General features: G+C 66.1%; 31 protein-coding genes and 6 pseudogenes (1 of these 37 running past the window's edge). 18 read left to right on the forward strand and 19 right to left on the reverse strand.

Annotated elements, in window-relative coordinates:
- From QXK92_RS00005 to QXK92_RS00015, 3 genes are all read left to right on the forward strand, one after another.
- A partial coding sequence (locus QXK92_RS00005) for a DNA methyltransferase (protein ID WP_306239635.1) occupies window positions 1-1,101 on the forward strand: 1,101 nt, incomplete at its 5' end.
- Window positions 1,102-1,106: 5 nt separating this feature from the next.
- Window positions 1,107-4,187: a type III restriction-modification system endonuclease gene (locus QXK92_RS00010; RefSeq protein ID WP_079615608.1), complete on the forward strand. Its 3,081-nt coding sequence runs from the start codon at window positions 1,107-1,109 to the stop codon at window positions 4,185-4,187.
- Window positions 4,188-4,681: 494 nt separating this feature from the next.
- Complete coding sequence (locus tag QXK92_RS00015) at window positions 4,682-5,509, forward strand: hypothetical protein (protein WP_306239637.1); 828 nt, start codon at window positions 4,682-4,684, stop codon at window positions 5,507-5,509.
- A gap of 349 nt (window positions 5,510-5,858) precedes the next feature.
- Here the strand turns inward: QXK92_RS00015 and QXK92_RS00020 are convergent, their stop codons facing one another.
- The gene (locus QXK92_RS00020; protein WP_165746009.1) at window positions 5,859-6,899 is read right to left on the reverse strand and encodes a DUF4268 domain-containing protein; all 1,041 of its coding nucleotides are present in this window, start codon (window positions 6,897-6,899) and stop codon (window positions 5,859-5,861) included.
- A gap of 67 nt (window positions 6,900-6,966) precedes the next feature.
- Here QXK92_RS00020 and QXK92_RS00025 point away from each other — a divergent pair, with 67 nt between their 5' ends.
- Window positions 6,967-8,034 (forward strand): hypothetical protein, encoded by a 1,068-nt coding sequence (locus QXK92_RS00025; RefSeq protein ID WP_079615624.1) that lies wholly within the window; start codon window positions 6,967-6,969, stop codon window positions 8,032-8,034.
- Window positions 8,035-8,412: 378 nt separating this feature from the next.
- Here the strand turns inward: QXK92_RS00025 and QXK92_RS00030 are convergent.
- From QXK92_RS00030 to istA, 7 genes and pseudogenes are all read right to left on the reverse strand, one after another.
- A pseudogene (locus QXK92_RS00030) lies at window positions 8,413-9,024 on the reverse strand (type I restriction-modification system subunit M N-terminal domain-containing protein); the annotation flags it as partial.
- Window positions 9,025-9,066: 42 nt separating this feature from the next.
- Window positions 9,067-9,861, reverse strand: coding sequence for a Qat anti-phage system TatD family nuclease QatD (gene qatD, locus QXK92_RS00035; RefSeq protein WP_306239638.1), 795 nt, complete (start codon window positions 9,859-9,861; stop codon window positions 9,067-9,069).
- On the reverse strand, window positions 9,861-11,228 hold the full coding sequence (gene qatC, locus QXK92_RS00040) for a Qat anti-phage system QueC-like protein QatC (RefSeq protein WP_306239639.1): 1,368 nt from the start codon (window positions 11,226-11,228) through the stop codon (window positions 9,861-9,863). The genes qatD and qatC overlap by 1 nt, the downstream gene beginning before the upstream one ends.
- Window positions 11,225-12,103: a Qat anti-phage system associated protein QatB gene (gene qatB, locus QXK92_RS00045; protein WP_306239640.1), complete on the reverse strand. Its 879-nt coding sequence runs from the start codon at window positions 12,101-12,103 to the stop codon at window positions 11,225-11,227. Before qatB ends, qatC begins: the two co-directional genes overlap by 4 nt.
- 5 nt (window positions 12,104-12,108) lie before the next feature.
- Complete coding sequence (gene qatA / locus QXK92_RS00050; protein WP_306244052.1) at window positions 12,109-13,986, reverse strand: Qat anti-phage system ATPase QatA; 1,878 nt, start codon at window positions 13,984-13,986, stop codon at window positions 12,109-12,111.
- Between the two features lie 138 nt (window positions 13,987-14,124).
- Window positions 14,125-14,850: an ATP-binding protein gene (locus QXK92_RS00055; RefSeq protein ID WP_240263800.1), complete on the reverse strand. Its 726-nt coding sequence runs from the start codon at window positions 14,848-14,850 to the stop codon at window positions 14,125-14,127.
- A gap of 47 nt (window positions 14,851-14,897) precedes the next feature.
- Window positions 14,898-16,415, reverse strand: coding sequence for an IS21 family transposase (gene istA, locus QXK92_RS00060; protein ID WP_240258325.1), 1,518 nt, complete (start codon window positions 16,413-16,415; stop codon window positions 14,898-14,900).
- A gap of 700 nt (window positions 16,416-17,115) precedes the next feature.
- Between istA and QXK92_RS00065 the strand changes: the two are divergent.
- From QXK92_RS00065 to QXK92_RS00075, 3 genes and pseudogenes are all read left to right on the forward strand, one after another.
- Window positions 17,116-18,117, forward strand: a pseudogene (locus QXK92_RS00065) (IS3 family transposase); the annotation flags it as partial.
- Between the two features lie 350 nt (window positions 18,118-18,467).
- Window positions 18,468-18,632, forward strand: a pseudogene (locus QXK92_RS00070) (IS481 family transposase); the annotation flags it as partial.
- Window positions 18,633-18,813: 181 nt separating this feature from the next.
- Window positions 18,814-19,953, forward strand: a complete 1,140-nt coding sequence (locus QXK92_RS00075; RefSeq protein ID WP_306239641.1) for an acyl-CoA dehydrogenase family protein — start codon at window positions 18,814-18,816, stop codon at window positions 19,951-19,953.
- A gap of 12 nt (window positions 19,954-19,965) precedes the next feature.
- Here QXK92_RS00075 and QXK92_RS00080 read toward each other — a convergent pair whose 3' ends face one another.
- The 4 genes and pseudogenes from QXK92_RS00080 to QXK92_RS00095 form a co-directional block, all read right to left on the reverse strand.
- On the reverse strand, window positions 19,966-20,772 hold the full coding sequence (locus QXK92_RS00080; RefSeq protein WP_306239642.1) for an enoyl-CoA hydratase/isomerase family protein: 807 nt from the start codon (window positions 20,770-20,772) through the stop codon (window positions 19,966-19,968).
- A 378-nt stretch (window positions 20,773-21,150) separates the two neighbouring features.
- Complete coding sequence (locus tag QXK92_RS00085; RefSeq protein WP_306239644.1) at window positions 21,151-23,121, reverse strand: PE family protein; 1,971 nt, start codon at window positions 23,119-23,121, stop codon at window positions 21,151-21,153.
- Window positions 23,122-23,518: 397 nt separating this feature from the next.
- Window positions 23,519-23,731, reverse strand: a pseudogene (locus tag QXK92_RS00090) (nucleotidyl transferase AbiEii/AbiGii toxin family protein); the annotation flags it as partial.
- Window positions 23,728-24,369, reverse strand: a complete 642-nt coding sequence (locus QXK92_RS00095) for a type IV toxin-antitoxin system AbiEi family antitoxin (protein WP_306239645.1) — start codon at window positions 24,367-24,369, stop codon at window positions 23,728-23,730. The pseudogene QXK92_RS00090 and the gene QXK92_RS00095, both read right to left, overlap by 4 nt.
- Before the next feature lie 110 nt (window positions 24,370-24,479).
- Between QXK92_RS00095 and QXK92_RS00100 the strand changes: the two are divergent.
- Window positions 24,480-24,752 (forward strand): annotated as a pseudogene (locus tag QXK92_RS00100) (adenylate/guanylate cyclase domain-containing protein); the annotation flags it as partial.
- 116 nt (window positions 24,753-24,868) lie between these two features.
- On the opposite strand, the gene QXK92_RS00105 reads toward QXK92_RS00100, so the two are convergent.
- Window positions 24,869-26,149 carry an AarF/ABC1/UbiB kinase family protein gene (locus QXK92_RS00105; protein WP_306239646.1) on the reverse strand — a complete coding sequence of 427 codons (1,281 nt, stop codon included), beginning with the start codon at window positions 26,147-26,149 and terminating at the stop codon, window positions 24,869-24,871.
- Between the two features lie 174 nt (window positions 26,150-26,323).
- On the opposite strand from QXK92_RS00105, the gene QXK92_RS00110 reads away from it, so the two are divergent.
- From QXK92_RS00110 to QXK92_RS00135, 6 genes are all read left to right on the forward strand, one after another.
- Complete coding sequence (locus tag QXK92_RS00110; RefSeq protein WP_306239647.1) at window positions 26,324-27,619, forward strand: cytochrome P450; 1,296 nt, start codon at window positions 26,324-26,326, stop codon at window positions 27,617-27,619.
- 93 nt (window positions 27,620-27,712) lie between these two features.
- Window positions 27,713-28,717, forward strand: a complete 1,005-nt coding sequence (locus QXK92_RS00115; protein ID WP_306239649.1) for an LLM class flavin-dependent oxidoreductase — start codon at window positions 27,713-27,715, stop codon at window positions 28,715-28,717.
- Window positions 28,718-28,863: 146 nt separating this feature from the next.
- Window positions 28,864-29,934, forward strand: coding sequence for a phosphotransferase (locus tag QXK92_RS00120; protein WP_306239650.1), 1,071 nt, complete (start codon window positions 28,864-28,866; stop codon window positions 29,932-29,934).
- 202 nt (window positions 29,935-30,136) lie between these two features.
- Window positions 30,137-30,316, forward strand: coding sequence for a hypothetical protein (locus tag QXK92_RS00125; RefSeq protein ID WP_371934475.1), 180 nt, complete (start codon window positions 30,137-30,139; stop codon window positions 30,314-30,316).
- A gap of 43 nt (window positions 30,317-30,359) precedes the next feature.
- Complete coding sequence (locus QXK92_RS00130; protein ID WP_306239651.1) at window positions 30,360-32,594, forward strand: molybdopterin oxidoreductase family protein; 2,235 nt, start codon at window positions 30,360-30,362, stop codon at window positions 32,592-32,594.
- Window positions 32,595-32,860: 266 nt separating this feature from the next.
- On the forward strand, window positions 32,861-35,407 hold the full coding sequence (locus QXK92_RS00135; RefSeq protein WP_306244057.1) for an excinuclease ABC subunit UvrA: 2,547 nt from the start codon (window positions 32,861-32,863) through the stop codon (window positions 35,405-35,407).
- An 82-nt stretch (window positions 35,408-35,489) separates the two neighbouring features.
- Here the strand turns inward: QXK92_RS00135 and QXK92_RS00140 are convergent, their stop codons facing one another.
- On the reverse strand, window positions 35,490-36,014 hold the full coding sequence (locus QXK92_RS00140; protein ID WP_306239652.1) for a hypothetical protein: 525 nt from the start codon (window positions 36,012-36,014) through the stop codon (window positions 35,490-35,492).
- A gap of 233 nt (window positions 36,015-36,247) precedes the next feature.
- On the reverse strand, window positions 36,248-37,627 hold the full coding sequence (locus tag QXK92_RS00145; protein ID WP_306239653.1) for a PE family protein: 1,380 nt from the start codon (window positions 37,625-37,627) through the stop codon (window positions 36,248-36,250).
- Between the two features lie 300 nt (window positions 37,628-37,927).
- Between QXK92_RS00145 and QXK92_RS00150 the strand changes: the two genes are divergently transcribed.
- Window positions 37,928-39,397 carry a PE family protein gene (locus QXK92_RS00150; protein ID WP_306239654.1) on the forward strand — a complete coding sequence of 490 codons (1,470 nt, stop codon included), beginning with the start codon at window positions 37,928-37,930 and terminating at the stop codon, window positions 39,395-39,397.
- A gap of 64 nt (window positions 39,398-39,461) precedes the next feature.
- Here QXK92_RS00150 and asnB read toward each other — a convergent pair whose 3' ends face one another.
- Together asnB and QXK92_RS00160 are read right to left on the reverse strand one after the other, a co-directional pair.
- The gene (gene asnB / locus QXK92_RS00155) at window positions 39,462-41,378 is read right to left on the reverse strand and encodes an asparagine synthase (glutamine-hydrolyzing) (protein WP_306239655.1); all 1,917 of its coding nucleotides are present in this window, start codon (window positions 41,376-41,378) and stop codon (window positions 39,462-39,464) included.
- Window positions 41,379-41,654: 276 nt separating this feature from the next.
- Window positions 41,655-42,314, reverse strand: coding sequence for a TNT domain-containing protein (locus tag QXK92_RS00160; protein ID WP_306239656.1), 660 nt, complete (start codon window positions 42,312-42,314; stop codon window positions 41,655-41,657).
- Between the two features lie 339 nt (window positions 42,315-42,653).
- Here QXK92_RS00160 and QXK92_RS00165 point away from each other — a divergent pair, with 339 nt between their 5' ends.
- Together QXK92_RS00165 and QXK92_RS00170 are read left to right on the forward strand one after the other, a co-directional pair.
- The gene (locus QXK92_RS00165; RefSeq protein ID WP_306239657.1) at window positions 42,654-43,907 is read left to right on the forward strand and encodes a cytochrome P450; all 1,254 of its coding nucleotides are present in this window, start codon (window positions 42,654-42,656) and stop codon (window positions 43,905-43,907) included.
- Window positions 43,900-44,583, forward strand: a complete 684-nt coding sequence (locus tag QXK92_RS00170; RefSeq protein WP_306239658.1) for a TetR/AcrR family transcriptional regulator — start codon at window positions 43,900-43,902, stop codon at window positions 44,581-44,583. Before QXK92_RS00165 ends, QXK92_RS00170 begins: the two co-directional genes overlap by 8 nt.
- 229 nt (window positions 44,584-44,812) lie before the next feature.
- On the opposite strand, the pseudogene QXK92_RS00175 reads toward QXK92_RS00170, so the two are convergent.
- A pseudogene (locus tag QXK92_RS00175) lies at window positions 44,813-49,331 on the reverse strand (PE family protein).
- 138 nt (window positions 49,332-49,469) lie between these two features.
- Window positions 49,470-53,051 (reverse strand): PE family protein, encoded by a 3,582-nt coding sequence (locus QXK92_RS00180; RefSeq protein ID WP_306239659.1) that lies wholly within the window; start codon window positions 53,049-53,051, stop codon window positions 49,470-49,472.
- A 307-nt stretch (window positions 53,052-53,358) separates the two neighbouring features.
- Here QXK92_RS00180 and QXK92_RS00185 point away from each other — a divergent pair, with 307 nt between their 5' ends.
- Window positions 53,359-57,671, forward strand: the 5' end (the start) of a protein-coding gene (locus QXK92_RS00185; RefSeq protein WP_306239660.1) for a PPE domain-containing protein. Its footprint extends 5,734 nt past the window's final position; the window shows 4,313 of its 10,047 coding nt (coding positions 1-4,313); its start codon is at window positions 53,359-53,361; its stop codon lies beyond the right edge, outside the window.

Genomic DNA, 57,671 nt, shown 5'->3' on the forward strand with positions numbered 1-57,671 from the left:
GCAGTGAATCTTCTGCCACGTACAGACGAGGCCGACGGTCGCTACACAAATCCTGACAACGATCCCCGCGGACCCTGGAAGGGAGCATCCTTTCTCAACCCCGCAACGCCGGAGCAGCGTCCCAATCTTTGTTACCCGATTACGAACCCTAATACCGGCCAGGTGGCGACGCCGACGGCCAATGCGTGGCGACGCTCAAAACAGGAATTCGAGAGGCTGCACAGTGAGGGCCTTCTATATTGGGGGACGGATGGGTCTGCTCCCGTTCCTGCCATCAAGATGTTTCTCTCTGAAGCCCGCGGCTTGACTCCGATCAACTTCTGGGAGCACAGCTACGCCGGCAATACGGACGACGGTACGAGAGATCTAGCGTCTCTTTTCGGCAGCAAGCTGTTTGACAATCCGAAGCCCGTTCAGCTGATGAAGCGGGTGCTTGAGCATGCAACGGCTCCCGACTCGCTCGTCCTCGACTTCTTTGCCGGATCCGGAACCATGGCGCACGCGGTGCTTGCGAAGAATTCGGAAGATGGGGGCTCGCGTCGATTCATCGTGATACAGCTTGACGAGACTCCGGACCCGAAGTCGGAAGCGGCGAAACAGGGCTACCAGACGATTGCTGCTCTCTGCAGAGAGCGCATCCGGCGAGCTGGTAGGAGAGTGGTCGACGACGCCGGTCTGGGTGCAAATGAATTAGACGTCGGCTTCCGGGCTCTCAGAGTTGACACGACGAACATGGCGGCTGTCTGGCGAACACCGGACCAGACTGACCAGCAGGCGCTGCCGTCGATGGAAGACAGCCTGAAGCCTGGTCGCTCCGCCGAGGATCTGCTTTTCCAGGTGTTGCTCGACTGGGGTCTCGAACTGACGATGCCCATCGGTGTGGAGAAGCTCGAGGGCCATGAGGTCTACTTCGTCGAGGACGACGCTCTCATCGCGTGTTTCGATTCGGTTCTGAGCCATGAGTTGGTGCGGGCCATCGCGCAGCGTGGGCCGCTGCGGGCTGTGTTCCGCGATTCTGGCTTCGCCTCTGACGACGCTCGGATCAATGCGGAACAGATCTTCCGTGAGATCTCCCCGGCGACGGATGTGAAGGCCATCTGACACTGATGAAGCTTCAGTTCAAGATTCAGCAGTATCAGACCGATGCCGTGGACGCGATTGTCGAAGCCTTCGCTGGGCAGCCAAAGCATGATGGTGTCTCTTATCGGATCGACCCGGGCAGTGCGAAGCCGGCCACGGCCCCGATGCTCTTTGACCCGAGCGCGACCTCCGACTCGGGCCTGCGCAATGCCGAGATCGCGTTGACACCAGCGCAGTGGCTAGAGAATGTTCAGCGAGTTCAACGGTCGCGAAACCTGCCGCTGTCGGACAAGCTGGTGGACAGCAAGGCCGCTCCGGGTGCTCCGAATCTCGACGTCGAGATGGAAACCGGTACCGGTAAGACCTACGTGTACATCAAGACGATGATGGAACTGCACAAGCGGTACGGCTGGTCGAAATTCATCATCGTCGTCCCGTCGGTCGCGATTCGCGAGGGTGTGAAGAAGTCAATCGATTTGACGGCCGAGCACTTCCAGCAGATGTACGGCACTAAGCCTCGGTCTTTCATCTACAACTCATCCCAGCTGCATGAGTTGGAGCGGTTCAGCTCGGATGCCGGGGTGCAGGTGATGATCATCAACATCCAGGCGTTCAATTCGACGAGCAAGGATAACCGCCGCATCTACGACGAACTCGACGACTTCCAGTCGCGGCGTCCCATCGATGTCATCAGTGCAAACCGTCCCATCGTGATCATTGACGAACCGCAAAAGATCAGTGCGCCAAAGTCATTGGAAGCACTGTCGCGGTTCAATGCGCTTATGGTGCTGCGCTACTCGGCCACTCACAAGATCGAGCACACCAAAGTTCACCGCCTCGACGCGCTCGATGCGTACAACCAGAAGTTGGTCAAGAAGATCGCGGTGCGAGGCATCACCGTGAAGGGACTGGCCGGCACGACGGCTTACCTGTACCTCGATGCAATCGAGATCGCTAAGGGCGCAAAACCGCGGGCTCGCGTGGAGATCGAGGTACAGACCAAAGGTGGGCCGATCAGTCGCCAGGTCAAGCGCCTCGACGTGGGCGCCCACCTCCACGACATCTCCAATGGCATCGAGGCGTACAAGGACCTCTTCATTACCGACATCGACGCCAACCGCGACTTCATCGAACTCAGCAACGGTGATGTGGTCATCGCTGGACAGCTCTCCGACCGTGACGTCACCGAAGAAGCCAAGCGCCGCATTCAGATCCGGGAGGTGATTAGGGCTCACCTCGATAAGGAACGGGAGCTGTTCGCCCAAGGCGTTAAGGTGTTGTCGCTGTTCTTCATTGATGAGGTTGCGAAGTACCGCGATTACGACCGCGAGGACACGCTCGGCGACTATGCCCGGATCTTCGAGGAGGAGTACGCCGCGATCGTCGATGAGATTCTCGGCGAGCTCGAACTCGACATCGCAGCCGCGGCATACCGGGCGTATCTTCGCCGCGACGACGTGCATGCCGTGCACGAGGGCTACTTCTCGATCGACAAGAAGACCAGGCATGCGGTCGACGGGCCAGTGCACACGACAGGTGACGAGAAGGGCCAATCCAAGGACGTCGACGCCTACGACCTGATCCTCAAGGACAAGGAGCGGCTGCTATCGCTGGCCGAGCCCGTTCGCTTCATCTTTTCCCACTCCGCCCTTCGGGAAGGCTGGGACAACCCCAACGTCTTCGTGATGGGCATGCTCAAGAAAAGCGATAACACCGTATCTCGGCGGCAAGAGATCGGCCGCGGCCTGCGCTTGGCCGTCGACCAACATGGCGAACGCATGGACAACCCCGTTACGGTTCACGACATCAACGAGCTGACGGTCGTGACCGATGAGTCCTACACCGACTTCGTCGCCGGGTTGCAAAAGGAAATCTCCGACTCGCTGGCTGCGCGGCCACGCAAGGCAAGCGTGAAGTTCTTCACCGGCAAGACCATTCAGACTGAAGACGGCGAGTCGCTAGTCGAGGAAGCCCTTGCGCAGGCTCTCTATAAGTACTTGATCAAGAATGACTACCTGAACGACGATGACACGCTCTCCGACGAGTACAAGGCAGCGACAGAGGCTGGCACGCTGGCAGAGCCGGCATCAGAGATCCTGAAACCGATGCTCAAGTTTCTCTTGCCCTTGGTCGACTCGCTCAATATCGACGTCCCGGCCCCGACGGACGACCGCAAGCCCAAGAAGATCCCGCTCAATGAGGCCAACTTCGCCAAGAAAGAGTTCCAGGCCCTATGGCGCCGGATCAACCACAAGGCCGTCTATCAGGTCGAGTTCGACTCATCCGAGCTCGTCACCAAGTGCATTCATGCACTCGACAAGCATCTCAAGGTCGCCGCGATGCAATACGTTGTCCAAGCTGGCACGCAGCGCGACGCCCTCGAAGCCGACGACCTCACCAGCGGTGCCGGGTTCGACGTATCCAGCACCACAACCCACACCGCGACGGTGTCGGCCGCGTCCCAGGTCAAATACGACCTACTCGGTGAAATCACCGAAAAAACTCAGCTCACCCGTCGTACCGCGGCGGCAATCCTCAGCGGAGTCACACCGGAGACGTTCGCCAAGTTCCGGCTCAATCCGGAGCAGTTCATCACCGAGGCCGTCCGACTCATCAACGAGCAGAAGGCAACAGCGATCGTCGAGCACCTGACCTACGACGCGCTCGAAGACCGGTTCGACACAGCGATTTTCACAGAGAACCAGACCAAGCAGGACCTCACCCACGCCGGCAACAAGCTGACGAAGCACATCTACGACTACGTCGTCACGGACTCGAAAGTGGAGCGCGACTTTGTCACCGAGCTCGACACCAGTCAGGAGGTTGCCGTCTACGCGAAGCTTCCACGCGGGTTCTTCATCCCGACCCCCGTAGGTGACTACAACCCAGACTGGGCCATCGCGTTCACCGAGGGAACCGTCAAACACATCTACTTCGTCGCCGAGACCAAAGGCTCCCTCTCGTCTCTTCAGCTCAAAGGAGTCGAGGACGCGAAGATCGAATGCGCCCGGAAGTTCTTCGCATCGCTCAACGAGAAGAACGGCGAGAACGTCAAGTACGAGGTCGTCACGGACTACACCGAGCTGATGCAGCTCGTAACGGCGTGAGCGTAAGACGGACGAGAAGCTGTAATCCAGAGCGTTGTCCAGGAATCCGGGTCCTCTCTACCCACGTAGACTCGTCGTCCGCGATTCGGCTTCCTGCAACATCACATATTGGCGGCACCTCTTAGATGACGATGGGAGGTTGTGAATCGATGAGCCGAGAGCACTTCTGGGACTCCACAGAAGGCGCTGAGTGCCGCGCTATGTGGCGCGAGCTAACAACCGCCCGAGGCGGTGTTGCAATCAAACCGAAAGCCAAGGGGTCAGGTGGGGTTGCCCAGGAGCGAGCGTTGATCGTGGCCGCCGCAGATGAATGGGAGCGTGCCTATCGCGGTGGTGGTTGGCCGCGACCGAGGGCCGACGTTGCTCTCGATGTGTGGGCGGTCGCCAGCAGGAACGCGCCGCAGCCGCAAAATTTCGCCAAACGGTTACTTGATCAACTCGGATCCCACGCGAAAGGTAAACCGATTGTCTACCAGGATGATCGGCAAGTCAGCATGCTCTATGTCCGGGTCGACGAGTTCCCCGACGTCGAACCACAGATCTATTTCGCGGCGCAGCGCTCGGCGGTAATCCGCGACGAGATGCGCCGCATGCCAGACGACGATGACTTTGACGAGGTGCATCGGGATCAGCAGCTCGACCTCGACTTCCGGATGGAGTCCGCCGATGAAGCGATCGCCGACTGGCGCAACGACACCTCAGAATTGGGCCAGAAGCTCTACGCCATGGCGAAACGCAGCAAGCGCTTCGATCTCCAAGATAGCGTTCTGAAGACGACCGATTACCTGGCGCGTTCCCTCGTCCACAGCTACGCCGCCGTGCCGCCGCGATGCCCGCACCAGTTCCTGGAACTGACCGCCGAAGCGTTGGACAGGTTGGCGTTCATGCCGTATGGGTTCAACCTAGGCCAGCTGCCATCGCGGCCAGGGGAGACCGAGGCGTTCAAAGAGTCGGTGCACACTTTGGTGGCTGACCGGATGGCGCGATATCCCTACCTATATCCGCCGGACATGCCAGTCGGAGTAACGGCGTTCTTCGTTCCTAGCTCCTCGGGCAAGGACCTCGACAACATCTTCCGCCAGCTCGTCGTGCCTGCCCTTGTCGAACATTGTCACTTCCCCCGCGAACTTCGACACCCGTATGCGATGTCCGAGGATGGCGCCGGCAGTGGCGCCACGACATTGCCGCACATCGCATTCGTCGAAGGCATCGCACTCAAGGGTGTTCCGCGGCCACCAGGCACAGTCGTGATCGCGTTGTCCGGTGGCCAACGCTACGAGAGTTGGTGGCAGATGGCCCTGGATCGAGACCGCCGGTTCTGAGTGCAATGATTAGGAAAGGAACGCCGTCCGCCGATGTCGCTGCAAGCCGGCCGTTCTCCACCATTCGATGTTCTGGCCAGAACAGCGCCACCCGTTGTCTATCCGCAGCTGCTTCGACGGCAGACCCGCGGCCGCGAGGGCATCCCCGAGTTCAATCGCCAGGCGATCGCGGCGGTGAGCGAGCGTCCGCCACGCCGAGCAGCGAGCGCTTCCGAGCACGGCGCCGGGTCATCAGCATCACACGAGCATGCCGCGTAAGGCGTACCGGCGATGTCGGTGCCGGGTGGTAGGCATTTGTCATCAACAGAGGAACCTTGTATGAGCTTGTGTAGCAACGAAACAAGGCGGCTCATGCTGGGATGCCTCCTGCAGTTTCGACAGCCTTGCGCAGTCTGCGCTGGGCGTCGATGAACCATGCGATGTAGCGCGGCCAGTCGTCACGGTTCTCGATCGAGCCGTCGGCGTAATCGACGATCTTCTTGATGTTTCGGCCCTGCTGGGATTCGAACGCAAGCTCCGATCCGTAAACCCCATTGATGGTGTCTCGCAATCCATGGAGCAGGTTGAATCGGCGGTCGTTGATGTCGGGCTTGTCGCTGTCGAACGCCAGCTCGGATCGTATTCGGGCTGAAAATCCGAACCCGACACCGTAGACCGTGCCATCCGAGCCAGCGGGAAGTCCAAACCAATTGCCGGCGTTTGACTTTGCGCTCGTCCACGTGTCAAGCCCGGCATCGCTCAGCGCTGCGCGGAACTGGCCCCAGAACTCTTTGTACAGCACTTGCTTCGTGGATTGCGCCTGGACAGTCGTACGCGCCGCCTTCTCCCAATCATTCGGCATGACGACGACACGGAAGTGCGGCGCAGGTAACGAGTCACCGATCCGCACAGCGGACACCTCGACACCGAAGAACCGCGTCGCGGTGCTCGTTCGTTCGTTGAGCCATTCCAGGGCGGCGCGATGCTCGTCGTTGAATTTCTCGGTCAGCCACACGACATTGGCGGCGTCGGTGCCGCTCGCATAGGTGAGCAATTGGCCGAGGTGGTAGTGATCCGACTCCCCAAACTGGTTCTCGATGATCACGACATGTCCGTCGCCGTCGGATCCGAGTAGGTCGAGCCGGTATCGGCCAACGGGGTGCTCGGCGGCGGTGATGCTCAGAGTCATCCCCAACGCCTCGGCGAGCACATCAGCGTTCCTGAGCAACCAGGGGGTGAAGTCGAGGGCCTCGTGCGACCAAACATCGCGCATCGGGACGCGGTCCAGACGCCCGATCTTCCAATCATTCCCGTTTGGCGCGAGTAGTGCCTCGTCGTCGTCGAAGCCGTCGTTCTCCTCGATCATCACCAGCGCAGCGTACGTCCTGGCGGCGACGGATTTGGCCCGCACGCGCAAACGAAAGTGTCCGTGCCCAGCGATACCGTGAGTCAGGTGGAACAGGGTCCTGGGAGGCATGATGAGCGCGAGCCAGTATCGCCGGCAGCTCGAACGGAAGCGAAGTCAGCGGGTCGAGGCCGAGAAGAAGGCTGGCGAGTATCGGAGCAAGGAGTCGAAGAAACGGGCCGAGGCCGATAAGGCTCGGCAGGCTGCGGCGAAGACCAAGAGCGAGTCGACGGCCAAGAGCAAACTCCGCGAGGCCGAGCGCCGCGACGGCGAGGCAGCGGCTGCTGGCAAGGAAGCTCGCCGGTGGCAGACGAAGGCATCGGGTTACGCGAAAGACGAGTCAGCGTTGATAGCCAGGCTCGCCCGCGCCGAACAGTCTGAGGCAGATGCTGCCGAGCGGCGGCAGAAGCGGGATCAGCAGCAGGCTGACCGGCGGGCCACGGCGGAGCGCGCAGCACTGGACTCGAGGATCGTCAGCGCCGAATCGGCTGTCGCGCATGCGGTTCGTCAGTTGCGGTCACCCAAGTCGGAGAAACTCCGCGTGTTGATCCTTGGGGCTTCCTCTGCCGGCGAGTTGCGGGTAGGGCGCGAACAGAAGCGCATCCGCGCAGCTGTGGAATCCGCACTGCATCGCGATCTCATCGAGCTCGACGTGCGCCCGGCTGCAACGACCAACGATTTACTCGACGGGATCACGAAGTTTCGCCCCCACGTGGTGCACTTCTCTGGGCACAGCAACGAGGACCTTGTCGTCTTCGAGGACGAGCACGACGACCCACATGACGGGGTGATCGTGACTGCTCGTGCTTTTGCAAAGGCGATCGCAGCGACCGATGCCCCGCCGATGCTGGTGCTGCTAAACGCCTGCAAGTCTGCAGCTCAGATCGATGGCCTTGTTGCAGAAGTCGTTCCGTTCGCGATCGGGATGGCTGGCAGCATCGACGACGGCGACGCGATCAACTACGCCGCCCAGTTCTACGCCGCCATTGCCAATGGCCAATCGATCAAATCCTCGCATCTGTCGGGCCAGGCAGCGCTGGAGCTGGCCGGGCTTGACGGAGCAGACCTCCCAACACTCGCGTGGTCAGAGCACGTCGACCCGGCAACGACCATCCTGGTGAAGCCCCCAGAGTCCGACTGATGCCTTCATCGCACTCGGGTACTACGAACGGGCAATGCTCCAGAGATACGCTGGTTCCCGTGAGTAGAGGTGCGAAAACTCCGAAGTCCGAGACTCAGAAGTCGCGGGCGCACGAGAAGAATGCTCTGGGATCAAAGCCATCCGGCAAGAACATCGAGGCCCCCCAAAAACGAGCGTACCGGCCTGCTGCTGACGGGCCTGCAATCCCGGATGCATCTGCGATTCTGGCTGGTGAGACGTTCCGGTCGCGAAAGCCGAGCGAGTGGAAGGTTAAGCCCAACCGCCGGAAGCACTGAAGCATGTAGCGGCTGCTTCCTGACGAGCTGGCCGGTGGTGTGTCCGAGGGTCTCGTGAGACATTGAAATTTCGCATAATGCACGGGTCGTAGATCGTGCGGACCGTGCCAGGCTCGAGGAGGGCTTTGTTGTCCTCGGCGAACAACAGGTCGACCATGAGTCGTATCGCGTCACGGGGCGTGTAGTGCTCGCCTGCTTCCTCGTTGGATGCTTCGGCGAATTTGTAGATCAGGTACTCGAACAGGTCGCCCATCTCGGCGTTGGGCACCGTATCGGGGTGCAGGTCGACTTCGGCGAACTTCGACGTCACCAGGTAGAGCCGGTTCTTCTCGTCCAGGGTTGCCAGCTCGTTTTCGAACTTGAACCGCTCGAACACGTCGATGTTGGCCGAGAACCCGGTGATGTAGTCCATCAGGTTGGACCGCAGACCCTCGGGATCCTCCAGGAGACGTGTGAAGTCGAAGGCGCTGGTGTTATAGAACCCGAGCCCGGTCTTGCGTTTGACCTGGACATCGAGCGCTCCGCCGGTGTACTTGGTGGCCAGTGCTCGCACCTCTTCGCGACTGGGTTCGAGGACGCAGTCTAGGCGTCGCAGAATCGTGAACGGCAGGATTACGCCGCCGTACTGGTGCGGCTTGTATACGCCTCGGAGCTGATCGGCGATCCCCCACACGAAATTGCCCAGCTTGCTCAAAACCCGATCTCTCCTTCGCAGATGCGTCACCTAGAACGCTAACTACATCAGACCCGAACTGGGCTCACTCATTCGAGACTTATGCAACACCTCCAGAAGGTTGGTTATGACAACACGCGAGATTTCGTCTGGAGACGTCGCCCTCGCTTGGGCGATCGACTCGACTGCTCGCGCAGTATCGGCGGGTTCGGCTGGACGCCCGTACTCCGACGACGTGAAAGGTCCGTCCGTCTCCGTCAGCAGCCGCTGAGTCGGCAATGCGGCAACAAGCGCCCTGCCCTTAGACGTTCGCATCATCTCTGCGTTCACCGAGAAGTAGCATTCAAGGTCTGCGGCTCGGCGGGCGTGGGCGAGGCTCCCTGTAAACCAGTGGAGTACAACCGTTCCACGGCCGCGTGGCATGTACTTTTCGATCATGTCGAGTACCGTCGCGGCGCTGCGAACGCTGTGTACCGTCAGGATCTTGTCGCCCGCGTCGGCACAGGCCTCAAGAACTCTCCGGAAGACCTGCTTTTGCAGATCGAAAGATTTGTAGAAGCGCGGGCCGGCGTCTAACCCCACCTCACCGACATAACGCGTCTCGGAGAGGTGTTTCTCCCACAGCGGCAGCTCGTGCGCACGATCGGCCACGAGCTGGGGATGGAGTCCGAGAGCGGCGTGAACATAGCGGGTGTGAATGGTCATTTCTCGGTTGTGTGGCCAAGCCTTAGGCGTCGTCGTCACAGTCAGTGTGTAGATCTGCGCCGCTTCGGCTCGTGCGATGACTGCGTGGCGGTCTTGGTAGAGGTCGAGATGGCAATGAAAATCCACGCCTAGGGTTGGTGCGGACTGGGTCATTACGGTTGAGTCCTCACATTGGCGAGTAGGGCGCCGACTTCCTCAAGACCGCGACGGTAGACGCCAGCAAGTGCTTCGCGGTTGGCGTCCGACTCGTCGAACAGGGGGCCAGGTTTGTAGATCAGCATCGATGCGAGCTCCGGCCGCGAGCGTAGCCGATCGATGGCAAGTTGGAACGATCGAACCTGAACACCTTCCGCCTCGCTGGTGCTCAGGGGATGTGCAGCCAGGTCTTGAACTGTGTACGCGGTCGGGTCTGAGTTGGTGTCTAGCCCGCTGACTAGCGAAGCCCGCCGGATCAGGCAAGGCAGGCAGTAGCCGCATTGTTGGGTGCCGATACCTTGCCAGCGTGCCTTGCTCGGCGACGAGCAGGAGAGCGAGTCCGACGCGAGCCGTGATAGGAGCGTCGGATTGGCGCATCTGCTCACCATTTCCCCTTTTGTCTTGTCCCAGTATGGGTTTTCGATGGCTATGTTGATACCGAGAAGGTTGAGCGCCTCGTTCCAGCGTGCGATGTAGAACGGGTGGGTCGTCCGAGTGCTGAGCGCGCCCAGGCGTAGCGGGTCGAGTGGCACGTTCAGTGCGATAAAGCCATTTTCGGGCACTTTGAGCACCGGTACATCTTGCAGGCCAGTGCCGGCGAACACGCCGAGTGCGAAGAATAGGAAGGAACGGGCCCGTGTCGTATTCTCGCTCGCTGAATCTAGGACTAGGCCGTGCGGAAAGACCATCCAGACGCGGAGGCGGTCGAATGCGCAAGCCGAGTAATGGGTCTTCAGTGCCTCGAATAGCGTTGATTGAGCATCGCTTGTGGCCGGATCACCGGCGTGGCTGATGAGAAGCGGCGTTCGCCCTGTTTCCAGAGCGTCGATGGCACCGATGAGGCTGTCGAGGCCGCCGGAAAACAGGGCGAGGTCATCGAACCGCGCGACTGTTAACGGGGATGGTCGCGGCGGGGTGGTCTCTACGAATCGCCGCGGGCGTGCGCGGAACGTTAGGGTCCACTTGTCGCCGGTGAGGAAGTTGAGGAGGCGCCCGAATGCGGTGGCCGCTGCGGTCCAGCGTTGCGGGTCCGACACCGGGACTACGAGACGAAGCTCGCGGGTCCAACCGTCCTGGGAGTCAGCATGCCGCGACACTCGCGTGTCGGCCGCGTGCACGTGCGCCGCCAATACGAGGAGGTCTACACCAATCTCAGTTGGATACACGCCAATGCGCGCAAGATCGCTTGTCGCCCCGCCGATGCCATGACCGAGTGTTCGGTCCCCGACAACGAGGTGCAGAGAAGTCTCGCTCTCCCCATCCCCGAGAGGGACCTCAATGCGGTCGTCGTGGCCGAAGCGGCCGATGATGACCCGTCGTCTCATTTCGCTGCCTCCGCGTCGCCCATGACCTGAAGGATGCCGAATGCTTGCTCGTATACGCGGCTGACGAAGCCGAGCACTTGGTCAGGCACGAGCGCGGTGACCCTGAGCTGTGCTGACGTGAGCGCGTCTGCCACGCCGCGCCGGATGAAGTCGTGCAACTGCGCTTGAACCTGCGCAGCATCGCGAGGATCGTGCGGCAAAGTTACTGTCCTAGAGCCGATATCGTTGCAAATTCGGGCTTCGATGGCGTTGGTGGCATACAGCTCAAGAACGGTTTGCAGCTGATCCGCGGTCAAGCCGTCTAGGTCGGTGATACCGGCCTGAGCGAGGTCCGCGATCGTTTCTATGAATGCTCCGCGGGCTATTCCCTCGTCAATCGATCCGCCGTCGGGGCAAACATAGTCGACCAACCCGATAAACACATCTTGGATGGGTCGGCCAGCCAGTGCTTCTAGGTTTAAGGCCTTTAGTGCCGCAGCGGCGCCTCGAATGGTTGTGTCGGCCAGGAAGCCGACAAGCCTGTTGGCTGCGCCGCGGGATGATCCCATCCGCGCAGCGGCGGTTCGTGCACCCCCAGCCGATGAGCCGACGTAGTGCGAGACTGCACGACCAAGGCTTGCTCGGTCGCGACCGCCGGAGCGTGCGAACCGGGAGAAATTGCTCCGGGCAACGGTGAAACGGGTCGGGTCGGCGTTCGGCGGCAGCGGGTTTAGCGACGGCGGTGCAGCGACCTGACTAGGTCGCTCACCACCCTCCGACCCGTCACTAGCGCCGTCTTCCGGAGCAGTGAGTGCCGCGGGGGGTGCGCCGTCGTCATCCAGCCAGCTCGGCACGAGCGGCGTATTTCCGCTCTGGCCACTGAAGGCCTTCGACATCCCCATTAGCGAGTTTCCCGACGGGTCCGCAAGACGCTATTGGCAGTGGCTTTCAGCATGGCTCCTCCCTGCCCGCTCCAGGTTTCAAGCAGGCGATTGAAGCGCTCACTTACTGCCGCATCTGTCAGCACGCCTTCCCAACCGCTGCAGGCCCAAGCCCCCAGACGGTCAGAAGGCAGGGATTCGAGGAAATCGATAAGCGAGTCTTGCAGCGATGGCTGGGCCTTGACCAACACCTCGAGGCCAGCGGCGCCGGGCGGTTGGGCGGAGAAGCTGTCGCTTCCGACAATCCGGCCGCGTACGGCTTCGAATACCTGAGCGGCCTCTGCCGGGGCCAGCCGCCGGAGATCGCTTTCCAGCCCTTGAACTGCGAACTTGCCTGCAAAGAGTTGCTCCACGACAGCGGCAAGGTGACCTAGCACTGATGCCGCGCCAAAGTAGTCTTTGCGGTCCTTGGCGACGAACAGGTAGGGCCTCAGATCATAATCGCCGAGGTTGGGTGGGACCTCGGCCCAGGCCGTTATAGCCGGCGACGAACGCCATTCCTTAAGTAGTACGCTCTCCGCTTGCTTCACAACCCCTGATTTTCTTGCATCCTCCGGTCCATCTTGGAGCGCTGAACCTGGCTTCTTCTTCGTATGTGGTTGTTCGAGCGCCTCCGAGTTGATGGTTGCGGATTCGAGCGCAGCGAGGTCAGCGCATTTTCCGTCGGGAGTCACCGCAGCAGCGGCGGCAATCTGGTCAAACAGCCTGGGAATGAACCGCTCGGCAAGCATCAGTTTCGCCAGGACTGGCAGCTTCACGTCATCTCCGAAGCCTCGGGCTTCGGCCGTCCGTTGTCGCAAGACCAGTGAGTTGAGGAAGCGTTTGATCTGGCGTGGATTGCCCTTGGTGCCGCTGGCGAGTATCGGACCTATCTGGTCGGACAGAGCCAAAGCGCTAAAAGCTCGGTTCGCGTTCTCGTTCAAGGCTTTTCGTACGTCGGCAGCGTTTAGTGCTCCACCGATCCACGGGCGTTGGAGGCGATCGCGCGCCGCTGCGATGAGGTTGGTGAAGGCGGGATCGCTCTCGCCGAGCTCCATGCCGACGAGTAAAAGGGTTACGTAGATCCGTGTCTCGGTGTCGCCTAGGGCGGGGATCCGGAATGGTACCTGGATCAGCTTCTCGAGGTAGTTGCGGGCGTAGGTCTGAGGGCCAGTGGTGTCGGGTAGGTCCGGGAAGTGTTTGCGGACTGAGTATTCGATCATCGCCTCGTCGGCAGCGACGATGAAGGCGGTCCGCGAAGTGAAAACGAATAAGCGGACGGCCTCAAGCGTCTCAATCGCGATGTCTGGCAAGCATCGGTCGAGATCGTCGATCAGGACGACCAGCTGTTCAACGTGCGCCTTCTTCAGTAGGTCATCGAACGCTTCGCGAAATGCACTGATCTCCTCAGGTACGGTGGTGGTATCACCGTCCTTTTCCTTCAGAACCCCCCTTACCTCCTCCAGTGCTTTCTGCGCGGTTTCTTTGCTGGTCAGCTGGGTGGGGTCCGCGAGGACATCTTCGATCCGACCTAATAGCGCATGGATCTGTTCGGGCGTCGGGATGCCGGTGAACGCGGTGAACGCAAGGCCGCCGGCCCTTTTGGCCACTTTTAGCCAGTCGATCCGTCGGAACATGGACTTAACGGCTTCGCCTGTCCTGGTCAGGACGGGGCGCTTCTCGATCAAGCCCGTGACGATTCCTTCGATCAGTGCGATTTTGGCGTCTTCGAAACCTTGGAAGCGCCAACCGTTGAACTTCAAGCAGAGGACCTTGTCCTCCCCGCTGAAGCCGTCCTCGATCATCTCGAGGATGCTCGACTTGCCGGCTCCCCAGTCGCCGTGCACGCCGACAGTCAGTGGCTGGTGTCAATGGACAGCTGAAACTGCCCGTGGGCGGACATGAGAACTGCCCGTAGGTGGCCAATAAGAACTGCCCAGTGGCGGACACGAATCTGCCCATTAGGGTGTGTCCGCCACCGGTGGTTGAGGCCGTTGTCAGCTCAAGGGTTTGACTCCCTTCCCGTGCAGGGCTTGGGCCAGCCGCACGGAGTCTCCGCTGGTCTGGCACAGGTGCGCGTGATGCAGCAGCCGGTCCACGGTGGCAGTCGCCAACGTCTTGGGCATCAGCTCATCGAAACCACTGGGGTGCAGGTTCGATGAGATCGCCACCGAGCGCCGTTCATAGGCGGCCTCGACGATGCGGTAGAGCCCTTCAGCGGCATCGGCACCGACGGGCAACAGTCCAACGTCGTCAATCACCACGAGCTCGGCACGCACGATCTTGGCCACGGCCTTGCCCAACGAATCGTCAGCGCGGTGCGCCCGAACCAGGACCCCGATCTGCTCGAGGGTGAACCACGCCACCGGCATCCCGGCTTCGATGACCTTCTGCCCCAACGCTTCGAGGAAGAACGTCTTGCCGGTGCCAGCGGGCCCGCAGACCACCAGGTTCTCCCGACGACCCACCCACTCCAGGGTCTGTAGCGCCTGCTGGGTCGGTAACGGGATCGACGACGCATTGGGGTCCCACACGTCGAATGTCTTCCCGGTCGGGAAGCCGGCGGCTTTGCGGCGGGCGGCCAGCATGGACCGGGCCCGGCCGGCGGACTCCTCGGTCAGCAGCGCTTTGATCACCTCGGTGGGGTCCCAGCGTTGAGCTCGGGCAGTGGCCAGCACGTCGGCGGCGATCGCGCGGGCGTGCGGCAACCGCAGCCCACGCATCAGCGCTTCGACGTCGGCGGGTAGCGACGCGGTGGTCGTGGTGGTAGTCACGCGATGCCTGCCTCGTCAGCGTCGATAACGTTGCGGCCGAATAAGTTCCACCCACTGGTTCCTTGCGCCAGGGAGGTGTCTTCGTCGGCGCCGCGGCGAGTGGTGTCCATGCCCTTGCTGGCGAGGATGGAATCAAGGTCACCGGTGGCGAAGCGACCGTGCACGCCAGCATGCCCGAGCGCCCAGTCGACATCGGCGCGGCCGGTTAACGCCGACAGTTCCACCGCGTGGGCCATCTTCTGCAGGATCCGTTCGGTGCCGACGGCGGCGGCTTCTTTGAGCCACACCGCCGCACCCGGCCCCAGCGCCAGGAAGGTCTGCTCACTGACAGTGCGGGCCCGCACCCGGTAATCACCGGGCACCTTGTCCCGATGCTCAGGGAAGTGGTCATCGTTGATGGCGGGACTACCGGGGGCGGCGCGGCGATGCCGCGCCACCTCCACCGGGCCGCCGCCATCAAGAGCGCAGATCACCACCTCATCGGTGCCGTCGTGGTCACGGATCCACACTGTCTGGCCCAGAAGAGTTGCGGGCAGCGAGTATTGGCAGTGGTCGAAGGTGACCATCGGGGTGTTGTCGGGAACCCGGCGGGTCACCCCCAACGCGGCGGTGTGGGGCAGGTCAGGAACCGCGTGCAGGGCCGGGCGTTCCTGAATGAGCATCTCGGCCGGCCGGCGTCCCGTGATCCGGTGCACGCGGGCGTTGATCTCGGTGGTGAAACCGGCGCATGCGGCTTCGACGTCGGCGAACGAGTCGTACTGCGGCAGGAGGTTGGTCTCAGTAGGCACGATGTCGGCTTTGGCGAGCTTCACCGCGTTCTCCACCCCACCCTTGGTGGCTGGGTCGGCGGGTTCACACGTCAGCACCGAAAGGCCGTAGTAGCGGCCGAAGGTGACCGCGGCCCGGTTGCGGACCGGAACTCCGGCGATGTGTCCAGTGGTGACGGTCTTCTCGTTGTCGGTGAGCAGGTAGGTCGGAGCACCACCGACGATGCGAAAGATGCGGTCCAGGCCGGCGAAGACACTGGGTGCGGTGCGGTCCCGCAAAGCCACCACGACGCGGTAGCGGCTCCACGCCAGCCACGCCACGAGCAGCACGATCTTGCGGCCGGCGACAAGGGGGCCGTCGGCGAAGTCGTACTGTAGCCACAGTCCTGGCTCGGTGATCCAGGGCCGGTGCACGCGTGTATTGCCAAGGCGCCATTGCGCTTTGATCTCCGCCAACGAACGGCGGGTGGTGCGGTCGGTGCCGGTGTAGCCCAACGCCACCAGCTTGTCGTGGGCTTTGTCGCCGCGGATCTTGCCCTTCGAATCAGCGACCCAGGTTTCCAGCAGGTCGCGCCAATCATCGATCATCCGGGCCCGCCGCGTGGCCGGGGGCAGCCCAGCGTTGCGATCCTCGACCGCTTTCTTCACGGTGTGGTGCGAGCACCCACACAGCTCGGCCGCGGCGCGGTAGGACCCGGTCAGGTCGTAGGCATTGAGTATTTCCATGAGTTCTCCGTCAGACTTCAAGTAGGTCTCTCCTGGGGTTGTCGGGTCGACTAGGCATCGACATCGAAACCGCAGGAGAGGCCGCCCCAGCGCAGACGCGCCGAACGACATCAAGTAGGTCTGGGCAGATTCATGGCCGCCTGCGGGCACTTTCGTATCCGCCGGTGGGCAGTTCTTATTGGCCGCGAACGGGCACTTTCATGTCCGCCAGTGGGCAGTTTTTCATGTCCGCCGACAGGCTGGTCGGGCCGATCACGGAGAAGTTTCACGATCGTTGTTGCGATCGCCTCGTTATTGAGAAGGTCAACTTTCGTTTCGTTGTCAGCTAGTAGCACCTGCCACCTCCACGGGTTTCTGACGTTCCAACAGGGCAAAACAATAGTCAGGGCCAGAACTATCAAGCCGCCATCTACGGCCAAAAGCCGTCTGGTGATCAAAGGTGCGTCGGTGCTTGCCGCAAAATAGGCAAGGGACCGAGGCCAGTCGTTGGGTCAGCTCGCCGTCTGTCGAGATCGATGTGCGCAGTTGTTGTTCGATCAACGCCAGTTGAGACCAAATTCCTGGACCTTTGCGCCCTGTGCTCGCCCGACCAGGTCTACGTTACCGTTGGAACGGACGGGCGGCTGCCAGAAGCGCTTGCCCAATGCTTACGAGCGGACAGGACAATTGTGAACCAACCCGATTGATGCGTACCTTCTTTCGAGGGAAGGTTGTTCGCATCATGCCGAAGGAGTACGACGAGGAGTTCAAAGTCCGGGCGGTGTGGTTGGTCAACGACCATGTCGAGGAGTACGACAGCCGCACGGCCTGCATTATGGCGATCGCCAAGCGGTTGGGAGTGTCCTACGAAACGCTACGCCGGTGGGTCAATCAGTCCGAGATTGATACTGCGGCCCGTGACGGGCTGCCCACCGATGTTACGCGGGAGAACCGAGAACTCAGACGCAGGAACAAGGAACTGGAGGAAACCATCGAAATCCTCAAGGCGGCAACAAGTTTCTTCGTGCGGAGAGCGACCCACGACGCCGCTGATCTGCGGTTTCATCGCCGAGCATCGTGCTCGGTTCGGGGTCGCTCCGATCTGCCCGTGCTCACCGAGCACGGCTGCCAGATCGCCCCGAGAACGCTCTACGCCTGGCTGTCCCGACCCCCGTCAGCGCGCAGCCCTGTGGGACACGGTCATCACCGAGGTGTTGGCCGGTTACTACGAGCCAGACGAGCACGGTCGACGCAAGCCGGAGTCGTTTGGACGGAGCCGCGAAGATGTGGGCCCTCATGCAACGTCAGGGCGTCGCGGTGGCCCGCTGCACGGTAGAGCGATTGATGCGGGCCCATGGCTGGCCGGGGGTCACCCGGCGAAAGCGGGTCCATTCCACGATCAGCGATCTGTCCGCAGCGGGCGGCCGATCTGGTCAAGCGCCAATTCCGGGTGCCCGCGCCCAACGTGTTGCTGGTCGCCGACTTCACCTACGTACGGCTGTCGACGGGGATGTTTGTCTACACCGCGTTCGCCATCGACGCCTACGCGGCTCGGATTGTGGGATGGACCTGCTCGGCCTGCAACCAAGACCGGTTCGTTCGCCAGGCGATCCGCTATGCCGCCACACTACGGTCACAGCAAGGTAATTCACTGTCTGGCAACACTATTCATCACAGCGACGCGGGTTCCCAAGCCCAATACACTTCGGTGCGGTTCGGTGAGACCCTGGCCCTGTTCGGGCTGTGACTGAACTGAGGCACAAAGTCAGCCTCATAAGGTGGTCGGATCCGACCGGGCCTCAGGTCAGTGCTCATAGAGTCATTGCAGGGTCTTGAAAACGCCTAGCTGTCATCGTTTATTCATCGCGAATGATTGAGAAATGACCCGATTTGCTCGGTTTTCGCGGGATCGTCGAGTTGTTTATTCCATTGCGGCACAGAACAATTACGCCTTAACGCGACCTGGCAAGATCTGCCGTCTGGTAATCCGTTGGTCGCGGGTTCGAGCCCCGCCCGCCCTACTAGGTGACTGTTTTTCTTCGGTTGATCCTTGACACTCCCTTGATGAGGGCGCCCAGGTCGAGGCCGAGCGGTTTGGAGTTGCGACGGTCACGGCCGTATGGGGGGCCACGGCGGTGGGCATTCGAGCCGGGCATGCGCGGGGTGGTCCCCGTTCCGTCGGAATCGGCCGTGTATCGGGCGCTGGTGCGTGGCGGGGATGATCAACCCGTCGGGCGGGACCGGCGCTTGCGTAAGTGGACCTGCTGCGGCTGCGCCGGGATGCCGCGGGGTGGCGGATCAGAAGTCGCACGGCCCGGCACCTGGACGGAACCGGTTCCGGCCCCGTACTGAGCACCTACGGCCTCGGCGAGATCGGAAGAGGCCCGGTGGCCGCGGAGTAGTCTGCGGATTGCCGCCGAACCGATTGAGGAGCGCCCGTGTGAGCCTGCAATTGACCGACGAACAGAACGGCATGGTCGACACGCTCCGGCAGTTCGCCGCCCGGGAGTGCGGCACCCGGGACAAGCGACTCGAACTCACCAACGGCGGTACGACGCACCACAATCCGGATGTCGCTCGCAAGCTGGCCGATCTGGGATTCCTGGGGCTGTCGATCCCGGAGGAGTACGGTGGCGCCGGCGGCGGTCTGTTCGACGCGTGCCTGCTCGTCGAGGAACTGGCCTACAACCAGATCCCGGTCGGAAGTTACGCCGTCACGCTGATCGTCTCGCACATCTACCTGAACTTCGCCTCGGAGGATCTCAAGAAGGAGATCCTCGGTGGGGTGGTCGCCGGAGGGGCGACGTCGATCGCGATGTCGGAGCCCGGCTCGGGGTCCGACGTGGCCTCGCTGCGCTGCAAAGCCGAAAAGGTCGACGGCAGCTACCGCCTGAACGGCCAGAAGACGTGGATCTCCAACGCGCACTACTCCGCCCACGTCCTGCTGGTCGCCCGCACCGCCGACACCGGAGACAAGCACCAGGGCATCTCGATGTTCTCGGTGCCGACGTCGACCCCCGGTGTCGAGATCCGGCCGATTCCCACCATGGGCGCGGAAGTCAACGACGTGTTCTTCACCGACGCCGAGATCGGGCAGGGGCGGCTCATCGGGACCGAGGGCCAGGGTTGGCTGCAACTGATCGCGGGCCTGAACACCGAACGGGTCATCGTCGGGGCGCTGGCCCTGGGGCAGGCCCGGCGCGCCTTCGACGACACCCTCGACTACGTCAAGACCCGCTACCAGTTCGGCCGGCCGGTGGGCACCTTCCAGGCGCTCTCGCACCGGTTGGCCGAGCTGGCCACCGAGATCGAGTGCACCCGTCTGCTGGTGCACGACATCGCGCAGCGCGTCGACGAGAATCCCGGCAAGCTCATGCCGCAGGAGGCCTCAATGGTCAAGCTGAAAGCCACGGAGATCGCCAAACGTGCTGCGTTGGAAGGCATTCAGATGATGGGCGGCATGGGTTACGCCACCGAGGGCGGCATGGAGGAGCAGTTCCGCGCCGCCGTCGTCGGCACAATCGCCGGCGGCAGCAGTGAGATCCAGCGCGACATTATCGCCAAGACGCTGGGATTGTGACCCGCTCCGGGCCTACGCAGTGCCGCCGCGCCGGGATGCGAACGCGCGCAGTGCCGCCCGGTGATCCTCGGTCATCAGGCTGATTACCTGGGAGCGCATCTCGGTCTCCAGATGCTCGCGCAGGCCGCCCGCGCCGATGCTGGCATTGAGGAGTTCCTTGGACATCTGCACCCCGAGGCGGGGCCGGGCCGCGATCTTCGCGGCCATCGTGATCGACGACTGCACCGGATCGTCGACGACGTGCTGGACCAGTCCGAGCCGAAGACCGTCCTGCGCGCCAATGGTCCCCCCGGTGTAGAAGACCTCGGCCGCGGCCCCCGCCCCGATCAATCTTGGCAGCAACCACGAGAGCCCCATGTCCCCAATGGTGACGCCGAGTTTGACGAAGGGCGCCATAAAGGCGGCGTCGGGCGCGCAGATCCGGATGTCGGCCGCAGCGGCCAAGGCGAAGCCGCCGCCCACCGCGGGGCCGCGCACCGCCGCGATCACCGGTTGCGGTATCTCCCGCATGGCCAGCGCGCACGAGACGGCGTCGCGCATGGCCGAGAACGCCACGTGGACCGGATCCCGATCTGGCGCGGCCGGATTCGCATCGGTGAGATCCATGCCGGCGCAGAAAGCCGGGCCTACGCCGGAGAAGACGATCGCGCCGCAGTCCTCGCGGTCGCCCAGCGCCCGGAACGCCCGGGTGAGCACACCGAGAATCATCGTGGTCAGCGCGTTGAACTTCTCCGGCCGGTTGAACAGAACGACGCCGACGCCGTCGTCGCGAAGTTCCACGGACAGTCCTTCGAAGGCGTCCGGTTCGAATGCGGTCATGGTGCCCCACCTCCTTGTCTCGGCGCACACACCCTACGCACGGCGGCATCGTCATCGATCAGAACGTGGCACTGTCAAACTGCTCGCAGGGCGGAACCAAGCTGGAGAGCTGCGGGCCCGCCCCGGATCTCCGGGGTATCGCCAAACGGGGCTCAATACTCCCGACAATCAGCCGGTCACGCTGAAGTCCTTGCGCGGCAACGTCGTTCTGATCCGGCGTCTGCCGCCGGCGCTTGCTTGACAGTTGTTTCGGTTGATTCTTGACACTCCCTGGATGAGGGAGTGAGCATGGCCGCGCGGCGGGATTAGCCCGCGACGCCCCCGATTGCCGACGGGTTATCGACTAGTCAGGTGTCCGAAAAGTCACGTCGCTTGATGTCAGGACTGGCCGCTGAGGCCAGTGCCCCCACCAAACCATTTGGCTCCGGCACCGCCTTGGCCACCAGCGCCACCGACACCGACGATGGCGCCTTTGCCGCCGCGGCCTCCCATGTTGGCATCCCAGGTGTTACCGGTAGCCCCGCCCGCCCCGCCGGCGGAACCGTCTGTGCCGGCCCCGCCGTTGGCAACCCCGGCGCCAAAGAACCCCCCATTGATCGCGAAGGCGCCACCACCACCGCCGCCGCCGGTGCCTGCTCCGCCAATTCCGGGGTTGCCGCCTTGGCCGGTGCCGGGCGCGACACAGGAGGCCCAACCGCCCAAGCCGCCTGTGCCACCGACACCTGCGGCGGAGGCGGCCCCACCGCCGCCGCCACCACCGCCGCCGGTAGCGATACCGCTGTCCGTGACACCACCTCCACCGCCGCCGCCACCGGCGCCCCCGACTCCGCCTGCGCTCCCGGAAGCAGTGGCACCGGCACCGCCGCCCCCGCCGTGGCCGCCTCCCGCCCCCAAGCTGAGGCTAAAGCCGTCGTATTCGAAGGCGCCACCGCCGGTGCCGCCGACGCCGCCCGTGCCGCCGGTACCGCCGCCGCCCCCGCCACCGGTGCCGCCGGTACCGCCACCTCCGGCGCGGCCGCCAACCCCGCCGCCGCCACCACCACCGCCAACACGGACGTCGTCGCCCGTCCCCGAGATACCCAAGTTGAAGCCGCCGGTGCCCCCCGCGCCGCCGGTACCGCCGCCGCCACCGGTGCCGTTGATACCGGCACCGCTGGAGTTGCCACCGAAGCCACCGGCGCCGCCGACACCGCCGTTGCCGCCGAAACCGCCGAAGCTCAACGCGTTCTGACCGTTGCCCGCGCCGCCCGTTCCGCCGGTACCGCCGCCGCCGCCGGTGCCGCCCAGGCCGCCGGTGCCCGGGTGGCCTAACAGGATTCCGCCGGTGCCACCAGCACCTCCCGCACCGGCAGCTCCGCCGGCCCCGCCCGTGCCGCCATTGCCGGCGACGATGTGGGCTGCATCTGCTGCCGCGCCCGCGCCGCCCGTCCCGCCCATCCCGCCGGTGCCGCCTGTGCCGCCGGCCCCGCCGAATCCGCCCAGCAGCGCCTGGTTGGCGCCGCCGGCACCACCTTGACCGCCCGCCCCGCCGACAAAACCAGTGCCGCCCTTCCCTGCGGCGACGGTGCTGTCGACGCCGGCATGACCGGCCCCGCCGGTGCCACCAGCCCCGCCGGTTCCACCGGCGCCGTTGAGCGACAACAGCTGAATGTTGGGCCCGCCGACGCCACCGTTGCCGCCGGGAGCGCCAGTCCCGCCGGTGCCGCCGGGCCCGCCGGCCCCACCGTTACCGCCTCCGATCCACCCATTGGCGCCCCCGGCCCCGCCGTTACCGCCGATCCCTCCCGACGAGCCGCCGATCCCGCCAGCCCCGCCGTTACCGCCGTGGCCCCACAGGCCGGCCGCGCCGCCGGCCCCGCCGCTACCGCCGGCCCCGTTGCCCGTGCCTGGCTTGCCCGACCCACCGTTGCCGCCGTTGCCGATCAGCCACCCGCCGGCCCCGCCGGCTTGTCCGGTACCCGGCAGTCCGTTGGCACCGTCACCGATCAGTGGGCGCCCGGTCAGCGTCAGGAAGGGTGCATTGATCGCGCCCATTACCGCGTCCTGCGCGGCCTGCAGCGGTGAAGCGGCGGCGGCCTCCGCGCTGGCATACGAGCCGGCACTTGTGGCCAGAGCCCGCACAAATTCGTCACTGAACGCGGTCGCCTGCGCCTTGAGCGCCTGGTACTCCTGGCCGTGGGCGGAAAACAGCGCCGCGACGGCCGCCGACACCTCGTCGCCGGCAGCGGCCAGCACCTGCGTTGTCGAGGTTGCCGCCACCGTATGTGCGGCCCGAAGCGCCGACTCGATACGGGCCAAATCCGCTGCGGCCGTGGTCATCAACTCCGGCGCCACAATCACAAACGACATGTCGGTTCCTTCGGCTCGGTGACATCTGTGCCCGAACGTCGCCAGCCATCGGCTCGCATCAGAGGTTGTCCGCGGTTCGCGGTCATGGTGTCTTCCTCCGTGTGGCTCGGCGGCAACAGCACGACCCAAGCGTTGCCCTATCCGACGGAGGTGTCTTAGGTAGTCCACTACTTCAATCGCCGCACTGAACCTCACGGATCCACGCGTAAGTTGACAGCCCCGCGAACGTTGGGCGCGGTGGCAGCCCGGCGGCAGAGAAGCGGCTTTGAGCCCCGCCCGCCCCACCTCAGACGTGCACATTCAAAACTTAGATTCGGGACTCATCGGTTATCCATCGTTCAGGTGGATCCGCTGACCTGTGCCCAGGCGTCCCGTACGGCGCGTAGGGCGTCCCTCGCCGTGACCTGGAGGCGGGTTTGTCAATGTCTTCGCTCAGCCGCCCGTGCGGCAGGTGGGTGCGTGCCAATGCTGTGCCACCGATGAAGTGGATGCTGTCGCCGAAGTCCCGGGCCAGGAAGGCCAAGAGGTGAGAGATGAGGTGATCACGTTCGACCTGTTCAGCTGCGACACCGAATTGTTCTGCGACGGAGGCCTTTTCGTCGCTGTTCACTGATGGGTCCAGCCCCTGGCGCGCTTCAGTGATGCGCCACGTCGCTGTTCGATCGCCAATGCCTTCAGGCGGTCCTCATCGCTGCGCTCGTACAGCGCCGCGACGGCGGCCGGAACATCGATTTCGGCGTCGCCGAGTTCAGGGCGGTGGGCAAGATCCAGGATTGTCTGCTCGGGTGTGGTAACCAGGGTCGATCCGAGTTCGGTCTCGTAGCGTTCGGCGTCCAATCGTTGGGTGTCCCGCTTGACGAAGCGGACAACCGCAGTGCGGTCAGACAACACGATGGGGCGATGCTGGGCTGGGACGGCGACGGTCGCTGTGGCCAGCGCGCGTGGAATCACTCCGTAAAGCCGTGCGGCGCTGACGCCCATGACGACTATGTCGTCCGGGCCGTAGATCGCCGAAGCGATACCTGCCGCAGCGGTTTCCAGGCCCGGCATCCAGCTGCGTCCCACCAGTTCCTGCGGCACGACGACGTAGTAGCCGTCGGTGAGACGGTGCAGGAGTCCGCGTTCGCGCAGACGGGCCACCTCAGCAGCGGGGTAGGCGTAGGTGTGTTTCGCCTGCGCGGGGCGGAACGTGCCGAGTGGATGCGCGGCCAGGCGAGTGGGGACCGCTGTGCTGTGCTTTCGCGCCATGATCGCTCCTTTACTACGCAAAACATAGGCTAAAAACCTATTAAATGCATACTGGAGGCTCGAAGCCGCGACGTCGGCGGTGGTGATCGACGGACTACGTCACGGAACCGCGCACCGGCGATCTCGAGCTCAAGATCGGCCTGCACGCCGGCCCGTGCATCGCGGTGGACCTCAACGAGCGCCTCGACTATTTCGGCCAGACAGTGAACATTGCGGCGCGCGTCCAGGCGATCGCGGACTCGCGCCAGATCGTCTGCACCGACCATGTGCGCGACGCGCCGGGTGCGGCCGAGGTGATAACCGAACTGCACCCGGTAGGCGCGCGCGAGATGGCGGCTCTCAAAGGGGTCGACGGTCACGTTGGTGTCTGGCGCTATCGGTAGGTCGGCACCGTCCAGCGCGGCGCGGATCTCGAACTATCTTGCGCCACTGGGCATTTCATTACCCGACCAGCACCCCTGAACGTCGTGGCCCCGGCTATCCCCGCCAAACCTCAGGACTACGCGGGCTTGCGGGCCGAGTTATCCGCGCTGGCCGTTGGGACCGGCTCGTCGCCGTCTGTCCGGGCAACCCCCGCGGCGAGGTGCTTCAGCAACTCGGCCTGGATCAGCCGACGTCCGGGCGCGAGCCGGTGCGAGAGCCCGTTCAGCAGGATCAGCGTGCGCCCGACGAGCGCGAAGTCCTCCGGGATCTTGCGCAGGCTCGTCTCGCCCAGTATCTCGAAGAAGCCGGCCTCGGTGTCGCTGTCGCCGATCATCATCAGCATCAGCGTGCGCAGGTTCTCGGGTTTCATCGACGCGACGTCGAAGCCAAGCTGCTCGGCCGCAGCCAACGCGGATCGCGAGTCGCCGATCATCGCAGAGACCATCATCGTCGCGACAAGCCGCGCGAATCCCGGCGGCAGCTCCTTCGCCAAGCCGAAATCGAGAAGGCCGATCCGGGCGTCGGGCAGGATCAGTAGGTTCCCGGGGTGCGGATCGCCGTGGAAGAAGCCTTGTTCGAAGATCATGGTGCCGTAGAGCGCGCCGATCTTGCGCGCGATCTCCGCGAGCTTGTGGCCCGCTGCGACAAGCTCTTTCGTACGCGCGACCTGAATGCCTTGGAGATACTCGAGCACGATCACGTTGTCGCCGCACAGCTCTGGATGGACGCGGGGGACGACCACGAAGGGGACGTCAGTGAGGTTCTTCGCGAGCCGCTCGGTCGAGCGCACCTCGCGCCGGAAGTCGAGCTCAAACTCGATGAAGCGCGTCGTCTCGGTGACGAGCGCTCGCAAGTCGATGCGCCGCTGCACGAGCATGACGATCCTGACGACGCGGCGCAACATGCCGAGGTCGAGCGGAATGATCTTCGGGATCTCGGGATAGCGGATCTTCAGGACGACCTGGCTGCCGTCGCGCAGCGTCGCGCGGTGCACCTGCGCCAACGAAGCGGCGGCGAGGGCCCGGCGGTCGATCGTCGCGAAGACCTCATCAAGAGGGCGGCCGAGGTCGCGCTCGACGAGCGGCCGCAGCGTCTCGAAGGGGCGCGGCGGCACTGCGTCGTGAAACTGGCTCAGTTCCTCGATGAAGGGCGCCGGGAAGAAGTCGGCCCGTGCGCCCTGGATCTGGGCGGCCTTGGTGAAGGCTCCGGCCAGCGAGAGCGCGACGCGCTTGATCTCGCGGGCCGCTGCGCCGTGCGCGCGCTGCCAGTCGGCGTCGTTCGTAGGCCACAGCGCGCTTCGATCGCGAGCCAGCAGCAGCAGGTAGCGGGGCAGGACGCGCACGACCGCAAGCGCCACGCGCAGGACTCGGACGATTCGCAAGTGCCGGATCACGAAGCCGCAGCGCGCCTTTGCTACCGAACTAGCGAGAGGCGAGGCGCTTGCCGCGTGCTTGGGGCGATCGTGGGCACGGTGTTATTGTGGCCGGTTAGTTGGTCATTCTCAACACGTGCTCGCCCAGAGGACCCCGCCATGACGTCTCGTGTCTGGCAGCGCTCGGCGCCTTCTCGGGAACGGTCGTCACCCCCTCCTTCTCCTGACGGCTCCGCTGACTTCGACCTGTTCCTGCCGCTGCGTAGCGCCGGCTCGCTCGAGAACCCCTACCCGGTTTACTCCCTGATCCGCACCGTACGGCCCGTGCTCGAGGTGCCGGTCCCGAACTACGCCGGCCCCGGCGTGTGGATGCTGACGCGCTACCGCGACGTCCACTCGGTGTTGCGCGACCCGCGTTTCTCGGTCGAGCGCCTGCGCGCGCCGCTCGTGCGCGACAACCTCGACCGGATGCCGGAGTTTCTGCGCCGGAGCGCCACGGGCATGCGCTCGATGCTGGTCATGGACCCGCCAGACCACACGCGCGTCCGCAAGCTCGTCAACAAGGCCTTCACGCCCAAGCGCGTCGCCGCGCTGCGCGGCCACATCGAGGCGATCGTCGGCGAACTCGCCGACGAGGCGCAGGCGAAAGGCACCTTCGACCTGATTCACGACGTCGCCGAGCCGCTCCCGGCCATCGTGATCGCTGAGCTGCTCGGCGTCCCGGCGGAGGACCACCGTCAGTTCCGTCAGTGGTCGAGCGCGATGATCAACGGCTTCGGATCACCCAGCGCCGAGGCACGCGCGACCAGCGCGGCGGCGGCGCGCCAGGTATTCGACTACCTCGCCGATGTCATCGCTGCCCGCCGCCGCGCCCCGCGCGAGGACCTGATCAGCGCGATGATCGCGGCCCAGGAGGAGCGCGACGCGCTCACCGATGCAGAGCTGCTCGCGACCGGCAACCTGCTGCTGCTCGCCGGCCATGAGACAACAACGAACTTGATCGGCAACGGCACGCTCGCCCTGTTGCGCGAGCCCGATCAGTGGAAGCGGCTGTGCGAGGAGCCCGCGCTGCTCCCGACCGCAATCGAAGAGCTGCTCCGCTACGACGGGCCCGTGCAGGCGACGGTGCGCGTCGCGCTTGAAGACGTCGAGATCGACGACCAGGTCATCCCGGAGGGCTCGCTCGTGCTGGTGAACATCGGCTCGGCAAACCACGACCCCGACATGTTCAAGGACCCAGATCAGCTCGACCTCGCGCGCGCCCCAAACCCACACCTCGCGTTCGGGTTCGGCACGCACTTCTGCCTCGGTGCCCCGCTCGCGCGGCTCGAGGCGCGGCTCGCCTTCGACGCACTGACGAAGCGGTTCCCGGGGCTCTCGCTCGTGGATGACCTGCCGGTGTACCGGACGAATCCGGTACTGCGCGGGCTCACGCGCCTCGAGGTGGCGGCGTAGGCGCAACGCATTACAGCCCCCACTCAAATCAGGTATGGCGCTGGCTGACGGTGACATCCGGGATCAGTGGCGTGGCGAGTACCGTCAGCTCTCGTGGAGATCTCCTGCGCGTTTGCGACGTCGTCGACCACTCCCCAACACGTCCAGCTTGCTGAAGAGCTGGGCTACACACGTGCATGGCTCTACGACTCGCCGGCGCTCTACCCTGACGTGTGGATGGTGCTGAGCCGGTGCGCCGAGCGCACGACTCGCATCGGCCTCGGTCCCGGGGTGCTTGTCCCCAGCCTGCGACATCCGATGGTCAATGCCGCCGCGATCGCCGAGCTCGCGGATCAGGCACCCAATCGTGTGGCCGTCGCGATCGGCTCGGGGTTCACGGGGCGCTTCACGCTGGGGCAGCGACCGATGCCGTGGCGGCGCGTCGCCGAGTACGTCCGCTGCCTCAAGGCGCTACTGGCAGGCGAGCCGGCCGAGTGGGACGGTGCCACGATCCAAATGCTGCAGCTTCCCGGCTTCGGCGCGCCGCGGCCGCTGGCTGTGCCCATTCTGATCGGTGCGGACGGTCCCAAAGGGTTGGCGGTGGCGGCCGAGCTGGGCGACGGCGTTTTTTCCGCGGCCGTCCCTCAGCCGGACGCCGTGAAGGTGGCCGACTGGCGCGCGTTGCTGGCGTTCGGCACCGTCCTAGACGACGGTGAGGAGTTGACGTCGCCGCGGGTGGTCGCTGCCGCCGGCCCGGCCGCTGTGGTGCTCTACCACGCGATGTACGAACGGGGCGGCGCAGCGGCCGTCGACTCGTTGCCTGGTGGACGTGGCTGGCGCGCAGCGATTGAGGCTGTGCCCCAACACGAACGGCATCTCGCGATCCACGCCGGTCATCTCGTCGAGGCGAACCCTCGGGACGCACCTCACGTCGCGGAGCTGGTCCCGATGGCGAGCTCGATGGCTTTGACGGCGACCCGTGACGAGATGCCGGGCAAGATCGCCGCGTTGGGTGCTTCGGGCGTCACCGAAGTGGCGTATCAGCCGGCGGGTCCGGATATCGAGCGTGAACTACGTGCGTTTGCCGCCGCTGCCGGCCTGACCGGCGTCGGCAACTAGCGGCAGCACGAATCACGCACTGCCACAACGTAGTGCGGGCCGCCGTGTCGAATGCGGCCGGCCGCCGATGTAGTCGTGCGATCGAACTGGCGGCACATTGACACGACTCCCGTCGGGAGCCGCCTTACACACGTAATGTGGCACCGATGGACGGTGTTGCAGAACTGGTACCGGTGCTGCCGGCGCACCGCTTTGATGAAGGCGCCCTCGCGCGGCACCTGCGCGGCCAACTGCCGGGCTTCGACGGTCCATTGAGCGTTCGCCAGTTCCAAGGCGGACAGAGCAACCCGACCTTTCACCTGCACACCGCCGAGGGTGAGTACGTCCTTCGCAAGAAGCCCCCGGGCACCTTGTTGCCGAGGGCGCATGACGTGCAACGCGAACACCGCGTGATGTCAGCGTTGCGCGACACCGATGTGCCGGTACCCCGCATGCGCGTGCTGTGCAACGACGAATCCGTCATTGGCACAGCTTTTTTCATCATGGATTACGTCCCCGGGCGCATCTTTCACGACCCGGCGTTACCCAACAGCAGTCCGGCACAGCGTGCGGCGATCTACGATGACCTCGCTCGGGTGCTCGCCGCGCTGCATGGTGTGGACTGGCGTGCAGCAGGACTGGAGGGGTTCGGCCGGCCGGAGGGTTACCTGCAGCGTCAGGTGGCGCTGTGGACGAGGCAGTGGCAGGGCGCGCGCGTGGAAGACATGCCGGAGATGGACATGCTGGCGCAATGGCTGCCAGAACACCTGCCATCGGACAATGAGCCGTCGTGCATCGCGCACGGCGACTACCGCTTGGGTAATGTCCTGATCCATCCGAGCGAGCCCCGGATTGTTGCGGTCTTGGACTGGGAACTGGCAACCATCGGCCATCCGTTGGCCGACCTCGGCTATACCTGTCTGACTTACCATCTTTCGCCGGAATTCAGCGGCACCAAAGGCGTGGCGGGACAGGACCTCACGGGCACCGGCATACCCGATGAGCAAGCCTTCGTGGCGAGCTACTGTCGGCACGCGGACCGGGAGCCACCCCGGTCGCTCGACGCCTTCATCGTGTTCTCCATGTTCCGCCTCGCCTCCATCACCGCTGGCGTGTGGCGGCGCGGGCTCGATGGCAATGCGGCCGACTCCCGGGCCGGCACATCAGAGGTTCGGGACCGCTACCGCGCCCTGGCGCGGATGGGGTGGGCTTTGGCGCAACGACTTTCGGACGGGTGAGGCGGCCCGACTTGCCATTTCTCCGTTCGGCAGCCTTGTTCGGCCAATGCGCGGCAAGGAAGGCTGCGCGAGGGGTTCAAGGAGCAAGCGATGGATGGCCGATCTGCGGTAGGTGCTGCGAAGTTGCGTACTTTTCTTGGATGGGTGGCGCGCACGAGTGTCCGACTGCCGAGCACAGGAGGTCGCCCAACCGACGAGCACGTTGACAACAGCCAGGATGATGCTGGGCTACGCCGGGCCCGAGGGCGCGGCCATTCACGGCGACGAGGAGACTGTTTCCGAGCGCCTCGATGAACTGGCCGCGGCGGGCGTCGACGTGTTCGTCGGAACCGTCTTCGACCCGTCCCGAGAGGTGCCTGAACGGTGCGTTCGTTGCTTTTAATGAAGGACCAGAGTGCCCAAAACGGACCTGGGAAGGAACTGGCATGACAGCAGAAACCGGGACGGCGTTGCGGATCTGCCCGCTGTGCGAGGCGACCTGCGGCCTTACATTGACCATAGTCGACGGCAGGGTGGTCGGTGCTCGCGGCGACCGTGATGACGTGTTCAGTGCGGGTTTCATCTGTCCGAAGGGCGCGAGTTTCGGCGAGCTCGATAACGATCCCGACCGGTTGACCGGGCCCCTCGTCCGGCGTGGGGGAGTGCTGACCGAAACCAGCTGGGAGGAGGCCTACGCGGTCGTCGCAGACCGCCTGGGTGAGGTTATTCGCGAGCACGGCGGCCCATCCGTCGGCGTCTACTTCGGTAATCCGAGCGCACACACCGTCGCGGGTAGCCTGTACGCGCCGTTGGTCATTCGCGGTCTTGGCACCCGGCAGGTGTACAGCGCGAGCACGCTCGATCAGATGCCCAAGCACGTCGCGCTCGGTCTGATGTTCGGCAGCCCGGTCGCGTTCACGGTGCCCGATCTCGATCGCACCGACTATCTGGTCATCATCGGCGCCAATCCATTGGTGTCCAACGGCAGTTTGGCCACCGCCCCCGACTTCCCCGGTAAGCTGCGTGCGCTGCGTAAACGCGGGGGCAAGCTCGTCGTCATCGATCCTGCCCGCACGCGGACGGCCGAACTGGCTGACCGCCACCTCGCACCGCGACCCGGCACCGACGCCGTATTGCTGTTCGCCATCGTGCACGCGCTTTTCGAAGAGGGCCTTGTCGCAGAAGACCTCGGCGGAATCGCGCAGCACGTCAACGGCGTCGACGAAATCCGCGCACTGTCCGATGAATTCGCGCCGGAGGCTGTCGCTTCGCACTGCGGAATATCCGCTGATGACATTCGCGTGCTGGCCCGCGAGATAGCGGCGGCGCCGACTGCGGCCGTGTATGGCCGAATGGGTACCTCCACAGTGGAATTCGGTGCGATTGCCAGTTGGTTGGTAGACGCAATCAACATCCTGACCGGAAACCTCGACCGACCGGGCGGAGCGATGTTCCCCCTCGGCGCGACGGCGCCCACACCCCGCCCGCCGAAGCCGGGCCGAGGGTTCCGAATCGGGCGTTGGCACAGCCGTGTCTCGGGCCACCCCGAGGTGATGTCGGAGCTTCCCGCCGCCGCGCTCGCCGAGGAGATCGACACCGCGGGGGAGGGTCAGATCAAGGCGATGATCACGATCGCCGGAAATCCCGTGTTGTCGGCGCCCGACGGCGATCGGCTCGACCGCGCGCTCGACAGCGTTGATTTCATGCTCAGCATCGACCCCTACCTCAACGAGACCACCCGTCACGCCGACGTGATCCTGCCGCCGCCCCCGCCGGCGCAGAGCGCCCACTTCGACTTCGCGCTCAACAACCTTGCGGTGCACAACAACGTGCGCTACTCACCGCCAGCTCTGCCGCTGGACGCACGGCCCGACGAGCCGGAGATCCTGTCGCGCATCGCACTGATTCTCTATGGCCTGGCACCGGACGGCGACGTCGCGCTGGTTGACGATCAGGTGATTGCGACGACGTTGACCAAGGAGGTCGCCGACGCGGACTCACCCGTCGCCGGGCGCGCGGTCGACGAATTGACCGCGATGCTTGCCCACGGCCCCGGCTACGAACGACGGCTGGACATGATGCTCCGGCTCGGGCCCTACGGCGATGCCTTCGGCGCCAACCCCGACGGGCTCACTCTGGAACGGCTCAAGGCCGCGCCGCACGGCATCGACTTAGGTCCGTTGCAACCACGGCTTCCCGAGGTACTCCGAACCCAAACGGCGCGAATCGAACTCGCGCCCGAGCCGCTGATCGCCGACGTGGCGCGGCTGCGCGACTCGGTCGGCCTCCGCCAAGGCCCGTTCATGCTGATCGGCCGGCGCCATCTGCGCTCCAACAACAGCTGGATGCATAACGTGCCGGCGCTGTCAGGCGGCACCAACCGCTGCACCCTGCAGATCCATCCGGACGACGCCGTCGACCTCGGGCTCAGCGATATTGCGGTGATCAAGGGCCCGGGCGGTGAAATCATTGCTCCGGTCGAGGTGACCGATGCCATGCGGCGGGGCGTCGTCTCGCTGCCGCATGGGTGGGGACACGATCGCGGCGGCACGGGGCAGAAGCTCGCGGCAAGCCAGCCCGGTGTCAACGTCAATCAACTCAACGACGGCACTCATCTCGACCCGCTATCAGGCACCGCCGTGCTCAACGGCATCCCGGTCGACATTGCCCCTGCGGGCTGATGAGTAGGCGCTTCGCTCACGCAGCCGATGGTGGGCGCACGATACAGCGTGGGTCGCGATTCAGATTCGCGTGGCGAGGCAACGCGCCCAGGCGCAATGAACGCTCTGCTCATGTGGTCTCCGGCGGTGACTGGCTGGCGCTCGCCGAGAAATTCGGCTTGACGTCGCAGCTGGAAGACATAGCCACCCGTTGAACGCGATTGCGGGTGGCCGCGCCAGCAAAGGGTTGCTTGCACTGCCGCAGCACGGGTACCCGCATGGGCACCATGACCGAAACGTCCTACCGAAGCATCGATGACATCGACCCGTGCGTGCGTGTTTACGGCACGCGGGTTCACAATCTACGAGGGATCGACCTCGTGGCACCTCGTGACGCATTGGTCGCGTTCACCGGCATCTCTGGATCCGGGAAATCGTCGCTGGCGTTCGGGACCATCTATGCCGAGGCCCAACGCCGCTACTTCGAATCGGTCGCTCCGTACGCCCGTCGCCTGCTCCTACCAACGGGCGCACCAAAGGTGGATGACATCACCGGGCTGCCGCCCGCCGTCGCGTTGCAGCAGCGTCGTGGCTCGGCGACCTCGCGGTCGACGGTCGGCACCGTTACCACTCTGTCGAATCTGTTGAGGATGCTGTTCTCCCGCGCCGGAACCTACCCTTCGGGGGCCACAGAACGACTTGACTCCGACGCCTTCTCCCCGAACACCGCGGTCGGGGCGTGCCCGGAATGTCACGGGCTCGGGCGAATCCACCGGATGACCGAAGAGACACTCGTGCCAGACCCGTCGCTGAGCATTCGGGAGGGGGCCGTGGCAGCCTGGCCAGGGGCCTGGCAGGGACAAAACCTGCGCGACATCCTGATCACGCTGGGCTACGACATCGACAAGCCATGGCGGAAACTCCCCAAGCGGCAACGCAACTGGATATTGTTCACCGACGAGCAGCCGACAGTCGAGATCGATCCGACGCAGCATCCCGTGCAGGCCGACTATTACTACAACGGCACGTTCACCAGCGCTGAGCGTCATGTCCGCCACACGTTGGCCAATTCGCACAGCGCGAAAATGCGTCGCCGCGTGCTGCAGTTCGTCGACAGCGTCGATTGCCCGGTGTGCGACGGATCCGGGCTCAGGCCCGAAGCGCTGAAAGTGAAATTCGCCGGTCGCACAATCGCGCAGTACGCGGCGATGCCGTTGACCGATCTGGCAGAGACGCTGCGCCCGACGGCATCTCGCAGCGATGCCGCTGCCGCGTACGAGTCGGCGGAATCCGGCGAGCTCACGGAAGTGGCGACCATGATCGCCGCCGATCTGGTCGCACGCCTGCAAATACTGATCGATCTCGGCCTCGGCTACCTCACGCTCAGCCGCCGCACGCCAACCGTCTCACCCGGTGAACTGCAGCGCTTGCGGCTGGCTACCCAACTGCGTGCCGGCCTGTTCGGCGTGCTCTATGTGCTCGACGAACCGTCCGCCGGACTCCACCCCGCCGACGCCGAGCCACTGCTCGATGTACTCGATCGGCTACGGCGGGCGGGCAATTCGTTGTTCGTGGTCGAACACGACATGGACGTGGTCCGTCGTGCCGATTGGATCGTCGACGTCGGACCCGGGGCCGGCGAGTTGGGCGGGCAGCTCCTCTACAGCGGCCCGGTAGCGGGTCTGGCGGACGTCGAGGAATCGGTCACTCGCAGATACCTTTTCGGCGGCCCGGAGCGGGCGCCACGTCCGCCCCGCACGCAGTCCGGGCGATTGCGACTTCGCGATATCTCCTTCCACAATTTGAGAGACCTCGACGTCGATCTGCCCTTGGGTCTGTACACCGCCGTCACCGGAGTCTCCGGTTCAGGTAAGTCGACGCTGGTGGTCAAGGTCCTCGGCGATGTCGTGAACAGCCATCTCGGAACGGCACGTGCGGCCGAGTCCGCCGAATCCGACGACGACGAAGCCGGCAGTGAGGTCATCGATCTTGATCGCGACGCGAGCGTGGGTGTCAGGGCAGACGGAGTCGAGGAGATCGACCGATTGGTAGTGGTCGACCAGCGCCCGATCGGGCGGACGCCGCGCTCGACGTTGGCGACCTATACCGGATTGTTTGATGCCGTGCGCCGTGAGTTCGCCGCAACCGCCGCGGCGCGTCGACGCGGTTGGACCGCGGGCAGGTTTTCCTTCAACGTGGCGGACGGCCGCTGTCCCACCTGTCAGGGGGAGGGGTTTGTAGCGGTCGAATTGTTGTTTCTGCCAGGCACATACGGCACCTGTCCGTCGTGTCGTGGCGCGCGGTACTCCGACGAGACACTCGAGGTGCGCTATCGCGACAAGACGATCGCCGACGTGCTCGCGATGACGGTCGATGAGGCCTTCGAGTTCCTTGCCGACGTCGCCAGCGCATCGCGGAGCCTGACCACGCTGCGGGAGGTGGGGCTGGGTTATCTCCGTCTTGGACAGCCCGCGACCGAGCTGTCGGGCGGTGAGGCGCAGCGGATCAAGCTCGCCTCCGAATTACAGCGACCCCGGCGCGGGCATACCCTCTACGTCCTAGACGAGCCGACCACAGGGCTACATCCGGCCGACGTGGATCTGCTCGACGCGCAGCTGCATCGTCTGGTCGACGCGGGCAACACCGTCGTGGTGGCAGAACACGACATGCGCATGGTCGCGGGCGCCGACTGGGTGATCGACCTTGGTCCCGGCGCCGGCAGCAATGGCGGCAGGGTGATTGCGGTGGGCCCGCCACGAACGGTGGCAAGGGCCGAAAACAGTCGTACCGCACCTTATCTCGCGAAGTGGCTGGCGCAGTCTGCTATCGCCTGAGAAGCGGACGCGTATGTGTCTTCGACGCCTCCGCAAGGACGGCCGTTCAGCTGCTGTGCGCCGTCCGCGCCGAAAGACGAAGTCAGTGCCCTGCGACCGCCTGCACCAGCATGGTCGCCGATGGGCTCGACAACACCCAGTTACCGTTTTGGTTGACGAACATGAGGGGCTTCGTGACCGGTGCCGGCAGCTTTGGCCCTGAGACGGCCACGTCGGACATCACCGTAGCCGGACCGTTCTGTTGGATGTTGGAGACGGCAAACGACAACGGGAGCTGCCCGTTGCGATATGCCACTCTCAGCTCGTGATCCATCTCATGGCCCTCACCCGACCCGATGCCGCCTTCGACGAGGCCATCTTTGGTCCGGTATGACACGCCCGGATTGGAAAGGTCATTGAGGATGCCGGTCAACTGGTCAGTGGTCGGCAGGTTCAGTGCCGACGCGGGTTGCGGATCCTGCGGTAGCGGCGCGCCGGTCGAGACCAGTTGCACCTGAGGCGGATTCGAAGGCGCGATGCCCGCTGCGTCGTATGCCAGCACAGTGACACCACCACCAACGACGGCCAGTGCAGCTGCGCTGAGCGCAACGGATTTCATGGACTTCACGGTTCCCCCTGTTTTCGCACGGACGTGCGGGACCGTTTCCCGCATCTGTATGCCGACAACTTCTGCTGGGCACATCGTGCATCAATATGACGGTCCAAAACTGCTCTGCCTCAATCGGTATCAGGCTGTTAGGGAACTGTAGTGCGGCTGCTCATCCCCGACGCATGGCGAAAACACCGATTCGTGGGGGCGTAAGGGGGGTAGACCCCGACCCGTGATAGCCGTGTGCGACGTCAGGGCTGACCGGCGCCCCCGTCATTGCTGTTGCCAACCGCGCCGTGCCCGCCGGATCCGCCGAGGCCAGCGGTGCCGCCGTCACCTCCGCTGTTGACGAATGCACCACCGTTGGCGCCGAGGCCAGCCGTCCCTCCACCGGCACCGTCGGTGCCGGTGCCACCGGCGAATCCGTTCGGGGAGATCACGACGCCGCCGCCACCGCCGCCACCACCGGTGCCGCTGCCGCCACTACCCCCGGCGCCGAAAGCACCAGTCAAACCCAACGGAATGTGGGCCGCGGAGCCACCGTTGCCTCCGGCTCCCGCGTTGCCTCCGGCGGTGGCGGCTGCCCCGCCGCCGCCTCCGCCTCCGCCCGCAGCTCGATTTGTCAGCGCAGCCACTGCAGTACCGCCCGCGCCGCCGCCGCCCCCGGCGCCGCCCGACCCGCCAAGGGCACCCGCCCCGCCACCGCCACCGTCGCCGCCGTGCCCGATGGCTACGGTGTTGCTGCCGTTGACGGTTGTCGCGTTGCCCCCGGTGCCGCCGGTGCCCCCGGTGCCGCCGGTGCCGTTGCCGCCGGCGTAGGCGCCGCCGCCACCGGCGTGGCCGCCACTCCCGCCGGCTCCGCCACCACCCCCGCCGCCGCCGAAGACCGCGTTACCACTGGCTGTGCCGGTCTGCCCGGCACCGCCGGTACCGCCGGTGCCGCCGTGACCCCCGCCGCCGCCGGTGCCGTTGACGCCGCTGCCGCTGGAGTTGCCGCCGGCCCCACCGGCGCCGCCGTTGCCACCGTGGCCACCTATGCCGGCGTAGCCCTTGGAAAGGGCGCCGTCGGCGGCGCCGCCGGTACCGCCCGTGCCTCCGCCGCCCCCGGTGCCGCCCCCGCCACCGGCGCCGGCCTGCCCGAGGAACCCGCTAAACAACCCTCCACCGTTGCCGCCGTTGCCGATCAGCCACCCGCAGTCGCCGCCGGCCTGCCCGGTTCCCGGCGCCCCATCGGCTCCGTTGCCGAACAGGGGACGACCCGTCAGCACTTTGACCGGGTCGTAATTGAATAACCCGGTGGTCTGGATTTGACCGACCAGGCTCGTCAGCGGGTCCGCAGCGGCCGCCGCGTTGGCCGCCTCCGCGGTCGCATACGCCCCCGCGCCCGACGTCAGCGTCTGAACGAAGTGCTCGTGAAACAGCGCCGCCTGCGCGCTGATCGCCTGATAGTGCTGGCCACAGGCGCGGAACAGCTCAGAGATCACAGACGAAACCTCATCTGCACCCGCCGCCAGCACCACTGTCGTCGAGCCTGACGCCTCTGCAGCGGCAGCACGGAGCGCCGACCCGATGCTGCCCAAATCCGCCGCAGCCGCACCCACCAGCTCCGGTGCCACGCTCATAAACGACATGGTGTCCCCTTACATCGGCGCGATAAGACCTCACACAACGCTTGAGCAGGGGCCGGCTCGCGTCGGTGATCTGATGTTCCCGCAGGCAACGCCTGCGCAGCAGAGGCCGAAATACCCACATTGCCCGTTGCCCCCGACCGCGACCGCTATCGCGTGCGACGGACCCGTCGTTGTCGGGCCAACACGTCAATCCCGCTCGCAAAACTTACGTAGTCAACTACTCAAGCCCTCAGCGATATGCCTGGATACGGTCTGCTTTCGAGCAACCGGATGGCCAACGACGCGGGAGCGAGGACAGCAATGTCGTATGTATTTGCGGTACCGGAGTCGGTGAGCTCGGCGGCCACGGACATGGCGCGGATCGGCTCCATGCTGCGCACCGCGCATGCGGAGGCGGCGGCCTCGACGAGCACCGTCCTCAGCGCCGCCGCGGACGAGGTTTCGGCCGCGATCGCATCCCTGTTTTCCGGCTACGGGCAGGAGTATCAGGCGCTCAGCGCCCGAATGTGGGCGCTTCAGGACCAGTTCGCGGCGGCTATCACGGGCGCGGGGGCCGCCTATGCCGCGGCCGAAGCGACCAACGCAAACCCACTGGAAGCCCTCACGCAAGGCGTGCTGAACGTGATCAATGCCCCCACCAACGCGTTGCTGGGCCGTCCGCTGATCGGCAACGGTGCCGACGGCGCCGCCGGGACCGGCCAGAACGGCGGACCGGGCGGGCTGTTGTTCGGCAACGGCGGCAACGGCGGTTCGGGGGTTGCCGGTGGCGGAGCCGGCGGGCGGGGCGGTGATGCGGGGCTGTTCGGCGACGGTGGCCGCGGCGGAGCCGGCGGAACCGGGGTGACCGGGGTTCAAGGTGTCGACACCGTCACGCGCAACGGGGGCGTTGGCGGGATCGGCGGTCGGGGAGGGGCGGGCGGCACCGGCGGGCTGTTGGGAGGCAACGGCGGTGCGGGCGGAGCGGGCGGCGCCGGCGGCTGGGGCGGCTACGGCGCCACTGCTCCGAATGCGTTCGTTGCCGGCGGCACCGGGGGCAATGGTGGTGCCGGCGGCATGGGCGGGGCAGGCGGGGCGCACTTGTCCCCGTTCGGCCAGGACGGCGCCGCAGGCCAGATGGGCGACGGTGGCCGTGGCGGTAACGGCGGCAGCGGATCCATCTACGGTGGCACCGGGGGCCTCGGCGGTGATGGGGGAGTAGGAGCGACCGGCGGTCGCGGCGGCGACGGTGGCAGCGTCGGCGCCGAAGCAAGCGGTATCAACAACACCAGCGTCGCCGGCGGTAACGGCGGCCACGGCGGCACCGGCACGACAGGCGCCGGTGGGGCCGGCGGCAACGGTGGCAGTGCATTCATCAGGGCGGGCGGAGGAACCGGAAACGCCGTCGGCGGCCAGGGCGGGGCCGGCGGCAGCGGCAGTACCGTAGGCGGCGCCGGCGGTGACGGGGGACCCGGCTCACTCATGGGATATAACTACGGCCCCGGCGGCGGCAGCGGCTACGCCATCGGCGGAGCCGGCGGTACCGGCGGGACCGGGCCGATAGGCGGTCATGGCGGTGACGCCGCCTACGCATTGAACTGGGGGAGCGGAACCGCCACCGGCGGCAACGGCGGTTACGGCGGCACAGGCAACCCCGGGCACGGCGGCAGCGGCGGTGACGGCGGCGACGCCCAGGCGACCACTCTGGCAAAAGCCTCCGCGGGTTTTGCCGGTCTCCCCGGTACCGGGGGAGGCGGCTCAGCCGGCAAAGCGGGAACGGCCAGCCAGCTCTAGGTCAGGTAGTGGCCGCTATCGGGACCGGCGCCTCGGTGGCAACGCCCTTACGGCGCAGGCGACCTCAGCTCATCGAAAACAGCTGCTGCATCACAACCACGCTCGCAACACGCTGCAGACCGCCCTCCACCGCGATGCGCTGATCGTCTGGGGACTCGAGCAGTTGATCGAGCGCTGCGGAAACCCTGTTCATGTCGTAGATGGGCTGGTCCTTCGCCGCTTGCGAAGCAAAGGTGTCCCGGTAGAAGACGAGCATCGGGTCGCTCGGGTCGCGGGTCGGCGGCGTGGTGAAGGGATGTTTCTGGCGGTCGTAAACCTCCGGTATCAGCACGTCTTTCGCCGCTTCGCGCAGGACGTGCTTCTCGCGAATCCCCTTGACTTTCATATGGACTGGCACGCGGGCCGCGGCCTCGGCGACGCGATGGTCCAGGAACGGTACCCGGCCTTCGATGGAGTGGGCCATCTCCATCCGATCGGCGAGGTAGTTCAGAATGAAGTTCGGCAGGACCGTTTTCGCGTTGATGTACAGCATCTGGTTCAGGTGGTCGCGACCGGCGACGCGTTGCGCAATCGGCAGGCGATCCAGCGCGGCGATCAGCGGCTGAAACGCCCGAACCGATGGTGGAAGGTCGTCCCGGAGCAGTGGTGCCACGCTATTAGTTTGCGCGGCACCAACATTGAGCGTCGCCGGCAGCCAGCCGAGCCTGCGCTTGACCGCCTGCATTTCGGGACTGCTGACTTGGTTCGGCATCATCAGCGCGCGAGTCGCGGCATTGGCGCCGAGCATCTCGTCCAGGAGTGTCAATCTCTCGTCGGCGCTCAGTGTCGCGTCGTGGTTCAGCGCGTCGACCCGGTAGTACGGATACCCTCCCAGCATCTCGTCGGCGCCCTCGCCGGTGAACACCACTTTGATGCCGGCGGCTCTGACGGCACGGCTGAGTAGGTATTTGGCTACGCCATGTCCGTTGAACATCTGAGTTTCGGCATGCCAGACCGCGTCTGCGAATGAGTCCGCGATCTCTCGTCCGGTAATCGGTATGGGGTGGTACGTCGCGCCGACCCGTTTGGCCTGTTCTTCGGCGACGCGGGCCTCGTCGTAGAGCGGGTTCTCGAAGGTGAGCGTGAAGGCGCGAATCGGCCGGTTCGTCTCCTGCTGAGCGAGCCCCAGGACGGCGCAGGAGTCGATGCCGCCACTGAGATACGACGCGACCTCCACATCGGCAATCAGCCTCTGCCGCACCGCATCCCGGAGAGCCTGACGAAATTCGTCGACGATCTCGGATTCATTTCGCGGGTCCGCGCGCATCTGATCAGCAGTCGGTATCTCCCAATCCCAGTACGGGTAAATGCGGACAGCACCCTCTCGAGCAATCGCATAGCAACCCGGCGGCACGGTACTGATGCCGGCGAACTCGGTCTTCTCGTGGGATCGTCCGAACCCTCCAGTAGCGCCCTCGAGATCCCACTTGGCGGGCACGCCGAGCGCCAACAGCGCCTTGATCTCCGACGCGAAATAGACATCACCGTCCACCGCCGCGTAGTACAGCGGCTTGACACCGAAGCGATCGCGGATCGCGTACATCGCTCGTTGGCGTTCGTCGGCAATGATCACCGCGAACTCGCCGCGCAGTTGTGTCGCGGCCTGGACCCCGCGCTCGGCGTAGAGGTGCAGCGCGATCTCGCTGTCGCTGTCAGAGGAGAAGCGATAGCCGCGTGCCCGGAGTTGCTCGCGGATTTCGCGGTAGCCGTAGAACTCGCCGTTGACGACGAGGTGGACCAAGCCGTCAGGGCTCGTCATCGGCTGACTTCCGTTGTTCAGACCGATGATCGACAACCGCGTGTGTCCGAGCGTCCATTGCCCGTCCCGCGATGTCCAGGTGCCGGAGCCATCCGGCCCACGATGCTCCAAGAGCTTGAGCGCGGCATCACGCCGCTCAGTCGGAAGACCCCGGCGCGTCATCGCAGCGAATATCCCGCACATCGTTGTGCCCTCCGCAATCGTTCACGGTCGCCCCGCGCCGACCTTCAGCGTCGGCACGCTCGCACGCCACCGGCTTGGCGGCGCAGCCATTTGAGCCTAACGCGGGGAATTTTCCAGATCGTCGATGGCGGCGCCGGGGTGAGTTACGTGGCCCTGCCATACGGCTCGTGACAAGCGGCCACCGCGACTAATGTGCTGCTGCACAGACAATTTGGCGGCCTTGTGCCCATCCCGGAAGCGAGTCCCACTTCTGCGACGCTTCTCGGTTTAAGGTAGCTAGTTTCCCTCGAGCCCGTATTTTGGCGCCACCTCGATGAGCTGGCCGGCCGCCAGGAGGTCCTTCACCCTGGTGTTGCCGAGGAAGTATTGGATGCCGCCACCCGGCTGCCCGGCGAATCCCTTGATCTTCCCGGACTGCACCGTCAGGTCCTTCACGACGCAGTAGACGTGGTAGTTGGCTTCCGGAGAGCCCTTGTAGGTGTTGAGGGACGACGGGGGCAAAGCCCGAGCGGCGAACGGCGTGTGCTTTTCGTTCGCAAGGAAGTTTGCTTCATCGGGCTGCCCGAACCGGTCGAACAGATGCCCCTTCTTCATCGTGAACGGCGTGGCGGGTCCGTCGAAGCCGAAGTTCGTCGGCCACTTCCAACCCCTGTTGGCGTCGTAGTACGTGTCGAGGAATGCTTTCGGTTGCAGCGCGGGTGTTCCCAGTCGTTGGTAGTCGACCAGCAGCTTCTTCACCGCTCCGGTGGGCAACGTGGCCGGACCTAGCAGATTGCCCGAATACGGGTCGGGAACGGGGAAAGGCTGCGAGTTCTCCGCTGCAGGCTCGCCGGTGCCAGCTTCCGGGCACTGCTTGTCCGCGCTGGCAGTGGCCGGAAACAAAAGAGACAACAACAGCGCGATCAGCGCGCTGACAACGAGGGAACGGCGCCGCATCCACGGACTCCTTCAGATTTGCTGTTAAGCCTGAAATGCACCCTAGCTGATGGCAACTCAGCCGTCTCGCGAACTGCTTCCAGCGCTCGAGCAACGGAGTTGAAGCAACGATTGGGTCCGAACAGCGTCGCCAGGAGAGTCCTACCACCACCACCGCCGCGGTGTCCGCGCAACAACAGATCAGACGTCAACTAAAACTACGTATGACCATGTTGAGAGTAGTGGCGCGTCTAGCTCGAATTATTCTGGCGCACCTTGACCACATCTCATAGTGGTCATACGCTTTAGGCATAAATGTCGGTAACTTGCCTGTCTGGGCGCGAGAAAGTGGAGACATCGATGACCGTGAACAGCACCGCTCCCAACGTCTTCGACGCCGGCCTGCCCACGCTCGACTACAACCTCACCGCGACTCCGCAGGACATCGTTGAGGACGTCCGGATCGCGCAATCGCGTGCGCCCATCGCCATCGGGCCGATCGGCCCGGAAATACTGTCCTACGAACTGGCGCGGGAAATGCTGCGGGACAGTAGGTTTCGCATGCCGCCGGGCATCACGCTGGCGGCGCAGGGTGTCACGTCGGGGCCGCTGTACGACAAATTGATGAGCAGCCTCCTGGGACTCGACGGTCCACCGCACACCCGCTTACGCAAACTCGTTTCGCGAGCGTTCACGCCTCGTGCGACTGCGCGTCTGCAGGACACGATCCACGAGGTGGTGAATGGGCTGATCGACCACGTGATCGACGCCGGACGTTGTGACGTCGTGGCCGACATCGCGCGGCCGTATCCCACGCCCATCATGTGCGCGCTCCTCGGTGCGCCCCGCGCGGATTGGCAGCTTTTCTCGGAATGGACCGATGAAGTGTTCAAAGCCTTCAGTTTCCAGACCGACGCCAACTTCGACGAAGCCGCGATCATGCGGGCGTGGAGCGAACTCGACGCGTATGTCGACGACATGGTCGCCGCCCGCCGGAACACTTTGACCGATGACCTGCTCTCCGAGCTCATACGCGCCGAGAGCGACGGTGAACGGCTCAATCTCGACGAACTGCGGATGCTGGTCGCCGGCTTCTTGATGGCGGGCACGGATACCACGCGTAACCAGTTGGCCGCGTCGGTGCAGGTGCTGTGTGACCATCCGGACCAATGGGCAAAGTTGGGTGAACAACCAGAGCTTGCGATGCAGGCGGTCGAGGAAAGCATGCGGCATTCACCGGCGGTCTGTCTGGCGCCGCGCGCCGCCACCGAGGATGTCGAATTCGCCGGCTACACATTCCCGGCCGGGACCTTTGTACTCGTGAATACCTTTGCAGCCAATCGCGATCCAGCGATCTACGCCGATGCTGACCGCTTCGACATCGCGCGACAGGACTTGCCCGCGATTCTGACGTTCGGCGGCGGTGCGCACTACTGCCTGGGCGCCAACCTCGCACGCCGGGAACTGGCAGATGCACTGACCATCCTCACCCGGCGCTTATCGGCACCGCATCGCGTCGGATCGGCCCCGTGGAAGTCCTTGCTGGGAATGTCCGGTCCGTTGACGCTGACGATCGAGTTCGACGCCGAACGGCTGGTGACCGCGGATGCGTAGCCGCGGCTGGGCGGGAGCGACGCCCGCCTCGGATGAGGAGGCGATCGCCCGCATCCTGGATGCGGTAGACGAGGTGGTCGCTGAGCACGGACCGTCGATACGGCTTGCCGACGTCGCCCGGAAACTCGGGGTCACCCGGCAGACGGTGTACCGCTACTTTCCCAACGCGGATGCGCTGCTGATGGCCAGCGGTATGCGTGCGGTCGACGGATTCCTCGATCAGGTCGTAGAACACCTCCGCGGGATCAACGATCCGGTCACCGCCGTCGTCGAATGCGTATCGTTCGGAGTCGAAAACCTCGGTGGGGATCCACAATTGGAGAGCCTGTTGACCGAACGGCACGAGGGCGAGGCCGTCACCTCGCTGACTTCCGACACCGCGATCACCTTCTGCCTGTCGGTCTTTCACCGCCTCGATGTCGATTGGACGCTGCACGGCTTCGAAGTCGCCGCGCTGGGTGAGCTTGCCGAAATGACCTTGCGTACCGTTCAGTCTCTCCTGACCGATCCGGGACAACGGCAGCGCGACGGAGTCGCGTTGCGTCGCTTTGTCACGCGATGGCTCGGTCCGTCGATCCTGTATCAGCGGATGACATGGCTATCGGCCGATGAACGACCCAAATCCTCGGACCGGCAGATCGAAATGGAAATACGCACTCCGCTGCCTCAGGAATAGTGGGGCTGAGGCGTCGCCAATTGCGACCGCCCCACCGTGAAATTCCCGCTCGACCGCTAATGCGTTTGCGTGTATTCGAGGTCAAGCCTCGCGGGCCCGCGTCGGCCCAGCGACCGGCCGGTATGGGTTCAGTATGTGGGTGTGCCAGCAAACCCCACGGCCGGGTTTGGCGGCCGGGTAGTCCCGCCAGCCCTGCCCTCGGGTGTATGCGCCCTTAAGGCGCGCGGCCCTAGGTGCCGCCGTTGCCGCCGGCGCCGCCGCCGCCGCCGCTGCCGCCATCAGGGTTCCGGTTCCCGCCGGTCGGGCCGCCGCCGCCGCCGCCCGGGAAGCCACCAATGCCAGGTGTGCCGCTGCCGCTCGCGCCGCCTTTACCGCCGGTGCCTCCGCCGCCCCCGGTGCCGCCGGTGCCCCAGTAGTCGGGATCGCCGAATTTGTTGCCGTTGCCGCCGCCGCCGCCACTGCCGCCACTGCCGCCTTTGGCGCCGGAGGTGCCGAAGAATTGGTCTTCACCGCCTTTGCCGCCGGTTCCGCCGCTTCCACCGGCGCCTCCGTTTCCGCCGTCGCCGTTATAAGTATTGACAACGATGTTCGGTCCGCCGTTGCCGCCTTTGCCGCCGTTCCCGCCGGTCCCACCGACTGTCGCATTGCCGGCGGTGCCGCCATTGATGGCGTTACCGCCGTTGCCGCCGGCGCCGCCGCTGCCGCCGCTGCCGCCGGCGCCACCGTCATAACCCTCGATATTCGGGTTGCCGTTGTTGCCGTTGCCGCCGTTGCCGCCGTTGCCGGCGATGCCGCCGCTGCCACCCTTAGCGCCGTTGCCAGTGCCGCCGTTGCCGGCGTTGCCGCCGGCTCCGCCGCCGCCACCGTTACCGCCGTTGCCGCCGGTCGCGCTGCTGTTGCCGCCGTTGCCGCCGCCGCCGCCGTCGGCGCCGTGGCCTCCTTGGCCGCCTGCACCGCCGTCAAAGCCGCCGTTGCCGCCGTTGCCTCCGTTGCCGCCCGCGCCGGCGGTGCCGCCGTTGCCGCCGGGGTGGAATAAGGTGCCGGCTGTGCCGCCGTTGCCGCCGCCGCCACCGACGCCGGCGTCGCCGCCGGCGCCGCCCGCCCCGCCGCCGTTGAGCACCCCTAAGGCGAAGCCACCATTGCCGCCGGTGCCGCCGTTGCCGCCGGCAGCGCCGTTGCCGCCGTGATATTCGTCCGGCAAGGAGGAGCTCCCGGCGTTGCCGCCTTTGCCGCCGCTGCCGCCATTGCCCGCGTTGCCGCCGATGCCGGCGATGGCGCCGTTGCCGTTGCCGCCGTTGCCGCCATTACCGGCGTTGCCACCGGTGCCGCCATCGCCGCCATCGTGGCTGCTGTTGCCGTTGCCGTTGCCGCCGCTGCCGCCGTCACCGCCGTCACCGGCGTTTCCGCCCTTGCCGCCGCCTTGGCCGCCGTTGCCACCATTGCCGCCGCCCCCGCCATTACCGGCGGCGCCGCCGTTGCCCCCGTTCGTGACATTGCTTTCGCCGCCTGCGCCGCCTGAGCCGCCGGCGCCGCCGTTGCCGCCGCCGCCGGCGTTGCCGCCGCCGGAGAGGGCGGTGGCCGTGCCCGTGGCATTTAACGCATTGCCTCCGCTGCCGCCGTTACCGCCGACGCCGCCTTTACCCCCCGTTCCGCCGTTCCAGCCGTCCGTCAACAGGTCATCGGCGCCGTTGCCGCCGCTGCCCCCTGCGCCTCCGTTGCCGGCTTTGCCACCGGTGCCGGCTGTTGCGCCGTAACCGTCGCCCCCGGTGCCGCCGTTGCCGCCGGTGCCACCGTTGCCACCGGGACCGCCGTCTCGGCCGGCGGCGGCGCTGCCGGAGCCGCCGGTCCCTCCGTTGTTGCCATTGCCGCCACTGCCGGCGTTTCCGCCCTTGCCCCCGCCGACGCCGCCGGTGCCGCCGTTGCCCCCGTTGCCGCCGTTGCCGCCAAAGCCGCCGAGGCCGCCGGTGCCGCCAATTCCGGGGTCGCTGCCGGTGCCACCGAATCCAGCGTTGCCGCCGTCACCCCCGTTGCCGGCGTTGCCGCCACCGACGCCGTTGAAGCCGTTGCCGCCGTTTCCGCCGCTGCCGCCCTTGCCGCCGTTGCCGCCGTTACCGCCGGCAGTGCCGTTCGTGGAGAATCCCAAAGGGTTTTTACCGTCTGCGCCATTTCCGGCGTTGCCGGCGTCGCCGCCATTGCCGCCGTTGCCGGCGATGCCGGCCAGGCCCTTAGTGCCCGCAGTCCCACCGGCGGTGACGCTGCCGGCCTCTCCGCCTAGGCCCGCGTTGCCGCCGGGACCGCCGTTTCCGCCGTCGCCGCCGTTTCCGCCGTTAGCTCCGGCCCCGGTGCCCGTGCCGTACGTGGGTCCGTTGCCGCCGCTGCCGCCGTTGCCGCCATTGGCGCCGTTGCCGCCATTACCGCCGCTGCCGGCGGTCCCGTCGAAGCCGGCACCGCCCTGGCCGCCTTGGCCACCGTTGCCGCCGGCACCGCCAGCACCTCCAGGTCCGCTGTCGGCGAGCAGGTTGTCGGCGCCGTCGGCGGCGGATCCGGCGTTGCCGCCGTTGCCGCCGTTGCCGCCGGTGCCCGCCTTGCCGACGGTTCCTGCGGCGCCGGCACCCGTACCGGCCAGGCCGGCTTTCCCGGCGCTGCCACCGATGCCGCCCTTTCCGCCGTTGCCGCCGTTGCCGCCCTCAGTCCCTGCGTCTGACAGGCCGTTGCCGCCGCCGCCGCCGAGTCCGCCGATGCCGCCGTTGCCGCCGCTGCCGTTGGTGCCACCGGCGCCGGCCGAGCCGCCGGATCCGCCTTGACCGCCGTTCCCGCCGCCGCCACCGGTGCCGCCATTGATGTTGACCATGGCCACGCCGTCTTTTCCAGCCGCGCCGTCGCCGCCGTTGCCGCCGAGCCCGCCTTTGCCGCCGTCGCCGGATGTGCCGGCGGTGCCCCCGGCGCCTCCGGTCCCGGCGAGGCCGGCGGTGCCGGCGTTGCCGCCGGTCCCGCCGATGCCACCGTTGCCGCCCTTGGCGCTGGCAAGTACGGCCGTGCCGCCGGTCCCGCCGGTGCCACCCACACCGCCGTCGCCGCCGTTTCCGCCGCTGCCGTTGACGCCACCGGGCCCGCTGGTGCCGCCAGCCCCTCCGTTGCCACCGGCCCCGCCCGCGGGCCCGGGGTTGCCGTCGATCCCGGCCCCGCCGGCAGCCGCGGTGCCACCATTGCCGCCGAAACTGCCGTTGCCGCCGTTGCCGCCGCTGCCGTAGCCACCCGTGGTTCCGCCGATGCCGCCGAGGCCTCTGTTGCCACCGGCACCGGCATTGCCGCCGGCACCGCCGTTGCCGCCGGCGCCACCGGCCAGGGTGTTGGTGGAGTCGGCGCCATGACCACCATCGCCGCCGCCTGCGCCGCTGCCGCCAAACCCGCCATTGCCGTTGATCGCCAAATTACTGCCGCTGCCGCCCACCCCGGCGGCCCCACCGTCGCCGCCGCGGCCGCCGCTACCACCGTTGTGGGCGCTGTTCAGCGAGGCCCCGCCTTTGCCGGCGGCCCCGCCTCCGCCACCGGCCCCCCCATTGCCCGCGGCCGCAGTGAGCCCGGTGGCCGCCCCACCCAGGCCGCCCTGACCGCCGGCACCGCCGTCGCCGCCATTGGCCGCCGCCGAGACCGCGCTGTCGTTGCCGCCGGCCCCACCGACGCCGCCGAGCCCGCCGGCCCCGCCGTGACCACCATCGCCGCCCAGCCCGATCAGCGGCGCTTGACCCGAGTGACCTCCGGCCCCGCCGGCGCCACCAGCCCCTCCGGCACCCCCGGCCTGTGCAATGCCCCCGGCGCCGCCGTCGCCACCGGCCCCGCCGGCACCACCGAGCCCGCCGACTCCGCCGATGCCCACCACACCGGGGTTGCCGCCGGCGCCGCCGTGGCCACCGGCGCCACCGCTGACACCATTCACACCGGCCCCGCCGGCTGTCCCGGCACTGCCCGCGCCGCCGGCACCACCGGTGCCGCCGACGCCGATGAACTGTCCGCCGTTGCCGCCCACACCGCCATTGCCGCCCGCACCACCACTGGGCCCACCCATACCGCCGGCACCACCTTGACCGCCGTAACCGATCAGCGGAGAAACTCCGCCGGCCCCGCCGGCGCCGCCGGCGCCTCCCGCCGTCGTGCTGTTGCCACCGGCCCCGCCGGCCCCACCCGCACCCCACAACCATCCGCCGGTCCCGCCGGCCCCGCCGGACGCGCCAGCGCCCCCCCGCACCACCAGCACCGCCCGCACCAAGCAGACCTGCGGCCCCGCCGGCACCGCCGGGCGCACCGGCCGCCCCCGACCCGCCGTTACCACCGTTTCCGTATAACAATCCACCCAGTCCGCCGGCCTGCCCAGTGCCCGGGGCTCCATTAGTGCCGTCACCGATCAGCGGACGCCCCAGGAGTTGCTGGGTAGGGGCGTTGATCACATCGAGCACCATCTGCCCGACATTGAGGGTTTCCGCGCGCGCATACCCGGCTCCGCCGGCAGACAACCTCTGGACGAACTGGTCATGCAGCACCGCGGCTTGCCCGGCCAGCTCCTGATAACCCAGCGCGTGCCTGGAGAACATGGCCGCAATCGCTTGCGACACCTCGTCGGCGGCCGCGGTGACCAGTCCCGTTGTCGACCGTGCCGCGGCCGCATTGGCCGCCGAGATGGTCGAACCGATACCCGCCACGTCCGAAGCCGCGGCCACCACCAGCTCCGGTGACACCACCATGAAAGTCATCAGCGACCTCGCCGTCCCTCAGAGCAACCCGAATAACCCCCCGAAACAACAGGAAAAGGCACACACCGCGCACGGCCGCGAGCACGAGTCGACGCTTCCACTCGAAGGCCCGTCCTTTCTCCTACAACGGCACCGGGACTACGTAGCACCGCTACCGCCAGTGCCGCCGCCGCCGCCGCTGCCGCCTATCCAATTTCTGGGATGTTGGGGGTCGCCGTCGTTGGTCGGGCCGCTGCCAGCGGCGCCGATGGTTCCGAAGTCGCCGAAGGCCCCGTCGAAGGAGTTGCCGCCGGTTCCGCCGGTGCCCCCGGTCCCGCCCGTACCACCGAGACCCCAGTAGTCGGGATCGAAGACCGTGCTGCCGTTCCCGCCCTTGCCGCCGCTGCCGCCGCCACCGCCGTCGGCAGCACTGCCGCCCTTGGCGGTAGCGCTACCACCGCTGCCGCCTACCCCGCCATTGCCGCCCGCGCCCCCGTTGCCGTTGTAGCTATTGAGAAGTTGGCTGTCGCCGCCGAGACCTCCGGTACCGCCGGCACCACCGGTGCCGCCGGCACCGGCGTCGCCGCCGAGACCTTTACCGGACACGCCGCCGCCGAAGCCGCCGTTCCCGCCTGCACCGCCAGTGCCGCCTCTGCCGCCGTTATAGCCCGACGAGAAAAGGGCTACGTCGGTAGCGTGGCCGCCGGTGCCGCCCGTGCCACCGTTGCCGGCGACGCCGCCCTTGCCGCCATCTGCGCCGTTGCCCTGTCCGCCGTGCCCGGCGTCGCCGCCGGCGCCGCCGTTACCGCCGGCCCCTCCATCCCGGCCGAGGGCACCCCCTTCGCCGCCGGTTCCGCCGGTGTTGCCATTACCCCCGCTGCCGCCGGCGCCTCCCTTGCCGCCGCCGTAGCCGCCGTTACCGCCGATGCCGCCGATGCCGCCGACACCGCCGGTACCGCCGGGGCCGCCGTTACCGCCGAGGCTTGCTGTGCCGCCGGCGCCTCCCCTGCCGGCGAGGCCGCCGTCGCCGCCCTTACCGCCGTCGCCGCCCCCGACGCCGGCGACGCCATTGCCGCCAAGACCCCCGGCACCGCCCTGGCCGCCGCCGCCGCCAGCACCACCGTTATAGCCGTCACCAGTGATTCCGTCGGCCCCGTCGGCGCCCTTTCCGCCGATGCCGCCCTTGCCGCCGTCACCGCCGGCGCCGGCTACGCCCGCGTTGCCCGCGCTGCCGCCGGTGCCGCCGGCCGCCCCGCCCGCCCCGGCGTTGCCGCCGACACCGCCCGTGCCACCGATGCCGCCGTCGCCGCCAGGCGGACCGTCGGAGCCATTGGGCGGCGGCGGCCGCACGCCGTCAACGCCGGTGCCTCCTTGGCCGCCCTTGCCACCGTTGGCGCCGTTGCCGCCGGCCCCGCCGCTGCCGCCGGTTCCTCCGTTGCTGGCGCCACCATTGCCGCCCTGACCGCCGCTGCCGCCTTTCGTGCCGTTGCCGCCGGCCCCGCCACTGCTGTTGTCGCCGTTGTTTCCATTACCGCCGATGCCGCCGTTGGCTCCGTTGCCGCCATCCCCGCCGATGCCCGCCTTGCCGACGTTTCCGGCGGCGCCGGAACCCGTACCGGCGACGCCGGCCTTCCCGGCGGCACCGCCATTGCCGCCGTTGCCGCCGTCCCCGCCGTCCACACTGGCCGTCCCGGGGAGGCCCAGACCGCCGTTGCCGCCTTTGCCGCCGTTGCCGCCGTCGCCGCCGCCGCCGTTGGTGCCGCCGGCATTGGCCTTGCCGCCGGTTCCGCCTTGGCCGCCGTCCCCGCCGCCGCCACCAGTGCCGCCGTTGATGTTGCCGATGGTGCCGTCGGGTCCGTTGGCGCCGTTGCCGCCGTTGCCGCCGAGTCCGCCCTTGCCGCCGTCGCCGGATATGCCGGCGCTACCTCCGGTGCCCCCAGTCCCCGCGACGCCGGCGGTACCGGCGTTGCCACCGGTGCCGCCCATGCCGCCGTTGCCGCCCTTGGTCCCCGCAACGAGGGCCGGGCCGCCGTTGCCGCCGGTGCCGCCCACGCCGCCGTCACCGCCGTCGCCGCCGCTGCCGTTGATGCCACCCGGCCCACTGGCGCCGCCGGCGCCGCCCTTGCCGCCGGCTCCGCCGGCGGGTCCGGCCTTGCCGTCCAGCCCGGCCCCGCCGGGATCCCCGGCGCCGCCGTTGCCGCCATAGCTGCCGTTGCCGCCGTGACCACCGTTGCCGTAGGCACCCGCGGTCCCGCTGACGCCGCCGGTGCCGGCCGCCCCACCGGCGCCGGCATTGCCGCCGGCACCACCATTGCCGCCGGCGCCGCCGGCCTGGGGACCGGTGCCGTCGGCACCATGGCCACCATCGCCGCCGGCTCCGGCGCTGCCGCCCAGCCCGCCGTTGCCGTTGACCGCGCCACCGGCGGCGTTGCCGCCCGCCCCGGCGGCTCCACCGTCGCCGCCGCGACCGCCGCTGCCACCGCTGTGGGCCTTGCTCAGCGCGACCCCGCCATTGCCGGCCGCCCCACCAGCTCCACCGGCACCGCCGTTGCCGGCCACTGCGCCTATCCCGGCGGCCGCTCCACCCACGCCGCCGGCACCGCCGGCGCCGCCGTCACCGCCATTGGCCGCCGACAGCGCGGCGCTGTCGTTGCCCCCCGCCCCGCCGATACCGCCCTGACCGCCGACCCCGCCTTGACCGCCGGCACCGGACAACCCGATCAACGGGCCTTGACCAGACTGACCACCGGCTCCGCCCTGGCCACCGGCACCGCCGTCACCGCCGAGCTGTGCGGTGTTGCCGGCGCCACCGGCGCCGCCGCCTCCACCAGCACCGCCGAGCCCACCGACACCGCCGGCCCCCAGCACTCCGGCGTTGCCACCTGCGCCGCCGCTGCCGCCCGCCCCACCACCCACACCGTCCACACCGGCCGCGCCGGCATTCCCGCTGTTACCCATCCCGCCGGCACCACCTGTGCCGCCCACGCCGATGAACTGCCCGCCGTTGCCGCCCACACCGCCGTTGCCGCCCGCACCACCATTGGGCCCGCCCGTACCCCCGGCTCCACCGCCGCCGCCGTAGCCGATCAGCGGGGCCGCCCCGCCGGCCCCGCCGGCCCCGCCGACGCCTCCCGCGGTCGCGCTGTTGCCCCCGGCCCCGCCGGCACCGCCAGAACCAAAGGCCCAGCCCCCGGCCCCGCCGGCGCCACCCGCGGCGCTGGCACCGCCGGCACCGCCGGCGCCGCCGGTGCCAATGAGACCGGCGTCTCCGCCGGCGCCGCCGGCCATCCCGGCCGCCCCCGATCCGCCGTTGCCGCCGTTGCCGTATAACAACCCGCCCAGCCCGCCGGCCTGCCCGGTACCGGGCGCTCCGTCGGTTCCATTGCCGATCAGCGGACGACCCAAGAGCTGCTGGGTAGGTGCGTTGATCAGGTCTAGCAGCGGCTGCAACGGGCCGACATTGAGCGCCTCCGCGCGCGCATACCCGGCCCCACCGGCAGTCAACGTCTGCACGAACTGCTGATGCAGCACCGCGGCCTGCCCGGCCAATTCCTGATAGCCCAGCGCATGTCCCGAAAACAGGGTGGCAACCGCGTGCGACACCTCGTCGGCGGCCGCGCTGACCAGCCCCGTCGTCGACTGCGCCGCGAGCGCATTGGCCGCCGAGATCGTCGAGCCGATACCCGCCACGTCCGATGCCGCAGCCGCCACCAGCTCGGGTGAAACCACCATAAAAGTCATCAGCGACCTCGCCGTACCTCAGGACAACCCGGATAACCACCAGCAACGACCAGCGCAGTCAAACACGGTAGCCCACGGCGGGCACACCGTTGAGGTTTTCACCCCGAATGCCGCAAATGTCTGCGCACGCCGTCGGGCAAAGCAGCGAAGCCTGACAATGAATTCAATCGGCTCCCGAAAATTTTGCGCCGAATGTGTGTGAAATCCTCCTGAAACCGAAGTCGGGCCGTACGGTAAGTGCCGTTATACGCCGGTTGATGAGAAACTGACCGCCACCCCGGTGGGGGTTACCCGCGAAGGACAGCGTATGGATTTTGCGGTATTGGCACCCGAGGTCAACTCGGCGCGGATGTTCCTTGGCGCGGGGTCTGGATCGATATTGGCCTCCGCGGCGGCCTGGGATGGACTGGCTGCCGAATTGGCTTCGGCGGCAACCTCTTTCGGCTCAGTGACCTCTGAGCTGCTGGATTCCGCCTGGCAGAGCGCGGCAGCGGTGGCGATGGCGGGCGCCGCCGTCCCTTACCTGGGGTGGTTGAGATCGGCCGCGGCGCAGGCCGGCGAAGCGGCGGGCAACGCCCGGATAGTCGCGGCCGCGTTCGAGGCGGCGCAGGCGGCGACGGTGCACCCGATGGTCGTGGCTGCCAACCGCGCTCAACTGGTGTCGGTGGTGAGGTCGAATCTGCTGGGGCTGAACGCACCGGCGATAGCGGCCATCGAGGCTCAGTACGAGGGAATGTGGGCGCAGGATGTGGCCGCGATGTTCGGCTACTATTCCGGCGCTTCCGCCGTGGCCGCGGGCTTGACGCCGTTCAGCCTGAGGCTGTCGAATCTGGCGGGCGTGGTGGGCGGCGTGGCGAACGCCTCGAGCGCCATTGTCGCGGCGGCGAGCGCCGCCGGCGCTCAGCTTGCGGGCGCGGTGTCGGCCGGAATGGGTACAGCTGCGGCCGGTGCGGGCGCAACTGCCGCCGCCGACGGCGCCTCCTTGCTGCTCACCATCAACGTCGGCCTGTCCAACCTCGGCGTCGGCAATCTCGGCAATGCCAACATCGGCAACTACAACCTGGGCAGCGGGAACATCGGCTCCGGAAACATCGGGCCGGGCAACATCGGTTTCGGCAACATCGGTTTCGGAAACAGCGGACCGTCGCTCACGGCGGCCATCCACAACATCGGCTTCGGCAACACCGGCAGCAACAACATCGGCCTGGGCAACACCGGCAACGGCAACATCGGATTTGCCAACACCGGCAACGGCAACGTCGGTATCGGGCTGACCGGCAACGGCATGAGCGGGTTCGGCGGACTGAACTCCGGCACGGGCAACAGCGGCTTGTTCAACTCGGGCACCAACAACACCGGCTTCTTCAATTCGGGGATCGGAAACTTCGGTCTCGGCAACTCCGGCATCTTCAACACCGGTTTCGGTAACTCCGGGACGGCCAACACCGGACTGTTCAACCCCGGCATAGCCAACACCGGCTTCGCCAACTCGGGCAGCTACAACACTGGCAACTTCAACGCGGGCAACAGCAACACGGGCGGCTTCAACACCGGCAGCTACAACACCGGCTGGCTCAACAGCGGCAACTACAACACCGGCGTGGCCAACTCCGGCAACTTCGACACCGGCGCGCTGATCACGGGCGACTACAGCAACGGCCTCTTCTGGCGGGGCGACTACCAGGGCCTGTTCAACGGGTCCCCAGGCATCGGCAATTCCACCACCGTGCCTTCGTCGGGATTCTTCAACAGTGGCGACGGCGGCGCTTCGGGCATTTTGAACTCCGGAGGCAACGTTTCGGGCCTTTTCAACTCGTCGTCAGGCAGCCTTGGCCTCTCGGGACTGCTGAACACCGGCATGGGGCTCTCCGGGATCTTCAACACCGGCAACACCATCTCGGGCATTCTCAACAGCGCCTATCCGGAAAACCTCACGACGCCCAATTTTGTGTCGGGTCTGTACAACACCGGCCCGAACGTCGCGGGCCTGTTCGGCGGCGAGTCGGACCCGACCAGCAACACCGGCCTGGCCAACGTCGGCGTCAAGAACATCGGCTTCGCCAACGTCGGCGACGACAACATCGGCATCGGCAACGTCTCCAACGGAAACGTGGGAGGCGGAAACTTCGGCCTGGACAACATCGGGTTCGGCAACACTGGTGCGTCGAATACCGGCATCGGCAACGTCGGCAACCAGAACCTGGGCAACGGAAACCTGGGCGACTTCAACAGAGGTCTGGGAAACCTCGGCGACTACAACACCGGCCTGGCAAACCTGGGCAGTAACAACACTGGGTTCGGCAACAACGGTATCGGCAACTTCGGTTTCGGCAACACCGGCAGCGGAAACGTCGGAATCGGGTTGAGCGGCACGGGCCTTGTCGGCTTCGGGGCCCTGAATACCGGCAGTGGAAACCTCGGCCTGTTCAACTCCGGCGCCAACAACATCGGTTTCTTCAACTCGGGCACCGGAAACGTCGGGATCGGAAACGCGGGCACCGGCAACTGGGGCATCGGCAATCCCGGTACCGGCAATACCGGTTGGGGCAATGCCGGCAGCTCCAACACGGGCTGGTTCAACTCCGGTATCGCCAATACCGGCATCGCCAATGTGGGCAACTACAACACGGGTTTCGTCAACGTCGGCAACATCAATACCGGCGCCTTCAATCCCGGCGATTACAACACCGGCGGCCTCAACCCCGGCGACACCAACACGGGCTTCCTCAACATAGGCAATTACAACAACAGCATTCTCGCCTCCGGGGATGGTTCGGGCCAGATCGCTATCGACCTCGCGGTCACCATTCCCAGCGTCGCGTTCGATCAGCAGATAGTCATCCCCGTCAACCAAGTGCTGCAATTCGGCGGAGACGTGTTCACGCTGCCGGGTGGCATGCAAATGTTCCAGACTTTCCTTTCGCCGCCGCCCGATCCGCTCACGTTAACCCTGGGGCCCGTCAACATATCGAGTTCCACGATCGCGCTTCCCCTATTGACACTGTCTATCGGCGGGCCGAATACCAGCGTGGCCATCAATATCAGTGGCGCCTTCCAGGGCGGCACCATTCAGCTGCTCAAGGTCAACCCGATGCCGGGATTCGGGAATGCGACCACGCTGCCGTCGTCAGGTTTCTTCAACGGCGGCCCCGGCCGTGCGTCCGGTTTCTTCAACCTCGGTACCAATCTGTCCGGCATCCAGAACGTCGGTGCGCTGTCGTCCGGCCTGGCGAACTTCGGCAACACCGTCTCCGGCATCTACAACACGAGCTCGGTCAATGTGGCGACGGCGGCCAACCTCTCCGGGTTGGCGAACGTCGGCACTGACTTGGCCGGCACCGTCCGCGACAGCGCCTACGGACTGGTCGTCAACCTGGGCCTGGGCGATAACGGTCAGTTGAACCTGGGGAATGGAAACTTCGGCAGCGGAAATCTCGGCAGCGGAAACATCGGCGGCGCGAATATCGGCTTCGGCAACATCGGCAGCACGAATCTCGGCGCCGGCAACATCGGTTTCGGCAACATCGGCTTCGGCAACAGTGGACCCTCGTTAACGGCGGCCATCCACAACATCGGGTTCGGCAACACCGGCAGCGACAATATCGGCTTCGGCAACACCGGTAACGGCAACATCGGCTTCGGCAACACCGGTAACGGCAACATCGGCTTCGGCCTCAACGGCGATCGGCTGCTCGCATTCGGGGACTGGAACACCGGCAGCGGCAACATCGGCCTCTTCAATTCGGGCACCAACAATGTCGGCTTTTTCAACTCGGGCACCGGCAACTTCGGCATCGGCAACTCCGGGAGCTACAACACCGGCTTCGGCAACACCGGTGAGACCAACACGGGGCTTTTCAACAGCGGCTTCGTCAACACCGGGCTCGCCAACGCGGGTTCCTACAACACCGGTAACTCCAACATCGGCAGCTTCAACACCGGGATCGGCAACCCGGGCAATCACAACACCGGATTCTTCAACGCCGGCAGCTTCAACACCGGCCTGGTCAACTCGGGCAACTTCAACACCGGTGCCTTCATCTCGGGCAGCATGAATAACGGCATGCTCTGGCGTGGCGATGAGCAAGGCCTGATGGGCGGGAACTACACGATCCACATTCCGGAGATGCCCGGGCACCTCAACGTGAATGTCCCGATCAACATCCCCATCAACGCGACCATCACACAAGGCGTCTACAACGGCATTTTCATTGACAGCATCCCGTTCGATATCACGTACGGTTTATTCTCCGGAATCACCCTGGTGTCGGGGACTATCAATTCCCTGACGATCCCGCCGATCACCTTCAACCTGTCGCTGCTGAGTGTCAGCATAGGCAATCCGAACGGTACGACAGCACTAAATGTGCCTGCCACGTTCAGCATCGGCCCCGCCGACTGGACGATCTACAACCAACCATTTGCCCCGGGCTTTTTCAATTCCAGCATCGGCCCCTCTTCGGGATTCTTCAACGGCGGCATCGGCGGCAATTCTGGCTTTGGAAACTTCGGCGCCAACAACTCTGGTTTCCAGAACGTCTCTTCCGGGATTCTTGGAAATTCGGGCTTCTTGAATTACGGCGCCCTGCAGTCGGGCATCGAGAACCTGGGCAACACCGT

It is taken from the genome of Mycobacterium sp. TY815, assembly GCF_030755135.1.
GTDB lineage: Bacteria > Actinomycetota > Actinomycetes > Mycobacteriales > Mycobacteriaceae > Mycobacterium.

Coding starts and splice junctions, on each gene's coding strand:
- QXK92_RS00010 (WP_079615608.1), top strand. CDS start 1,107: ATGAAGCTTCAGTTCAAGATTCAGCAGTATCAGACCGATGCCGTGGAC.
- QXK92_RS00015 (WP_306239637.1), top strand. CDS start 4,682: ATGCTCTATGTCCGGGTCGACGAGTTCCCCGACGTCGAACCACAGATC.
- QXK92_RS00025 (WP_079615624.1), top strand. CDS start 6,967: ATGAGCGCGAGCCAGTATCGCCGGCAGCTCGAACGGAAGCGAAGTCAG.
- qatD (WP_306239638.1), bottom strand. CDS start 9,861: ATGACCCAGTCCGCACCAACCCTAGGCGTGGATTTTCATTGCCATCTC.
- qatC (WP_306239639.1), bottom strand. CDS start 11,228: ATGAGACGACGGGTCATCATCGGCCGCTTCGGCCACGACGACCGCATT.
- qatB (WP_306239640.1), bottom strand. CDS start 12,103: ATGTCGAAGGCCTTCAGTGGCCAGAGCGGAAATACGCCGCTCGTGCCG.
- QXK92_RS00055 (WP_240263800.1), bottom strand. CDS start 14,850: ATGCGTGGGCTGCGGTTGCCGCACGCCCGCGCGATCGCCGCCGACGTG.
- QXK92_RS00080 (WP_306239642.1), bottom strand. CDS start 20,772: ATGACCGCATTCGAACCGGACGCCTTCGAAGGACTGTCCGTGGAACTT.
- QXK92_RS00085 (WP_306239644.1), bottom strand. CDS start 23,121: ATGTCGTTTGTGATTGTGGCGCCGGAGTTGATGACCACGGCCGCAGCG.
- QXK92_RS00095 (WP_306239645.1), bottom strand. CDS start 24,369: ATGGCGCGAAAGCACAGCACAGCGGTCCCCACTCGCCTGGCCGCGCAT.
- QXK92_RS00110 (WP_306239647.1), top strand. CDS start 26,324: ATGACGTCTCGTGTCTGGCAGCGCTCGGCGCCTTCTCGGGAACGGTCG.
- QXK92_RS00120 (WP_306239650.1), top strand. CDS start 28,864: ATGGACGGTGTTGCAGAACTGGTACCGGTGCTGCCGGCGCACCGCTTT.
- QXK92_RS00130 (WP_306239651.1), top strand. CDS start 30,360: ATGACAGCAGAAACCGGGACGGCGTTGCGGATCTGCCCGCTGTGCGAG.
- QXK92_RS00135 (WP_306244057.1), top strand. CDS start 32,861: ATGACCGAAACGTCCTACCGAAGCATCGATGACATCGACCCGTGCGTG.
- QXK92_RS00145 (WP_306239653.1), bottom strand. CDS start 37,627: ATGTCGTTTATGAGCGTGGCACCGGAGCTGGTGGGTGCGGCTGCGGCG.
- QXK92_RS00150 (WP_306239654.1), top strand. CDS start 37,928: ATGTCGTATGTATTTGCGGTACCGGAGTCGGTGAGCTCGGCGGCCACG.
- asnB (WP_306239655.1), bottom strand. CDS start 41,378: ATGTGCGGGATATTCGCTGCGATGACGCGCCGGGGTCTTCCGACTGAG.
- QXK92_RS00160 (WP_306239656.1), bottom strand. CDS start 42,314: ATGCGGCGCCGTTCCCTCGTTGTCAGCGCGCTGATCGCGCTGTTGTTG.
- QXK92_RS00165 (WP_306239657.1), top strand. CDS start 42,654: ATGACCGTGAACAGCACCGCTCCCAACGTCTTCGACGCCGGCCTGCCC.
- QXK92_RS00170 (WP_306239658.1), top strand. CDS start 43,900: ATGCGTAGCCGCGGCTGGGCGGGAGCGACGCCCGCCTCGGATGAGGAG.
- QXK92_RS00180 (WP_306239659.1), bottom strand. CDS start 53,051: ATGACTTTTATGGTGGTTTCACCCGAGCTGGTGGCGGCTGCGGCATCG.